The 46,517-nt window shown below is 32.6% G+C and carries 45 protein-coding genes and 2 tRNA genes; 11 read left to right on the top strand and 36 right to left on the bottom strand.

The features are described from left to right. Nucleotides 1-85: 85 nt before the first annotated feature. From ERL59_RS08305 to ERL59_RS08315, 3 genes are all read right to left on the bottom strand, one after another. Nucleotides 86-868 (bottom strand): FixH family protein, encoded by a 783-nt coding sequence (locus tag ERL59_RS08305; protein ID WP_160645744.1) that lies wholly within the window; start codon nucleotides 866-868, stop codon nucleotides 86-88. Nucleotides 869-1,128: 260 nt separating this feature from the next. Then, entirely contained in the window at nucleotides 1,129-1,527 is a 399-nt protein-coding gene (locus ERL59_RS08310; RefSeq protein WP_160645745.1) for a hypothetical protein, read from the bottom strand. Between the two features lie 250 nt (nucleotides 1,528-1,777). Beyond that, nucleotides 1,778-2,761, bottom strand: coding sequence for an aldo/keto reductase (locus ERL59_RS08315; protein WP_160645746.1), 984 nt, complete (start codon nucleotides 2,759-2,761; stop codon nucleotides 1,778-1,780). A 537-nt stretch (nucleotides 2,762-3,298) separates the two neighbouring features. Between ERL59_RS08315 and ERL59_RS08320 the strand changes: the two genes are divergently transcribed. From ERL59_RS08320 to ERL59_RS08330, 3 genes are all read left to right on the top strand, one after another. Next, complete coding sequence (locus tag ERL59_RS08320; protein WP_160645747.1) at nucleotides 3,299-3,988, top strand: CsxC family protein; 690 nt, start codon at nucleotides 3,299-3,301, stop codon at nucleotides 3,986-3,988. A 196-nt stretch (nucleotides 3,989-4,184) separates the two neighbouring features. Beyond that, entirely contained in the window at nucleotides 4,185-4,847 is a 663-nt protein-coding gene (locus ERL59_RS08325; protein WP_160645748.1) for a CsxC family protein, read from the top strand. 135 nt (nucleotides 4,848-4,982) lie between these two features. Continuing rightward, on the top strand, nucleotides 4,983-6,320 hold the full coding sequence (locus ERL59_RS08330) for a CsxC family protein (RefSeq protein ID WP_160645749.1): 1,338 nt from the start codon (nucleotides 4,983-4,985) through the stop codon (nucleotides 6,318-6,320). A gap of 61 nt (nucleotides 6,321-6,381) precedes the next feature. Here the strand turns inward: ERL59_RS08330 and ERL59_RS08335 are convergent, their stop codons facing one another. The 4 genes from ERL59_RS08335 to cls all read right to left on the bottom strand — a co-directional run bounded on the left by ERL59_RS08335 (nucleotide 6,382) and on the right by cls (nucleotide 10,782). Continuing rightward, complete coding sequence (locus tag ERL59_RS08335; protein WP_160645750.1) at nucleotides 6,382-7,065, bottom strand: metal-dependent hydrolase; 684 nt, start codon at nucleotides 7,063-7,065, stop codon at nucleotides 6,382-6,384. A 68-nt stretch (nucleotides 7,066-7,133) separates the two neighbouring features. Next, the gene (locus ERL59_RS08340; RefSeq protein ID WP_160645751.1) at nucleotides 7,134-8,312 is read right to left on the bottom strand and encodes a MalY/PatB family protein; all 1,179 of its coding nucleotides are present in this window, start codon (nucleotides 8,310-8,312) and stop codon (nucleotides 7,134-7,136) included. A gap of 16 nt (nucleotides 8,313-8,328) precedes the next feature. Beyond that, nucleotides 8,329-9,138, bottom strand: a complete 810-nt coding sequence (locus ERL59_RS08345; protein ID WP_160645752.1) for a uroporphyrinogen-III synthase — start codon at nucleotides 9,136-9,138, stop codon at nucleotides 8,329-8,331. A gap of 129 nt (nucleotides 9,139-9,267) precedes the next feature. Next, nucleotides 9,268-10,782 carry a cardiolipin synthase gene (gene cls, locus ERL59_RS08350; protein ID WP_160645753.1) on the bottom strand — a complete coding sequence of 505 codons (1,515 nt, stop codon included), beginning with the start codon at nucleotides 10,780-10,782 and terminating at the stop codon, nucleotides 9,268-9,270. A gap of 227 nt (nucleotides 10,783-11,009) precedes the next feature. Here cls and ERL59_RS08355 point away from each other — a divergent pair, with 227 nt between their 5' ends. Further along, entirely contained in the window at nucleotides 11,010-11,333 is a 324-nt protein-coding gene (locus ERL59_RS08355; RefSeq protein ID WP_160645754.1) for a hypothetical protein, read from the top strand. A 128-nt stretch (nucleotides 11,334-11,461) separates the two neighbouring features. Here the strand turns inward: ERL59_RS08355 and ERL59_RS08360 are convergent, their stop codons facing one another. The 3 genes from ERL59_RS08360 to ERL59_RS08370 all read right to left on the bottom strand — a co-directional run bounded on the left by ERL59_RS08360 (nucleotide 11,462) and on the right by ERL59_RS08370 (nucleotide 14,902). Then, nucleotides 11,462-12,337, bottom strand: a complete 876-nt coding sequence (locus tag ERL59_RS08360; protein WP_160645755.1) for a hypothetical protein — start codon at nucleotides 12,335-12,337, stop codon at nucleotides 11,462-11,464. Between the two features lie 80 nt (nucleotides 12,338-12,417). Then, nucleotides 12,418-14,226 carry a sensor histidine kinase gene (locus tag ERL59_RS08365; RefSeq protein ID WP_160645756.1) on the bottom strand — a complete coding sequence of 603 codons (1,809 nt, stop codon included), beginning with the start codon at nucleotides 14,224-14,226 and terminating at the stop codon, nucleotides 12,418-12,420. Beyond that, complete coding sequence (locus ERL59_RS08370; RefSeq protein ID WP_160645757.1) at nucleotides 14,216-14,902, bottom strand: response regulator transcription factor; 687 nt, start codon at nucleotides 14,900-14,902, stop codon at nucleotides 14,216-14,218. Before ERL59_RS08370 ends, ERL59_RS08365 begins: the two co-directional genes overlap by 11 nt. Nucleotides 14,903-15,302: 400 nt before the next feature. Between ERL59_RS08370 and ERL59_RS08375 the strand changes: the two genes are divergently transcribed. Then, complete coding sequence (locus tag ERL59_RS08375; RefSeq protein ID WP_160645758.1) at nucleotides 15,303-15,812, top strand: DoxX family protein; 510 nt, start codon at nucleotides 15,303-15,305, stop codon at nucleotides 15,810-15,812. A gap of 117 nt (nucleotides 15,813-15,929) precedes the next feature. On the opposite strand, the gene ERL59_RS08380 is transcribed toward ERL59_RS08375, so the two are convergent. The 8 genes from ERL59_RS08380 to mobA form a co-directional block, all read right to left on the bottom strand. After that, nucleotides 15,930-18,161, bottom strand: coding sequence for a heavy metal translocating P-type ATPase (locus ERL59_RS08380; protein WP_160645759.1), 2,232 nt, complete (start codon nucleotides 18,159-18,161; stop codon nucleotides 15,930-15,932). A gap of 129 nt (nucleotides 18,162-18,290) precedes the next feature. Continuing rightward, a complete protein-coding gene (locus tag ERL59_RS08385) occupies nucleotides 18,291-18,875 on the bottom strand; it encodes an SCO family protein (protein WP_328699920.1) in 585 nt (194 codons plus the stop codon). 15 nt (nucleotides 18,876-18,890) lie between these two features. Beyond that, nucleotides 18,891-19,412, bottom strand: coding sequence for a FixH family protein (locus ERL59_RS08390; RefSeq protein ID WP_160645760.1), 522 nt, complete (start codon nucleotides 19,410-19,412; stop codon nucleotides 18,891-18,893). Nucleotides 19,413-19,458: 46 nt separating this feature from the next. Next, nucleotides 19,459-20,274 carry a cytochrome c oxidase assembly protein gene (locus ERL59_RS08395; RefSeq protein ID WP_160645761.1) on the bottom strand — a complete coding sequence of 272 codons (816 nt, stop codon included), beginning with the start codon at nucleotides 20,272-20,274 and terminating at the stop codon, nucleotides 19,459-19,461. 49 nt (nucleotides 20,275-20,323) lie between these two features. Continuing rightward, the gene (locus tag ERL59_RS08400; protein WP_160645762.1) at nucleotides 20,324-20,899 is read right to left on the bottom strand and encodes a DeoR family transcriptional regulator; all 576 of its coding nucleotides are present in this window, start codon (nucleotides 20,897-20,899) and stop codon (nucleotides 20,324-20,326) included. A gap of 215 nt (nucleotides 20,900-21,114) precedes the next feature. Continuing rightward, the gene (gene fdhD / locus ERL59_RS08405) at nucleotides 21,115-21,924 is read right to left on the bottom strand and encodes a formate dehydrogenase accessory sulfurtransferase FdhD (RefSeq protein ID WP_160645763.1); all 810 of its coding nucleotides are present in this window, start codon (nucleotides 21,922-21,924) and stop codon (nucleotides 21,115-21,117) included. Beyond that, nucleotides 21,924-24,275: an FdhF/YdeP family oxidoreductase gene (locus tag ERL59_RS08410; protein ID WP_160645764.1), complete on the bottom strand. Its 2,352-nt coding sequence runs from the start codon at nucleotides 24,273-24,275 to the stop codon at nucleotides 21,924-21,926. The genes fdhD and ERL59_RS08410 overlap by 1 nt, the downstream gene beginning before the upstream one ends. A 49-nt stretch (nucleotides 24,276-24,324) precedes the next feature. Continuing rightward, on the bottom strand, nucleotides 24,325-24,954 hold the full coding sequence (mobA, locus tag ERL59_RS08415; protein ID WP_160645765.1) for a molybdenum cofactor guanylyltransferase: 630 nt from the start codon (nucleotides 24,952-24,954) through the stop codon (nucleotides 24,325-24,327). Nucleotides 24,955-25,074: 120 nt separating this feature from the next. Here mobA and moaA point away from each other — a divergent pair, with 120 nt between their 5' ends. Both moaA and ERL59_RS08425 read left to right on the top strand, forming a co-directional pair. Further along, nucleotides 25,075-26,103: a GTP 3',8-cyclase MoaA gene (moaA, locus tag ERL59_RS08420; RefSeq protein WP_160645766.1), complete on the top strand. Its 1,029-nt coding sequence runs from the start codon at nucleotides 25,075-25,077 to the stop codon at nucleotides 26,101-26,103. 150 nt (nucleotides 26,104-26,253) lie between these two features. After that, nucleotides 26,254-26,793: a DUF420 domain-containing protein gene (locus ERL59_RS08425; protein ID WP_160645767.1), complete on the top strand. Its 540-nt coding sequence runs from the start codon at nucleotides 26,254-26,256 to the stop codon at nucleotides 26,791-26,793. 185 nt (nucleotides 26,794-26,978) lie between these two features. Here the strand turns inward: ERL59_RS08425 and ERL59_RS08430 are convergent, their stop codons facing one another. Together ERL59_RS08430 and ERL59_RS08435 are read right to left on the bottom strand one after the other, a co-directional pair. After that, entirely contained in the window at nucleotides 26,979-27,470 is a 492-nt protein-coding gene (locus ERL59_RS08430) for a gamma-glutamylcyclotransferase family protein (RefSeq protein ID WP_160645768.1), read from the bottom strand. Between the two features lie 96 nt (nucleotides 27,471-27,566). Beyond that, nucleotides 27,567-29,186 carry a Na/Pi cotransporter family protein gene (locus tag ERL59_RS08435; protein WP_160645769.1) on the bottom strand — a complete coding sequence of 540 codons (1,620 nt, stop codon included), beginning with the start codon at nucleotides 29,184-29,186 and terminating at the stop codon, nucleotides 27,567-27,569. A 175-nt stretch (nucleotides 29,187-29,361) separates the two neighbouring features. Between ERL59_RS08435 and trhA the strand changes: the two genes are divergently transcribed. Continuing rightward, nucleotides 29,362-29,997 (top strand): PAQR family membrane homeostasis protein TrhA, encoded by a 636-nt coding sequence (gene trhA, locus ERL59_RS08440; RefSeq protein WP_160645770.1) that lies wholly within the window; start codon nucleotides 29,362-29,364, stop codon nucleotides 29,995-29,997. 208 nt (nucleotides 29,998-30,205) lie between these two features. On the opposite strand, the gene moaD is transcribed toward trhA, so the two are convergent. From moaD to ERL59_RS08500, 12 genes are all read right to left on the bottom strand, one after another. Then, the gene (gene moaD, locus ERL59_RS08445) at nucleotides 30,206-30,457 is read right to left on the bottom strand and encodes a molybdopterin converting factor subunit 1 (protein ID WP_160645771.1); all 252 of its coding nucleotides are present in this window, start codon (nucleotides 30,455-30,457) and stop codon (nucleotides 30,206-30,208) included. 30 nt (nucleotides 30,458-30,487) lie between these two features. Beyond that, complete coding sequence (gene mobB, locus ERL59_RS08450; RefSeq protein WP_160645772.1) at nucleotides 30,488-30,976, bottom strand: molybdopterin-guanine dinucleotide biosynthesis protein B; 489 nt, start codon at nucleotides 30,974-30,976, stop codon at nucleotides 30,488-30,490. Between the two features lie 4 nt (nucleotides 30,977-30,980). Beyond that, nucleotides 30,981-32,255 (bottom strand): molybdopterin molybdotransferase MoeA, encoded by a 1,275-nt coding sequence (locus ERL59_RS08455; protein ID WP_160645773.1) that lies wholly within the window; start codon nucleotides 32,253-32,255, stop codon nucleotides 30,981-30,983. Between the two features lie 33 nt (nucleotides 32,256-32,288). Next, nucleotides 32,289-33,386, bottom strand: coding sequence for a PAS domain-containing sensor histidine kinase (locus ERL59_RS08460; RefSeq protein ID WP_201763512.1), 1,098 nt, complete (start codon nucleotides 33,384-33,386; stop codon nucleotides 32,289-32,291). Then, nucleotides 33,379-34,032, bottom strand: a complete 654-nt coding sequence (locus tag ERL59_RS08465; RefSeq protein WP_160645774.1) for a response regulator — start codon at nucleotides 34,030-34,032, stop codon at nucleotides 33,379-33,381. Before ERL59_RS08465 ends, ERL59_RS08460 begins: the two co-directional genes overlap by 8 nt. Nucleotides 34,033-34,169: 137 nt before the next feature. Next, the gene (locus tag ERL59_RS08470; RefSeq protein WP_160645775.1) at nucleotides 34,170-34,469 is read right to left on the bottom strand and encodes a hypothetical protein; all 300 of its coding nucleotides are present in this window, start codon (nucleotides 34,467-34,469) and stop codon (nucleotides 34,170-34,172) included. Nucleotides 34,470-34,791: 322 nt separating this feature from the next. Continuing rightward, the gene (locus tag ERL59_RS08475) at nucleotides 34,792-35,313 is read right to left on the bottom strand and encodes a Rieske (2Fe-2S) protein (protein WP_160645776.1); all 522 of its coding nucleotides are present in this window, start codon (nucleotides 35,311-35,313) and stop codon (nucleotides 34,792-34,794) included. A gap of 179 nt (nucleotides 35,314-35,492) precedes the next feature. Next, a complete protein-coding gene (locus ERL59_RS08480) occupies nucleotides 35,493-36,056 on the bottom strand; it encodes a 4Fe-4S dicluster domain-containing protein (protein WP_160645777.1) in 564 nt (187 codons plus the stop codon). A gap of 11 nt (nucleotides 36,057-36,067) precedes the next feature. After that, complete coding sequence (locus ERL59_RS08485; RefSeq protein ID WP_160645778.1) at nucleotides 36,068-38,218, bottom strand: molybdopterin oxidoreductase family protein; 2,151 nt, start codon at nucleotides 38,216-38,218, stop codon at nucleotides 36,068-36,070. Beyond that, complete coding sequence (locus tag ERL59_RS08490) at nucleotides 38,205-39,245, bottom strand: hypothetical protein (RefSeq protein WP_407925695.1); 1,041 nt, start codon at nucleotides 39,243-39,245, stop codon at nucleotides 38,205-38,207. The genes ERL59_RS08485 and ERL59_RS08490 overlap by 14 nt, the downstream gene beginning before the upstream one ends. Before the next feature lie 38 nt (nucleotides 39,246-39,283). Next, entirely contained in the window at nucleotides 39,284-39,796 is a 513-nt protein-coding gene (locus tag ERL59_RS08495; RefSeq protein ID WP_160645780.1) for a GAF domain-containing protein, read from the bottom strand. A gap of 101 nt (nucleotides 39,797-39,897) precedes the next feature. Then, nucleotides 39,898-41,202, bottom strand: coding sequence for a NarK family nitrate/nitrite MFS transporter (locus tag ERL59_RS08500; protein WP_160645781.1), 1,305 nt, complete (start codon nucleotides 41,200-41,202; stop codon nucleotides 39,898-39,900). Nucleotides 41,203-41,466: 264 nt separating this feature from the next. Between ERL59_RS08500 and ERL59_RS08505 the strand changes: the two genes are divergently transcribed. From ERL59_RS08505 to ERL59_RS08515, 3 genes are all read left to right on the top strand, one after another. Continuing rightward, nucleotides 41,467-41,793: a YbjQ family protein gene (locus tag ERL59_RS08505; protein WP_160645782.1), complete on the top strand. Its 327-nt coding sequence runs from the start codon at nucleotides 41,467-41,469 to the stop codon at nucleotides 41,791-41,793. Then, nucleotides 41,793-42,038, top strand: a complete 246-nt coding sequence (locus tag ERL59_RS08510; protein ID WP_160645783.1) for a hypothetical protein — start codon at nucleotides 41,793-41,795, stop codon at nucleotides 42,036-42,038. The genes ERL59_RS08505 and ERL59_RS08510 overlap by 1 nt, the downstream gene beginning before the upstream one ends. A gap of 211 nt (nucleotides 42,039-42,249) precedes the next feature. Next, nucleotides 42,250-43,209 carry a DUF4349 domain-containing protein gene (locus ERL59_RS08515; protein ID WP_160645784.1) on the top strand — a complete coding sequence of 320 codons (960 nt, stop codon included), beginning with the start codon at nucleotides 42,250-42,252 and terminating at the stop codon, nucleotides 43,207-43,209. Nucleotides 43,210-43,269: 60 nt separating this feature from the next. Here ERL59_RS08515 and ERL59_RS08520 read toward each other — a convergent pair whose 3' ends face one another. From ERL59_RS08520 to ERL59_RS08535, 4 genes are all read right to left on the bottom strand, one after another. Further along, nucleotides 43,270-44,295, bottom strand: a complete 1,026-nt coding sequence (locus tag ERL59_RS08520; RefSeq protein ID WP_160645785.1) for a cytochrome d ubiquinol oxidase subunit II — start codon at nucleotides 44,293-44,295, stop codon at nucleotides 43,270-43,272. Between the two features lie 21 nt (nucleotides 44,296-44,316). Then, entirely contained in the window at nucleotides 44,317-45,633 is a 1,317-nt protein-coding gene (locus ERL59_RS08525; protein WP_160645786.1) for a cytochrome ubiquinol oxidase subunit I, read from the bottom strand. Nucleotides 45,634-46,246: 613 nt separating this feature from the next. Further along, nucleotides 46,247-46,323: transfer RNA gene (locus tag ERL59_RS08530), tRNA-Asp, on the bottom strand. A gap of 9 nt (nucleotides 46,324-46,332) precedes the next feature. Then, nucleotides 46,333-46,409, bottom strand: a tRNA-Met gene (locus ERL59_RS08535). Nucleotides 46,410-46,517: the final 108 nt, after the last annotated feature.

Consider the following 46,517-nt stretch of genomic DNA (forward strand, 5'->3'; position numbering starts at 1 on the left):
TGACATGGGTGCCAGTTTATTCAGACACCTTCTTTAATTTTCAATTTTAGGAAAATCTCTAGTGGAAAAGTGAAGAATCAAAGAATCACTGAACTTCTACCTTATGTTCCTTATGATCATGAATTTCTTCACCTTTTTCAACATGAACTGTAACATGATAAGTACCGCTAGAATTGAAAATATAATCAGATTTGTACATCCCCTGCATATCCTCAGTTGCATCGACATATTCATGTTTCTCATTATTGTCTAACCAAATCTCAAATTGCACACTAGCATCAGTTAACAACTGATCACCTTGTTGAAGATGGGCTGTTAATTCTACTTCTTCATTTGCAACCACATTTTCAACACCCATTAAATGTATTCCTAATCCACCTTCATTGGAATCCCTCATAGAGCCATCCATGTTCTCATGATCCATTTGGTCTGATTCCATGTTCTCATCCAACATTTCATCCACTTCTCCAACAGTGAATTGCTTTTTGGGCATATTATGCATATCTCTTGCAGTCACATGTGCAGTTACACTGTAAACTCCGTCTTCTTCAAATGTTTCTTCTACAAAGTAAATACCTTCTCCTTGATGAGTTCCATAGGCGAAACTAGATTGTTCACTTCCATCTTTCTTAAATTCAAATTTAACTTCACTTGCATCTTCAATTTTTTCAGAACCAAGAGTTACAATAGCCTCAATTCTAACAGGTTGTCCCTTTTGAATTTCATCTGGACTAATTTGGATGTCTACATCAAACAATTTTGGTGGGGGTAATTCAGACGTTTCTTCTTGATTTGCTGTACATCCTGTAACAAATGCTATGATCATTATGATGAATATAAACGATTTAAGTACTGAGTTTTTTCTCATTTGTAAAGATTCCTTCCTTTTCCTTTAGTCAAAAAAACATATCATTTAATGAGGATTTTTTTTGTTTAAAATTATTGTTCACATCAAATAACTTATTTTAAACCAAGTCATTGTGATTTAGATCACTTTTATAGTCTACAATTCTACTAGAAACGAAACAATATAGAAAAGAATGTCATTATGAAAATTTAATGAACAAATAAACACAAAACAGTGAACGAGTATTATTCATTCGTCCACTGTTTATAGTTATATCTCAATTAATACCTTAATTCATTCTCTGCATTTTTCATTAGAGTTAATAGCAATATGATTACAACGATGTTTGCAATAAATAAAGGAATAACTAACAATATAGCCAAAGGAAGAAGCAGCAAGGATCCCGTCATTAAGACTGCCCCGACTACAGTTATAATAAAATAACTCTTCCATCTAAGGATTGCTTTATCTGCAAGCTTATACCGTCCATTATATTTTGCACATACCTCAATCCCTTTACAAAGATGAAAAACAAACAATAAATTTAATACCGTATAACCAACAAGTAGGACATAGCCAAAAAATCCAATATTGAATACAAATATATCAAAAATCGATAGTACGATTAATGGAATAGTGATCTTTTGTGCTGATATAAAATAAGAACTTTGATATAACAATAGAGCCAAGCCTGAATAGATAAGGACATACCCTATTATATCTGGTAAAATATCAAAGTTATTAATTCTAAAGTCAAACCAAAAAAGTATTCCCCAAAAAATTCGATTAAACGCTATAATTCTCGCCTCCTATGTTCCAACACAATGTAACACATATCAAATTATAAAAATTAGTCATTTTTAATATTCCAATATAAATAAGAGTGGAGCCACTTTAGGATCCACTCCAAAATGAAAAAAATATTTTCTATTAATAAACTCCTCTAATGTGGTCAACCACTTCATTCTGATAAAAATAGTTCAGTTTTTCCATTTCTTCCTTTGTAAATGAAGGTACGTGAATGGCTTGTAAATTATCTTCTACTTGTTTCACATTTTTGAATCCAGGAATAACACAACTTACTTCTTTATGATCAAGTATCCAACGTAAGGCAGCTCTTGTCATATTCCCCCTGTCTTCAGCAATCCATTTCAATTGATTTGCTAATTCAGATCCTTTAGATAAACCTAAACCAGCAAAAGTTTCACCTACATTAAATTGTTCACCATGTTCATTAAAGTTGCGATGATCATCTTTTTCAAAAGTACTTTGAGCCGTAAATTTACCCGTTAACAAACCACTTGCTAAAGGTAATCTGACCAATATTCCTGTCCCATTCTCTTTAGCTTTAGGTAATAATTGTTCAGCTGGTTTTTGTCTAAAAATATTAAAAATAATTTGTAGAGCAGCAACATTAGGATTTTTCAAACATACTAAACCTTCAGCAACTGTTTCTACACTTACTCCGTAATAACGGATTTTTCCTTCTTCTTGCAATTTGTTCAATACTTCAAACACGCTGCCATCTTTTAAAATATCCATAGGTGGACAATGAATCTGATAAAGATCAATTGTTTCTCTATTTAACTTTTTTAAACTTGTTTCACAGTAATTTCGAACACTTTCCATAGAATATGTTTTTGAATCATGAATATCTCCAAAACGACAGAACTTCGTGGCAATATGCACTGAGTCCTCTTTTCCCTTAGTAGCTTTGGCCAGAAGTTCTTCACTATGCCCTCCACCATAAACATCCGCAGTATCAAAAAAGTTTACACCTTCATCCATCGCTTTATGTAACGCTCTCAATGACTCATCATCATTCGTTGAACCCCAAGAACCACCAATTGCCCAGGTACCAAAACTAACTTCACTTATGTTTAGATCACGATTACCAAGTTGTCTATAATTCATATCATCATCTTCCTCCAGTCATTAAACAAACTTAGTTATATCTTAACAAGATTTCCATTGCTATTCAATCTTTAACCTTTTATCAACATATATAACAAGCTTTTTATGATGAATCTAAATAGACTTCTTTGTTTGATTATATTATTTCCTTACTAAATTTAGCTACTCATTTTTATGAAATATTTCCCCATCTAATTTAATTATAAAAACTCAAAATAGTTTGTACATACTTTCTCACGTCCATTGATTTAAAATATTAATTGTTTAATAAAATAAAGTGAATTAAAGATAGGTAGTATATTTTTAAAATTATAGGCTCATATCCAATCAAATGTCTACATTCACAAATATACTACAAGTGTGAATACATTAATAAAGTGATCAACATAAAGCTTATTTCAACATTTATTCAAAAAAACTACACAAGAGCCTTTTTCTTTAAAAAATAGTGCAAATGTCCAAACCAAAAGCAAAAAAAAGAATATGATGTTATTGAAATAACATTTCAACTTTAAATTAATGAAAGGAGTTAAACAAATGAGTGATAAAGATTGTGCAAGAGTTACCCCTATCTTATCTGATTGTACAGCGCATACTACACCAGCACACGCAGATACGTTTAAAGTAGATGTAGTATTGGGTACTGTAGATGTTCAATTAGATATTGAGGCTGAGATCGATTTAGATTGTCCTGCTTTGGATATCAAAGATATTGACAAAGAGGTATGTGTTACACAGTGTGAATTTATTGATGTAAAAAGTCCTGTTGATGTTTGTGTAACAACTGGAAAACTATTTTTGGGAGGCTTTGTTCGCAAAAATATACGTTATTCTACAGTTGGATGTGTAACAGATGAAGGTATATGTGGTGATATTCGCCATTGTACTGTGAATGTACCATTTAATTGTGCTGTACCTATTGATAATATATTCCCACATCTTGAACACAACGATAGTGCAACAAAAAGTTTCCATGGTCGTAAGCTTAAGCAATTTGACCAAAGCTTATGGCAGCCTCTTAATGCACCTGTAGAATGTGAAATTAACTGTGTTACGATTAACGAACGAGATTTATTCAAAAATCGTACTCCATTATCTTATGGTCCTAAAGATGAAGGAACTTTCTGCAAAATAATAGAAAAAATGGTTGTCTTTTTAAACATTACTCTATCTCAAAAAAGAGTTGTCACTTTAGCACCACCGAAGACTACGACTACGACTTGTTAATAGAATAATGAAATGTACAATTGTAAATTAAAATTTATAAATTCACCTTTAATTGGATAGTTAGAGGTGAATTTTTTTTAGAAAATTTAATTTTCTAGTATAAATGTTAATTAATTTAAATATTTAACAATAAATAACCTGTTTATTTTTATTAGATTATACATATAATTATGCTTCTCGAAGGGAGTTATATAATATGGGTGATTGTAATGTTAAAGTAACACCGATTATAAGTGATTGTACTGCTCAAACTACACCTGCAAAACCGAATACGTTTAAATTAAATATCGTATTGGGAACTTTAGACTGTCAGATTGATATTGAAGCTGATATTGAATTAGATTCCCCTGCTTTAGATATCAAAGATATTGACAAAGAGGTATGTGTAACTCAATCAGAGTTTATAGAAGTAAATAACCCTACTCTTGATTGTGAACTTACAGGTAAGCTTTTTATGGAAGGATATGTTCGTAAAAACGTACGTTATTCTTCAGTTGAAAGTGCAACTAATGAAGAGGGATTTGGAACCATCCGTCATTGTACTGTAAAATTACCCTTTAATTGTGCTGTCCCTGTAGAAGGAATATTCCCAACATTCAATCACAACGATCGTAATACAAAAAGTTTACATGGACTCAAGTCCTCACAATTTGACCAAAGTTCATATCAGCCTTTAAATGAACCAGTAGAATGTGAAATTAACAGTGTTACGATAAATGAACGAAATCTGTTCAGAGATCACACTACAATATCTCACGGTTCAAAAAAAGAAGATACTTTCACTAAAATAAGAGAGAAAATGGTTGTTTGTTTAAACATCACACTTACTCAAAAAAGGTTAGTTACTTTAAAATTTTAATCAATTAAGGGTTACGATTATAATGAGATTATAAGAGAAATTAGCCCGTTTCTTAATAATATCAGCAAATAACCAATCAAAAAGATATTTAAAAGAATATAATATCTAAATCTATAGAGAAAGGAGTAAAAAATAGTGTTAGATAAATATGATGATAGCGTAAAAGTGACACCGATACTGTCTGATTGTACTTCTCACACTACGCCTGCAAGCCCTGATACCTTTCAAATGAATACTGTTCTAGGATCATTAAATGTTCAAATCGACATAGAAGCTGAAATTGAATTAGATTCTCCTGCTTTAGATATTAAAGATATTGACAAAGAAATTTGTATAACCCAGGCCGAATTTATTGAAGTTAACAACCCAAATAGCCCCTGTGAATTAGCAGGTAAATTATTCTTAGGCGGGTTTGTTCGTAAAAATATACGTTACTCTTCAGTAGAATATGATTCATATGATGGTGTTTGTGGTAAAATAAGACATTGCACTGTGAATGTTCCATTTAATTGCTCACTGCCTGTTGAAAATATTTTCCCAATATTAGACCACAATGATAGTGCTACAAAAAGCTTCCATGGGCGTAAACGTACTCAGTTCGATCAATCATTTTGGCAACCTTTGAACTCACCTGTAACATGTGAGGTTGAAGAAGTTCTAATTAATGAAAGAGATTTATTCAGTAATCGTACCCCATTATTATGCGGTCCAACTAATGAAGGTACTTTCACAAAAATAACAGAAAAAATGGTTGTAACCTTAATAATAACGCTTGCCCAAAAACAAGTAAAATCATTTACACCTATTATCGAGACTCCAGTTACGGTGACACAACCAACACCTGCCCCTGAACCAACGCTTGAACCTGAACCAACACCTGAACCTGAACCAACGCCTGAACCTGAACCCGTTAACGTTTGTCCTGAACCTGAAGAAGATAAACCCATTATATGTTTTGAACTTGAGTCAGAAGAGGAAGAAGAAGATTTAGATGTAGATAAAAGTGATGACATTGCAACAATTAAATCAGCCGATCAGAATGAAATCAGCGAAAATATTGAAGTTGAAGCTCTCCCAGAACAGATTGATTCTATTGAACAAGAAAGGGCACTTGAAGATGAAAACAACCATATATCAACATTAGGTGCGGAAATAAATGAATTAAAAGAACTTATGAACAATATGAATGAAAAAATCACTCTAAATGCTGAGATTCACTTAAAAACTGAAGGACAGGAAGAGAAAATTATCGAAATCAGCAATAATGAAATAGATGAATTAAATAATGAGATGATACAGTCACAACAAGAATCTGAAGCAACAGAAAATCATATTTCTGAATTAAATGAAGAAATAGATGAATTAAAAACAAAGGTTGAAAATGAAAAAAATAAAACTAAAGAAAAAACAAGATCAGGATTCTTCGCTTGGTTGAAAAAATTATTTTCTAAAAAAGTTGGAGAAGAATATTAATTAATAATGTAAAGGAATTTAAACAGCAGAGAATTAAATATAATTCTCTGCTGTTTGTTTGTTAAATTTCAACCTGTTCCCCACTATTTAATATGTGACACTTCATTCCTTGGTCATCTAATTTTTTAGCAAATTTATTAACATCCTGTTCAATGATTGGAAACGTATTATAATGTATTGGAATTACTCGATTTACCTGAAGCCACTTCGCAGCTATTAAAGCATCCTCAGGTCCCATCGTGAAGTTATCACCTATAGGTAAAGCTGCTAAATCAATTTCATTTAATTCACCAATGAGTTTCATATCTCCAAATAATCCTGTATCACCAGCATGATAAAATGTATGATCATTCATGGTTAATAATATACCGGCAGGCATTCCTGTATATATCATTTGATCCCCATGTTTTACAGAAGAACCGTGAAATGCTTGCGTTAATTTCACTTTAAATCCTTCAAATTGAAATGATCCACCTATATGCATGGGATGTACATTTGCTCCTTGTGATTGACAATACATGGCTAATTCAAATGTCGCAATAATAGGGCATTGATTTTCAGAAGCAATTTGTAAACAATCGCCAAAATGGTCCTCATGTCCATGACTTAAAATGATAGCATCCACTTTAAAGTCTTCCGTAGAAGCTGAGGTTTGTGAATTACCTTTTAAAAAAGGATCGATTAAAATACTTTTATGATTACCCTCTACTAGAAAACATGAATGTCCATAAAAAGTGACTTTCATTATATCACCATCCTCTATATTCATATAAACTTTAGAACAAAAGCTCCTATCGGAGTTAAATCCTTATGTTACTCAAAGGTTTTGATATATGCTGATTTAATCCTTTCAAGTCCCTCGGCTAATACTTCTCTAGGACATCCTATATTCATTCTCGTAAAACCATCTCCATTTTCACCAAAAATAAAACCATCACTTAATGCTACTTTTGCTTTTTTCAACATAAACTCTCGCAATTCTTGTCCGCTCATTTTTAAATCTCTACAATCTAGCCAAACAAGATATGTTCCTTCAGACTGTATAACTTTAATTAATGGCATATTTGTTTCTACATATTGTTTTACATACTGATTGTTATCGTATATGTATTCTAAACAATGATCTAACCACTCACCACCTTGTCTATAAGAAACTTCAGCAGCCACCCTTCCAAAAGTATTCATCATATTTAAAGAGTACCTGCTAATTTCTTTCCTAAATTTCAACCTTAAATCAGCATTTGAAATAATTACGCTTGAAGCTTGCAAACCTGCAATATTAAAGGTCTTACTAGGTGCTATGCAAGTAATGGTTTGTTGAGCTAACTCTTCGCTAATGGAAGCTAGAGGGATATGTTTACTTTGTTTAAAAACTAAATCTCCATGTATTTCATCAGCAACAATAATAATATTATGTTTTAAACAAATCTCCCCTAATCGTGTCAATTCATCTTTGGTCCATACTCTACCAACTGGGTTATGTGGACTACAAAGTAATAACATTTTTACAGAGGAGTCTAGTTGGGTTTCTAATTTATCTAGATCCATTTTATAAGTGTTATCTTCTAGAACGAGAGCATTGTCAACTATTTTTCTCCCGCTTCTTTTTATCACATCAAAAAAAGGATAGTATACAGGAGATTGTAAAACTACTTTATCCCCTGGTTCAGTTAAACAAGCGATTAAGAATCCAATTGTAGGCATCACACCAGGTGAATACGATAACCATTCTCTTTTGATTTTCCAATGATGTCTTTGTTCTAACCAACCTACTACTGCTTCATCATAAGAATTAGTAGAGGATGAGTAGCCGTAAACACCATGCTGTGCTCTATTAATTAATGCATCCACTACAGGTTTAGGGGAACGAAAATCCATGTCTGCCACCCACATGGGTAATACTTCATCACTGTCAAAAAACTTCTTTCTTTCATCCCATTTATATGAAAACGTAAGATTACGATCAATAGTTTCATCAAAATATTCACGCATTTGATACACCTCTTAGTTATTTATTTTTTTCAACGTATTCTGCTAATGTAACTACCATACTTCCTATTCGTTCTATTTCAGGAGTTACAACTCTATTAATTCCCTCTTCCCTTATAGCAGCTTCAGTCACTTTTCCAACAGATAATGCCAATACTTTCTCATTTAAGGCATGTATGAATTCCGTTCTCTTCTGAATTTTGTGAGCATATTCAACCATAAATCGAATTTGAGGGCCACTAGTAAAAGCAACCACATCCACTGCACCATTCAAGATTTCAGAAACAATTTGCTCCATTTTTTCATCAGCAGGCGGTATATGTCTGTAAGGTAGTATTTCAAAATAATTAGCACCTGATTTCTCTAGCCAATCAATCATTTGTGGAGCAGGAGCGCCATAAAGCTGCAGTGCTACATGCTGCCCTTCTAAATTATAGGGTTGGAACATTCGAGTAAGCCCCGCTGTTGTCCCATCACCATCCCTAATAGTTGGTTTTATTCCCAATTTTTTCAAAACATTTACTGTTTTATATCCTCTTGCAGCAATTTTTGCTTCTTTTAACACATGTATAAATTGATCTTCATTCCCTGTCTCTTTAGCTAACCTATATAATTTATCTGTTCCAATTCCTGTTGTAAAAATGATCCAATCACATTTTTCATGAAGCAATCGATTTAATGATTCTTTTACATTAGAATCATCAAGAAAAACAGTACCTTGAGCAGGACGTATCAATGGAGTACCTCCGAAATTTTCAATAAGTTTACTGATTTCATCCGCTTTTCTTCCACCAGCTATGGCAATTTTCTTCCCCTCAAGCTTTTTCAAAGTTTACTCATCTCCTAAGTATGTACATGATTATATATTATAACATTAGTTATAAGAAAATCACCTCTCTATCACCTCTCATAAATGTGTCCAACAACTGTTCACGATTCACCAAATGAAATTTTATGATTATAAAAATGGGGAGGCCAATCTTGCGAGTGACTCTGCTATTTTCTGAGTTATTGAACGGTGTGAGAACTGTTCATATTCAATTAATGTTGAAACAAGTAAATCAGTTTGAAAATCATCTATTAATTTTCTTACACTCTCATCTTCGTATAAAATTACATTGACTTCAAAATTCAAATAAAAACTTCTCAAATCCACATTTGTAGTTCCAACAGTAGCAAATTCTTCATCAATAATAATAAATTTACTATGCATAAACCCATTTTTATATTCAAAAATTTTCATTCCAGCTTCTAAAAGCTCTGAAAAATATGATCTTGATGCGTAATATACAAATCGGTTATCAGGATTTAATGGGAAGAGAAATTTAACATCAATTCCGCTTAAACAAGCAATTCGCAAAGCACTAATGATATCTTCATCTGGTATAAAATAAGGGGAGGCAAGCCATATCGATTTTTTAGCTGAAGTGATCATAGAAAAAAATAAATCTTTAATGACATTCCACTTTTGATCTGGTCCACTATTAATAACCTGTACAGCACCTGTCTCTGTATTTGGAACACTTGATTTAACATTTTTATTAAAATATTCGTCCGACGAAAACTTTTCATTTGTAGCAAATAACCAATCCTTTTGAAAGAAGTACTGAAGTGCATTTACAGCTTCTCCATTTAACTGTATATGAGTATCTCTCCAAAAACCAACCTTCTTATCTTTTCCTAAGTATTCATCCCCTATATTAATACCACCAGTAAACCCTACTTTACCGTCAATAACGATAATTTTTTTGTGATTCCGATAATTGATATGATTATTTAAAAACCGAATTTTCATAGGTAAAAATGGTTCAATAGTTACCCCAACAGATCGAAGATCCTTTAAGTATTGTTTTTGTAGCTTCCAACTACCTAAGAGGTCATAAATAAATCTAACTTTGACACCTTCAGTTGCTTTTTGAATCAAAATATTTTTTATCTTTTGACCTATTTCATCATCTCTAACGATGTAATACTCCAGGTGAATATGATGTTCCGCTTTTTCAAGTGATTTTATGATTTCTTCAAACGTAATCTTACCGTTTGCTAACACCTTAACTTCTGTCTCATAAGATATTGGACTGTTACCTAAATTGTAAGCTAATCTTGATATAATTCTTTGCCTTTCATCTAAAAGTTCTTTATTTGGATTTATTAATTTAGTTAGTTCAAAATTGCTTTCATGATTGGTTTGAATAAAATTATTCTTTTCATTAATTTTTCTTTGTATATAACTACGTCCAAATAAAATATAAAAAATAAAACCAAAAATAGGAAAGAAAATAAGTGCGATTAACCATATTAAGGTTTTTGTTGGGGAACGATTTTCAAAAATAAGAAGAAGTGCAATTAAAAAAGAGAGCATAGAAAAAAAAAGACTAATGAAAGTAAAAATTTCACTATTCCAAAGGTTCTTAGTGAAAACATATATTATATATATAGATAATGCTAAAAGAAAAAAGATTAATTTTTTCATTTATTCACCTAGTTCTTATCTATTGATTATGGATTACCTTATTAAGTTTTGCAGTACAGTAAAACAATATTCCTTAAAAGACCAAGAAAATGAATATTAATTCTAAATCGTCCTTTTAAATAGTTGTTGTTAATTCTTTTTAACTGAGAAACCGAATGTTTGTTTTAAAATTATCACATACTAAATGAAGTTTATTTTGTTTCTTATACAAAAAGGAGGTAATGATGATGGTTGAGAAAGGTCAACATCAACAGCATATACAACATGCTGTTGAAGGTGCAGATGATGCTATCACCATGTTGCAAAAATCACAACAAGCAGTTTTAAAAGCAAAAGAAACCGCAAGCCCTCAGGATATTAAAAAATCTGAAGATCAGTTAGATCATGCGATGACAAATTTAAAAAAAGTCCAAACAAATCTAGATTTTCAAACTAATCAATCACAGGAACAGCAGGTCCAATATATTCAACAACAATTATCTCAAACAAAAGAAGATGCCCTTGAAGTTCAACAAATAGAAGCATCTCCACTACAGAATAAAAAAAGATAATAAATATTCTCAAACCTTATATTTACAGAAATTAATTAAATAAAGACACCCTTTCACTGAAGGGTGTCTCTCATTAAATCTATAAAATAAGAAAAGATTTGAAGTTAATTATAGAAAAGAAGTGTTTTTTAAAATTCAATTTGTAATCTTTGATCCATATAATCATCTAAATGAACTTCATTACCATCTAAATCAAAATATTTCCCTGTTTCTCTGTCAAATTTAATTTTTGTATATTCTATTTCTGAATGATTTCCACGTTCAATTTCATTTCCATCTTCATCGTAAATTTTTCCTGTTTCTTCATCTACTGTGTGGATCGAATATTCATAATCTTCTAATGACCTTACTTCTGTAAATTCTCCTAGTTCAATTTCCTTTCCGTCTTGATCATAAACTTTCCCTGTTTCTTCATCTACTGTGTGGATTGAATATTCATAATCTTCTAATGACCTTATTTCTGTAAATTCTCCTAGTTCAATTTCATTTCCGTCTTGATCATAAACTTTCCCTGTTTCTTCATCAATTGTAAATTCGACAGCCTCACCTACCACTGAATAATTAGATTCAACGAATTCAACTTCATTTCCATCTTCATCGTAAACTTTTCCTGTTTCATTATCTACTCTTACTTTATTTAACGTATATTCATAATCCTCCGATGGTCTTATATCTGAAGAGTCTCCTAGTTGAATTCCATCCATCTCATTCCCGTGCTGATCATAAACTTTTCCTGTTTCTTCATCAATTGTAAATTCAATATATTCTTGAACTTCTTCTACCAATGAATATTCAAATTCATTAATATCAATTACATTTCCATCTTGGTCGTAATATTTGTCTGTTTCTACATCATAAGTAATATCAATTTGCTCTACAACACCTTTAATTCCAATGTTCTTAAGTGGGAGATCATCACTTTCATTTGCACTTACTGCACTGACTACACCTCCTAATAATAAAACTGATAATGCTGCTGAAGCGATCATCTTTTTACTTCTCATGTTTTTCTCTCCTCCGATTTTGTTTTGTTTTGTCTTACATGAATAATGTACAAAACGAATGTGAAATCGAAGTGTCTTCGTTATGGTGATGATGTGAATTCTTTTCCGTTCAAACTAAAATAAAAACAAACACCTTTCTCAGTATTTTGAACTCCATACTGAGCATGATGAAGTTCTAGAATATTTTTAACTATAGAAAGTCCAAGCCCTGTACCCCCTGTTTCTTTATTTCTTGAACTCTCAACACGATAAAATCGATCCCATATTTTATCTATCTCATCATCTGGCAAAGATGCTCCTTGATTTTCAATAGAAAATAAAATTTGATCTTTTACCTTTTTCACTTGAATATGAATTTCCTTATCATCTGGTGTATATCGAATTGCATTACTATAAAAATTTAAAATCACTAGCTCCATTTTCTTTCGATCTGCATACACAATACAATCAATTTGTATATCATTTTTTATTTTTAAATTTTTTTCATTTATGTTTAATTGCAGCTTGGTCTGAACCTCGTTTACTAAATCGCTTATAGAGAACTTTTCAATGTTTAAATGATAAAAACCAGATTCCAGACGAGATAACTCCAACATATCTGAAATCAATTCATTCATTTTATTAGATTCTTTAATAATGATCTCCGTATAGTAATCGGACTTATCTACAGAGACACCATCTTTAATTCCTTCTGCATAACTTTGAATGATACTCAGAGGTGTTTTTAATTCATGAGAAATTCCAGATACAAATTCTTTTCTCATTTTTTCTAATCTTCGTTCTCTCTCTATATCTTCTTGTAATTTTTGATTTGCGGTTTGTAAATTAGTAATAGTTTCATGCAATTTTGAAGAAAGTTTATTTATGCTTTTTGATAAATTCCCGATTTCATCCTCTGATTTTATTTCAAGTTCCTCAGTAAAATTAAGATTTGACATTTTAGTTGCTACCTTATTGATCTTAATTAAAGGTTTGGAAATGATTCTAGAGTAATACATAGACAAGATAAAAATGAGGATAAGAAAAACGAATGCAGCATAAATATAATAATCCTTCATTACATCAATCGCTTCGTTCACAGGCTGTAAAGAATGCATGGTGAATATATACTTTTCAGCATGATTATTTTCAAAAATGGGTTGAACTAAGATGAGATTGTCGGTTCCGGTATTCTTGTCATAATATGACATCAACACAGTTTCATCCGTAGGAAATGTTAATGAGTAATTGTCTTTTCTGTATTGTTGAAAAGCACGCATGTATAAGTCCCACTTAAACTTTGTTTCCTCGCCTATATTTATATCAATTTTATTTATTTTACCTCTTATGATTTCGTGTTTTACATTTCTTTTTAAAGGATAAGTGTTTAGTTCTGCATTCGATGTTCTTATATAAACAGGAGTAACTTTACCATCATCCCTCGTACCCATAACCTCAATATATTTTCCTTCAATTATGCCAAGTGTTCCTAGGTTTATAGTATCAAACTCACCATTTAAAAAGAATTCAGTAAGGGATACAGTTAATAATTCACCCTCCTCAGATAACATAGAAAACTGAAGTCCATTTTCAAAAATTACTGGTGGATCAGGTACTTCCACTATCGTAAATCCCATACCTTCTGAATATGATTGCTTATCTACATTTAAAACGGAAATAAATGCATTATTTTTTTCATAATATTCATTTGTTAATTGATCCAAAACACTAGGATTATCTACAAATTTTTTACGAAACAATTCAACTTCATTTGCAATTCCATTTTCTTTTTTTTTCATATAAAATGTATCAAAGAATAACGTCTGACTAAAGACAATCAAACCTACAAATATTGAAAAAAATAAGGTAGTCACAATGAATAATTTAAATACAATGCTATTACGTCTCATTTTCTACCTCAAATTTGTAACCAGATCTAATTACTGTTTTTATATATTTTGCTTTGTCCCCTAATTTGCTTCTCACTTTTTTAATATGAGTATCTACTGTGCGCAAATCACCAAAGAAATCATAACCCCAAACTTGATTCAACAACTTCTCTCTAGTCAAAACAATTCCTTTGTTTTCTATTAAAAAAACCAATAATTCATACTCTTTATGAGTTAAAGTTAGTTCTCTATGATTTACTATCACTTTACGTGATTGTTTGTTAATTTCAATACCGTTTATTTTTATCTTATAGTTGTTATTTCCAATCGTACCTTCCGCACGTTTAATTAACATCTTTGCTCTTGCAACTAGAACTTTAGGACTAAATGGCTTTGTTACATATTCATCCGTACCTAAATCAAACCCCAATAATTTATCTTCTTCTTCGGATCGAGCAGTTAACATAATAATAGGGACATCTGACCTATTTCTAATTCGTTTACATACAGCCCATCCATCAAGTTCAGGCATCATCACATCCAATATCATTAAATCGATTCGATTCATTTCAAATAGTTCAAGTGCTTGTTTGCCATTAACGGCTTCAATAACGGTAAATCCTTCTGATGATAAATAATCCACACCAATTTCACGTAATCTTTCTTCATCTTCTACAAATAAAATGGTTCTATCCATTAATTCATACCTCTTTTTATTATTGATCATTATTAATCATTATTTTTATTATTATATCTTAATCATGTGTAATCCATGTGAATTTGCATCCAATTTCATCCTTCACATACAGTCCATCATAAGTTCACTTCAATTTCACATGAACAAGATATATTATTATTGTGTTAAACATGATGATAAACCCCTCATTTTTGACCCTTCTTGAAATATATAATCTAGAAGGGTATTTTTTTGGTCAGATCAAGAAATTTATTCAATAAATTGTAACATATGAAGCATAAAATGTGATTTTTTTCACATATATCAATGGTCTATGATTTTAAAATAGGAGTATAAATAAAATAGATTACCACATGATGGAAAGGTTAGAATGCAAATAACTCTAAAGGAGTTGAGTAAAATGTTTGTTAAGTTTTTAAGAAACAATATTTACGCTTCTATTGTGTTCCTATTCTTCAGATTATACTTAGGTTGGGAATGGTTAACTGCAGGTTGGGATAAAATCAATGGGGACTTTGATGCATCTGGTTATTTAAAAGGAGCTGTTGGTAAAGCAACTGGCGAACATCCTGCTGTACAAACATGGTGGGCAAACTTCTTAGAAGGTTTTGCAATTCCCAATGTTGGACTATTCAATTTTCTCGTAGCTTGGGGTGAATTTTTAGTAGGTTTAGCATTACTTCTAGGTATTTTTACTACCTTTGCAGCTCTAATGGGGATTGTCATGAACTTTGCATTCTTATTATCTGGAACAACAAGTACAAACCCTCAAATGGTTATATTAACAATATTCATACTCGTAGCTGGAGCAAATGCTGGTAAAATAGGTCTAGACTATTACGTAGTACCATACGTTAGAAATTTATTTAAAAGAAACCGTACTGTAGATACTTCATATATAGAAAAATAAATAACTCTCTAAACTCCTTAAATAAAAAATGAATACCTCACCACTTCTTAACCTATGTTCATATGAACATAGGAATTTTTCTATCTGCACTAGTTCATCACCATACATCAAAATATCCTAATTCGATAATTTTAACTTTTGCAATCTGAGAGAATTACTTACTACAGATACTGAACTTAATGCCATAGCAGTACCCGCCATCCAAGGTTCTAACATTCCCAAGATAGCAAAAGGAATGGCAATACAATTATATATTAGTGCGAAGCTTAAATTTTGTTTAATATTTCTCATCGTTTTTGTACTTAGTTTTGCTGCCTTTGAAATATCCATTAAATCACTTTTCATTAAATTCACGTCAGCAGCTGCACTCGTTAAATCCGTTCCTGTCCCCATAGCAATTCCAACATTTGCGGCTGCTAGAGCAGGTGCATCATTCATACCATCCCCCACGAATATAACATTTTCTCCGTTTTTCTGACATTGCCTAACTAAGTCACCTTTATCCTTTGGTAACGCATTTGAATAAATATGTTTAATTCCAACTTCTTTTGCAATCAATTTAGATGTATAATCTTGATCTCCGGTAACCATTACAACCTTTAACCGTAATTGTTTTAACAAGTTAATAGCCGTAATTGAATTTTGTTTCAATGTGTCTGAAACACATATCATTCCAGCAAATTTTTGTTGAATGGATACAAATAATACACTTTTCCCCTGCTCTTGCAATTGTTGTACCTCTCTATGGTTTATGTATATAGATATCCCTTCATTTTCAAGCAGCTGCTTTGTACCAATGATCACTTTAGAACCTTCAACAATTCCACTAATTCCATATCCAGGGAAAGTAATAATGGAATGAGAGTCAGGTAAAATTAATTTTCTATTTTTTGCTGCTTTCACTACCGCCTTAGCCATTGGATGTTCAGAATAAATTTCTACTGCTGCAGCCATTCTTAGTAAATGTAATTCAGAAACATTCATACTAACAACTTTAGTGACAGAAGGTTTCCCTTCCGTTATTGTTCCTGTTTTATCAAGGAATATAATAGTTCCTTGATCTAAAGCTTCAATATGACTTCCCTCTTTAAATAAAATACCGTTCTCAGCAGCCTTCCCAGAAGCAACCATAATGGAAGTGGGAGTTGCTAGACCTATTGCACATGGGCATGCAATGACCATCACTGCAATTGCATGTTCTAAAGATAATGCAAGCTCCCCTGGATTAATTACAAAATACCAGATGAAAAAAGTGAATAAGGATAAGCAAACAATAATGGGTACAAATATTCCAGCAATTCGATCTGCTGCACGCTGAATTGGTGGCTTAGAGACCTGTGCCTCCTCTATAAACTCATGCATTCTTGCTATTGTTGATTGTTCACCTGTTTTTATGGCAACAATCTTAAGTAATCCATTTATATTTATCGATCCACTAATTATTTTATCTCCTAGACCTTTTTCAATTGGAATAGATTCTCCAGTAATCATGGATTCATCAATAGCTGAATTCCCTTCAAGTATTTCACCATCTATGAGAATGTTTTCTCCAGGATGTATCATCATAATATCTCCTACCTGAATATTTTTAGCTGGAAGAGTTATTGAAATGTTATCTCTAATAATAGTCTTTTCTTTCTTACCCATGTCCTGTAATCGATGTACAACTTTTAACGTTTTACTTCTAGCTTTCAATTCTATTAATTTACCTAATAACACAACGGTTATAATCATAGAACTAGTTTCAAAATAAAGAGGAATATGGTGATTTGCAATGGAAGAAGATAAAGAATTTACAGTTAAGTAATGGCTATAAAAATAAGCTGAAGAGGTACCTAGAACAACAAGCACATCCATATTTGCACTCCTATTTTTAACAGCATGAAAGGCATTAAAGTAAAAAGGCATACCAACGATGAACTGAACTGGAGTTGCCAACGTTAATTGAAACCATGGATTCAAGAACAATTCTGGAACCCAAATTGTAGAAGTAAAAGAAAAATGGGAAAGCATAGTCCACAAAAGAGGTAAGGTAAGAAGTGCTGAGACTAAAAACCGATTTCGTAAACTTCTTACTTGTAATTTACGGTAATCTGATTGATTCTTTTGTAAGTCTTTATAAATATTTGCACCAAACCCTAGTTTTTCAATTTTATTTATGATCTGATTTATATTTATTTTTCTTTTATTATAACGAACTGAAGCTCTCTCTATCGCCAGATTTACTTTTGCTTCATGGACCGACTCTATTTTACCCAATGATTTCTCAATTCTAGCAGCACAATTACTACATGTCATTCCTGAGATTTGAATTGTAACTTGTCCTTCTATTTCTTCTACTAAAGACATACTGCTGCCCTCCAATCTACAGTTTTCACATGGACAAACTAATGTATATATCCAATGTATGAAAAAAAGCTCCTTAAGATGCAAAAATAGCCGCAAAAATTGATTAACTTTTGGGCTATTTCAATATTTTTATTGAATTGATTTAATATCTTTTAATATTTGTTCAAAATCTGGATTATTTCCATCATATTTGGTCAACACCGTACCCTTCTGATCAACCAAATAAAATGCAGTTCCATGAATCACTTGGTCAGAATTTGCATCTTGTTGCACAATAGTCATAAAAGAAGTTTTAGCAAAATTTTGAATCATTTCATCAGAATATCCAGTTAAAAGATGCCAGTTTGAAAAATCTGCCCCAAATTTACTTACGTAATCCTTTAATACCTCTGGTGTATCTACATTAGGGTCTACACTAAATGATACAATTTCTGCATCTATACCCGCTTCTTTCATTTTAATTTGAAGCTGAGCCATATTGTATGTCATACCTGGACATACTGTTGTACAGTTTGTAAAAATAAAATCCGCTATCCAAACTTTGTTTTCCAGATCAGATAAACCAAAGGTTGCATTTTCTTGATTCGTAAAAGAAAAATCTTCAACTTCATTGTTCATATCATTTGGTTTCTCACTAGGTAAACTACATGCAGATATGATTAGTAAAAAACAAATACTTAATATAATTGAATATAATTTTATTGATCTATACACAATAGCCCTCCTATATTAATGTTGATCTGTATGTCCTTCATGTGACTCATTCATTTGATTTTCTGACTTAGATTGATCATCATCAAAAGATTGAGACTTATCAACTTGACCTACTTTTAATACTAAACTAGGCATATTATGCATATCTCTTGCAGTAACATGGGATATGATCGTGTATATACCTTGTTGATTAAACGTTTTTTGAATTGTATAAACTCCTTCTCCTTGGTGTTGTCCATATATCATCTCTGATTCATCTTCTTGTCCATTCATTCTAATCTCAAATTTCACTTCATTTGCATCTTCTACTGGCTGATTACCTTGAGATACGATCGCTTCAAAGCTTACTTCACTTCCTACCTCTACACTTTCTGAGGCCGTTTTAATTTCTACCTCAAGAAGACTTAAAGACTCTTCCATAGTATTGTCCATGGATTCCATTCCCTTATTATCTTCACTTTCTAAAGTCTCATTGGAACAACTAACAAGAACTATAGCAACTATTAGTAAAATTGAAATTAATTTTAATGATTTCATCTTTTCCCTCCATCATAATTGTTTTAACTTTAGACTCATTCTAATCTTAGTCAGTTATTTTAGGTTGAATATACTCCCCTACTAAAAATGACATTTTATGTAGTGCCAGCATAATCGCACCACCCAACTTTTGATCAACATCAGTGGGTAACATGTCTATACCTATCAAAATACTTACATTTATATTTTGATCAAAACAAATTTGAAACATATTAAATTGAGCAGTAACATCAGTAAATGTACGGTATGGTAACGTAGAAAAAAATAATAACAAGCAAACAGGAAGTAATACTAATGTATTTGCCATAATATAATGTTTTCGTTTTTGATAGGCTAACTTTTTTATTGAAAATCTTCCAACTATAGTTTGCCAAACACAAAAAGAAGCATAGGCTAGTAATATGTGAAAACTATAATATAACCAGCTGTTCAACATGATCGTATCCATTACTTTTGGAATATGATAAACAATAAACAGACCATTAAATAGTACAAAAGATACGATAGGACTCGTTAAAGCAGTCCATACTTTACTCATAGTTTGAAACCTTCTAGGTAAATAAAATAGATGTATTTGAATTCCCGAAAATAACAATGGGGTAACTAAAAAATATAATAGGCTCATTTGCAACATGTGTGCACTAAACATTAAATGAGCAAATCCATACAAAGGACTTCCCCAACATACATAAAACACTAAAAGTCCTAATAAAAAATAAATTCGATGTTTATATTGAATTTTCGCCTTTCCTCTTTCATTAATGAATCCAGATAGTAACCAATACACAGTGGATATTAATGCAATAAAAACAAAGAGTTGTTTATTCCACTCCAAAAGACCTGACTGTAAAATCAGTTCCATAGCATCACTCCCCATCTGCATTATCTTGATTGACTAAAATAAGAGGAATTTAATAACAGCATCCTTTATTCTTACTTTGCATTTGATTAAAAACCAGATGTAAAGCTTCTGAAAAAGAATAAATGGTTCCCCCAAAACCTAGTGCAAATTTACTTGCATGTTCTTTGTGCTGAAATGATAAGACTTGTGGTTGACAACATCCAAGATCCAAAGATGTATCCATTAAAAACCAAGCAGAAGTTGTACTAATCGTTGTTTGCATAAGGAAATCAGGACAAATAGCTTGTAAGACTTCATCTCCCAATTGTTTGTGTCGTAACAAACCACAATGTGCACAGCAAGTCGTTTCAATACGTTGATCCTGTAATATCAATCGATAGGCTAACCTTTGATTAATGGGGCTATAACAATAAACGCAATCTTGCTTATTTACTTCATTTCGTTCCTGATTCAACGAAATCCCACCAAAGGTTTTTATAATTAACCCTTCTTCAACTAATGGTTTAATATCACGATGAATAGTCATTTCAGAAACTCCAAGCCATTCACTTAACTGAACAATTTTCAATGATTTTTTTTCACGAATATAATTCAGTATTTGTTTTCTTCTCTCAGATGGTAACATCATATACCCCTCCTATTTTTCATAACTATGAGATAAAATCACATATTATAACAAATACAAACAAAATTTTATCACACTTCATATTTATATAAACAAGTGTTTCTTTGTAATTTTTGAACTTTTTTTGAATATCAAATGTTATAAAATCACATATTATCGAAAATAAAATCGACATAACTTATAAAGTTATGCCGACATTTCATATTAAAATTAAATTATGTTATTATTCGTTCTGGGTGAGTATACACATTCATTGTATCTCCTCTTACAAAACCACTAATTGTAATCCCTAATTCGTCTGCTAAATCAAGCGCTAAACTAGTTGGCGCTGATTTTGATATAATCAATCCTACACCAATTTTTGCTACTTTCAAAAGGACTTCAGATGAGATTCGACCACTAAATACAAGGCATTTGTTTTGAATGGACGTTTTTTGCAATAACCACTGTCCATATATTTTATCTAAGACATTATGTCTGCCTATATCTGATTGAATTATAACAATTTCAGTCTTATTGCATAGTGCTCCTTGATGTACCCCTCCTGTTTTTTTAAAGTGTTTTGAGTGAGCCTCTAACAATGACATTAAATTCAAGCATTGTGTAACTGTCATAAACATCTTACTATATATTGTTTTAGCTGTTTTTACATCATTTTGAAAATAGAATTGTCTACTTTTCCCACAACAAGACCCAATGAAACGTTTTTCAATAAATTCACTTGCTTTTATATTTTTATTTTTTAATTCAATGAATGCAAATCCCGTGTTTAAATCAATGTTTATATCCTGTATATCCTCTTTTGAGCGAATGATTCCTTCACCTGCCAAAAAACCGATCACTAACTCTTTTAAATTCGTAGGTGTACAAACTAATGTTGCAAACTCTTCCCCATTTACTTTTATCGTAAGCGCAAATTCTACAGCAATATGATCTGAGACTTCTTTTACTTGTTCATCCGAATTATTTAGATCAAATTTTATAACCTGTCTTTTTTGCATCACTTTATCATCTTGAACATCCATTAGCTGACATCCATTTCTAAATCTTCAATTCTTTTTTCTACGTATCTCTCATCTTTTTGTGCATGGAAAACTTCAGCCTTTTCAATAATTACCTTAGTATTATATTCTGGTATACCTGCATGCTGCTCATATACCCCTTTTGGTATTAAAACATTTCCTTCTGGCCAATAAACTTCAATATTTCCTCTTTTTATGTTTACGAACTTGGCACGTCCATGGAATAATCCATATTGATTATAAACAACAACTGCATCTTTTTCTGAAATGTATAATTCATAAGCATCATCCCAGTGTATAAGAACATCATTTCTATCTGCTGAATTAAAAGGATCACTTGAGCCATAAATCATTGAATTAAATTGCTTACCTCTTCTAGTTGTGACATAAAAGTGCCCTTCTGTTATTCTTCTTTCTGGTAAATGGATAGGCAATAATCTTCCCTTTCCATCTTCAGTAGGAAATACTCCATTTTCACATAACCAAGCCCCACCCCATTGAAAAAAATCTCCTTTTTTTGATAAATGCTGAATTCCATCATAATTCGGGTTTGCTATTGCTATTTCTTCTCGGATTGATTGTGTGTTTTGGAAGTTGATAAGATGTTTATATTCTGGTTTCATACGTTTAACCAAATCAACATAAATTTCCCACTCCGCTCTGGCTTCTTCTATTCTAGGTCCTTTAATTTCTGGTGAAAAATAAACCATTCTTTCTGTTGAAGTCGAAGTGCCACCGCCTAATTGTTCATATCTAGTTTGGGCAGGAAGTACGATAACTGCTTCCTTACTGTCAACCAATGTTGATGTATTCAATATGATATCTTGATGTACACGAACCTCAACATTTTCTAAACACTCTTTTACAAATAACGGATTTGGCATGGTCTCAAGGAAATTTCCACCTGACATATAATATAACTTTAATTTCTGCTCATGATGTTGGGGGAGATGGGTCTTTTCTAAAGATACCCCTACAATATCTCCTTGCCAATCAGGCAGTTCGAACCCCCATAACTCTTCGATACGCTTTTTATGGTTTGAATCAAATCCTCCACCAGGCAAGCTGAATGGATCTGCCCCCATTTCACCAGCACCTTGCACACCAGAATGACCTCTTATCGGCATGACTCCACAAAACTCTTTTCCAATAAATCCTTGTAATAAAGCTAAATTAGCGACTTGAGATATATTATCAGATCCAAAACGATGTTGAGTTAATCCCATAGACCAAACAAATACAGCAGAGTTGGCATTTGCTAATAATTCTGCTAGTTGATTGATTCTATTACGTGAAATTCCCGAGGAAGATACAATGTCATCCCATTTTTCTCGCTGAACATGATCCTTTAAGATTTCATATCCTTGTACGTGTTTATCCACAAATTCATGCTGAATAGCCGATCCTGGAACTTTATCCTCCATTTCAAACCAATGTTTCATAATTCCATTCATAAAAGCAATATCGCCACCAATGTTCACTTGATAAAAATCATCAGCAATTTTTGTTCCAAATAAAGCAGATTCTGCAATGGAAGGTATCCAATACTGATCCATAGAAGGTTCATGATATGGATTAATGACAATAATTTTGGTCCCTTTTTGTTTAGCAGCATACATATACTTTGTTGAAACAGGTTGATTATTCGCTGCTACAGATCCCCAAAAAATTAATACATCTGTACCTATCCAATCTTTATAACTACAACTAGATGCCCCTATGCCAAGTGAACGAGTTAATGCCGTTTTAGAAGGGGAATGACAAATACGTGAAGCATTGTCTATATGATTTGTTCCAATTAAACGAGCTGCTTTCGCAGCTGTATAATAAACTTCATTCGTAATGCCACGTGAAGTTAAATAAAATGCAATCTGTTTGGGGTCTATTAAATTCATTTTTGCAGCGATAAAATCTAGTGCTTTATCCCACGTAATTCTTTCAAATTTGTTTTCTCCTGCCTTTCGAATTAATGGATATGGAATCCGACCTAATTTTCTCAATTCCGTACTAGTTAATTTCTGCAGATCTGATATTTCTTTATGTAACACCTCAGATTTTATTGCAGGCAAAGTGTTTAATCTTAAAACGTTTAAACGAGTCGTACATACATGTACACCTGTTAACGTTTGATCTTTTAATCCACTTACACCTAAAGCACAACCGTCACAAACACCTTGCGTTAATATTCTTCCTGCATAGGGTAACTGGTCTCGATTTTCCCAAACTACTTTTAAAGTGTCCTTTAAATGATGAGGTTTGGCTTTACCAAATCCAAATGGAACTTTACTTGCCCAAAGTTTGGGATTTAATTTTTTTGAAATTTTGATTGGACCTGAATGTTGTGAATGCCCCATACCATCATCTCCAATGAATCGTTATTTTTATGTGTTAGTCACATTTTTATTATTTATCAATATTTTTTTCCCAATTTGATAAATCTGAAGGTGTATTCATATTAAAAAAAAGCTTGTTTTGATTCGTCCATTCTCCCCATTCCTGTTCTAATATCTTATAGGTTGAGACGGAATCAATGAAATCTGTCATTTTTTTATTTCCTTTATTTAAATACTCATATAATCCTTTTTCTTGATTCCGATATGCACCAGCTAAAGGATGCATTCGTCCATTGTGTATTGGAATAATAATGTCAGACTGGGGATGAGATAGCGTGCATTGCTGCAATCCCTTTAAATATGAAATGTTTATATTAGGCATATCATTAGCTAAAACAAAATACCACTCTGCATTAATATGTTTCATACCCGTGTACAAACCAGCCAAAGGCCCGAAACCTTTAAATCGTTGTTCATCCTGTAAAATTGCAATATTTTGATTTTGTATGAATAGTTTATTTAATTTTAGCACATCATTTTCATGGCTTATGATAATCGTGTGCCCCGATACTTCTTGTGAAATAGATACTAAATGCTCAATCATCAATTGATCTTTTCGAGGGAGGAATGTTTTTGAAGTCCCCATTCTTCTGCTTTGCCCACCTGCTAATATCAATGTAACCCATTTATACATAATCATTATCCTTTATCCTTTACATTTTCAACATGAAGCTCTTTTAATGTATTATAATAGATATACTAAGTTATGAAAAATAAATAACTTGATTTTAACGTTCTCTTAACCTTGGAGGAATCTTAGATGATAAATAATAAAAAATCAAATATACTCGACTCATTTCAAAGACCTTTACGTGATTTAAGAATTTCGGTTACAGATCGATGCAATTTCCGATGCTCCTACTGTATGCCTGCAGAGATATTTGGTCCTGATTTTGAATTTTTACCTAGAAACAAACTTTTATCTTTCGAGGAATTGGAAAGATTAGTTAAAATATTTGCAAATATCGGCGTTGAAAAGATACGTATTACTGGAGGAGAACCCCTTTTAAGAAAACAGTTGCCTGATTTGATTCATCAAATTTCACAAGTTAATGGAATTAAAGATATTGCATTAACTACTAATGGCTCATTATTAAAAAAATTTATTCCAGATTTAAAAAATGCAGGGTTAAATCGTATAACAGTAAGTATTGACAGTTTAAATCATCAACGTTTTCAAAAGATGAACGGTATGGGGTTTGATGTAGAGCCTATTTTAGAAGCTATAGACCTTGCTCATGAAGCGGGTTTTCCAATCAAAATCAATATGGTTGTAAAGAAAGGAATCAATGAACAAGATATTTTACCGATGGCAAAATATTTCAAAAACAAAGGATATACTTTAAGATTTATTGAATTTATGGACGTAGGAAATAGCAATGGTTGGAAGTTGGATGAAGTCATTCCAAGCAAACAAATTTTAGATTTAATCCATAAAGAAATGCCACTAGAACCTATAAAAGCGAATTATTTTGGAGAAGTAGCAAAAAGGTATAAATATAAAGGATCTAATGCGGAGATTGGATTTATTTCTTCTGTAACCCAAGCATTTTGCTCTTCATGTACTAGAGCAAGATTATCTGCTGAAGGTTTTTTATATACTTGTTTATTTGCAAATAAAAGTCATGATTTGCGAACACCTATAAGAGAAGGAGCTACAGATAAAGAAATTGAAAAAATCATTCTTAATGTTTGGAATAAAAGAGATGATCGTTATTCAGAAATTAGACTAAAAGATACTAAAGGATTGAATAGAAACAAAGTTGAAATGTCTCATATTGGTGGGTAAATTCATAATCACCTAATAGAACTAAGTTCATAAATATTTCATGTTTTTTGTAAAGGCATTATTGTGTTTAAAAGAGAAATCGTTTATTCTAAATTAGGATTTTCAATCATCACTACAGTTCAGCGAATAGAAATGAATTAGGAGGAACTTATGTCAAACCATTCACCTGTGAAACAACGTAATTTCACACCGTTAATTATTGCTTTATCTATTATTTTAATAGCTGTTGTCGCACTACTATACTTTTTACCTTCAATTGAGGTTGAAGTTGGTTTTGATATCACCATACTGCCAATGCTTAATGCTATTTTTAACAGCTTTACATTTATTTTTTTATTGTTTGCTTTAATTTCTATAAAGAAGAAAAATATTAAAGTGCACCGCAATTTTATTATACTGGCTTTTTCAACTACATTTTTATTCTTGATTTCATATGTAACATATCACTCTTTAAGCGAATCTACATTGTACGGTGGAGAAGGTTTTATACGTTATATATATTATTTTGTTTTATTATCTCATATATTATTGTCTATTGTCATTGTACCACTTGCACTGATTTCAATCACACGAGGTTTCAATATGCAAATCGAACGTCATCGTAAAATTGCTCGATGGACGATGCCTATTTGGTTGTACGTTAGTTTAACAGGTGTACTCGTTTATTTAATGATATCACCTTATTACTAAGATACCCACAAAAGTGAAGTAATAATGCTTTGAAGATTAATCCTATTACTTTTGCGGGGCCCGGATTTAAGTGAATAAGTGCGTGTCTTTCATAATGATGATTTTAAGTAATCATAAAAAAGGTATGAATTCAATATGAATTCATACCTTTCATGTATAAATTATTATAAAAAGTTTACAAATCCTTATTTCATTAATTGACTCATATGTGCTTGCAAATTGTACACATACTTACGGCTTAACAAATCTGTTCCACCTATGATTGCATTTTTATACTTTTCACTTGGTGCAATTTCTGAAACCTCTTTATTTATCACTTCATAAGTAAATGCATTCATATGAACTTCATTAAAAAACACAGTCACATTAATTCTTCTGTAAATAGGATGTAAAAACTCTTCTCCAGCACGCTCTCTACGATCAAGTTCAGGTATAAGATGATCTGGAACCGAATAAAGAATGCCCTCCATGATATGATCCTGTGTAAAAAGAATATCAGCAATTCCACCTTTGCCCCATTTGTCTGATTCTCTAGTAAATCCAACTCTATAGTTAAATAATTCAGCTCTACCTAATACCTCAAACTCATGAACAGTTCCTTTAAATGAATTTCGATTCATGCATGATCCATATGCAAAATAATAAGATTTTTTTTGAAGATCCTGTTTATGTTTCACAATCATCACTTCTTATTTTTTTCTTTTTATTATATCAAATATAGAAAAAAAGTGTGGATCATTACCACACTTTTAAGAGTTTAAAATATATACTAATTACTCTCCAAAAATAACATACTGAGCTATATTTTTAGAATGATCACCCATTCTTTCCAAATTACTCAAAATATCCAAGAATACAGTTCCTGATGTCCCACTACATAAATTTTGATTTAAACGTTTAATATGTGCTTTACGGAATTGCTTTTCCATTTTATCTAGTTCAGCTTCATTATCTAAAACTTGCTCTGCTAACTCCTTATCATCATTCTCTAAACTTTCAATGGATTGTTGAATTGTTTTGTCGGTAAGCTCAATCATTTTTTTCAATTCTGTACAAGCCTCATCTGAAAACTCAGCTTTCTTTAAAATGGATAAATCAGCAAGTTCCATGATGTTTTCTGAATGATCACCTATTCTTTCAATGTCATTGATCGTTTGCAATAAAATGGAGGCTTTGCCTGATTCTTTTTCACTAAGTTCATTTTGTTGAATTTTCACTAAATACTCTGTTGTTTTTTTATCTAGTTCATTAATTAACTCTTCCGTTTGTTCAACCATATTTTTCGCTTTATCATTTTTATTAAAGAAATACTCTGAAGCTTCCTGCAGACTTTCTCTTGCTAACTCACCCATACGAATAATTTCGTGCTGAGCTTGCCCTAATCCAACAGATGGATTTGACAATAAACGTTCATCTAAGTATTTGGCTTCAAACTCTAATTGTTTCATTTCCCCCGGAACAATTTTTGTAACTAGATAAGCTAAGAATGCTACAAATGGCAATTGTACTAATGTGTTTGTGATGTTAAAGAAACCATGCCCGTAAGCAATTTGCATACTTACACTCGCTCCAGTATAGTCTCCTAACCATATGATTAATTGAGTAACTGGATATAGAAAAATTATAAATAAAGTTGCTCCAATGATATTAAAAATTACATGTGCCGCCGCAGCACGTTTAGCTGCAACGGATGCGCCAATGGAAGCAATGATAGCCGTAATTGTAGTTCCGATATTATCCCCAAACAATACTGGCAAAGCTTGTTTTATATTGATCAAGTCCTCTGTAGCAATTGTTTGTAATATACCTATCGTTGCACTTGAACTTTGAACAACTACCGTAAATATTGTTCCTACAACTACACCTAAAATAGGATTATCCAAATTAATGATAAAGTCTTTAAACACTTCAAGATCTTTTAGTGGTTTAACCCCACTCCCCATCGTTTTCAATCCATAAAATAACATACCAAATCCAAAAATGACTTGTCCTATGTAATTGTACAATTTTTTCTTCAAAAAGAAGATGAGAAATACTCCAACTGCTATTATAGGGAGTGCATAGTTTTGAATTTTAACACCTGCGATGATAAAAGCTGTCATCGTAGTACCAATGTTAGCACCCATAATCACACCAATGGATTGTCTCAATGTCATTAAACCTGCGTTGACTAAACCAACAGCTAACACTGTTGTGCCTGAAGATGATTGAATTAATATCGTAACTATTACCCCAACCAGAACACCTAATAACGGGTTCGTAGTGTATTTAGCAAGCAAACTTCTTAATTTGTCCCCAGCAGTTTTCTGTAAACCTTCAGACATGTACTTTAAACCGAATAAAAAGATTCCTAATCCACCCACAAATTTAAAAATCAAATCCTGCCAGTCCATAAGTCTTTAAATCCCCCTGATTTTTCAATTATAAACATTTGTCGACAAAAATCGTCCTGTATTATTATACCTAGTTGTGGATGATTTGAAAACAAAAACTTTAAATATTGATTTATAATTATAAATTAAGATATGATTTATATATCAAATTAATATAAAGGAAGGTATTTTTCTTATGAAATATTCTCATAAAGAAGAAATAGTGAATGCCATCACACACGGAATTGGCGCACTATTAAGTATTGCTGCACTTGTATTATTAATTGTGTTTTCAAGCCTATATGGATCTCCTTGGCATATTGTTAGTTTTACAATATTTGGATCTACCATGGTTTTACTTTATGTATTTTCCACCTTACTACATAGTTTTAAAGAAGGTGTGACTAAAAATGTATTTGAAGTATTAGACCATTCTGCTATATACTTGTTAATCGCTGGAACATATACACCATTTGTATTAGTAACACTTAGAGGTCCATTAGGCTGGACTATATTTGGTATCATATGGGGATTAGCAGTTATTGGAATTGTTTTTAAAGTGTTTTTTGTAAAAAGATTTATTCTATTATCAACAATATTTTATGTATTAATGGGTTGGATGATTGTAATTGGAATTAAACCTCTATACGAGAATATGCTGTTAAATGGTTTTATTTGGTTAGTACTTGGAGGTATTTTATATACAGTTGGAACCATATTTTACGTTTGGAGAAAATTCCCTTACCACCATGCAGTTTGGCATCTATTTGTAATTGCTGGAAGTGTATCCCATTTCTTCGCTGTTTTATATTTACTACCTGATTTACTATAAGAGAAGCTCTTCCTATTTAATATATATAGTTGTAAAACAAATAAATAGGGTTTTTAGTAAGTTTTAGCATACAATAGTAGATTATACTCCAATATAAGAATATTTAGTGTAAGTGGACGTCACACCTCTTAAACAGGAAGTGCTGATTTAGAACATTTGTTTGTTAGAATATATGTCCTTATTGAATTAGTCATACAAAAACAAATCATTATCCTCCACTTACAGGTGGAATAAAAGCGACTTCATCATTTTCTGTAACAACTGTATCCTGATTTACATATTCTTGATTAATTGAAGCAAAGCTTTTATCTAATTCATCTATAAATGCTGCTGAAGAATATTGATTTTTTAACAATTGTTTGACACTTTCAATTGTCATATTCGGTTTAGTTAGATCAATTTTAATTTCACGAACACCTGCTGCATCTGCTAAACCTGCAAAAAATAATATTTTGATCATCATAAAACACTTCCTCTGAACATTTTTTCTTTACTTTTCTGGATAAATGACGGACGAAATTGAATGAATATCATTTATTGAAAATACCGGGATTTCGTTGAATTCAACTGGAATCCATGTAACAGCAGCAATCACATTTTCTAAACTAGAAAGAAGTTCAATATCGTCTTCAGATTTGATCATAACAATTTTCTGATATTTTTCAAGTTTAAAACCTTCCACTATGATAATATCTTTGTCTTTCATATTTTTTATAATTTCATTTAAAGGTGTATATTTTTTGTGTATGATACAGGTTTCGTTTCCTTTATCAGATGTAATTGCAATACTATGTGCACCAGCTTTCTGATACATCCAAGTGTCCCTACCCTCCATATCTAGCTCAAACTCATGTGCATCATGTTTAATTACTCCAACCATATACCCTGCTGATTGTAACTTTTCAATTAATTTGCATATTAATGTTGTTTTTCCAGTATTTTTGTAACCAACTACTTGAATCACTTTTGGTTTTTTCATGATATCACTCCAATTCCTTTAACCGAATCACTTTAACCTTATCTCCTTTACTTAATCCTTGTCCACCAGCAGGAATTACGATTAAACAGTTCGCATCCTTAATGGACACCATTACACTTGATTTATCCTCACCAATAGGTTTAACATAGACAGAACCATGATCAATTCTACTCTTGGCCCTTATAAATCTTTGAAATGCATTCACTTTAGTAAAATCCTCTTCAAGATACGCTATGAAAGTATCCGGATATAATCGATCACAACCTTGCATACCTTTTAAAACAGGTCGAATAAACAATTCAAACCCAACAAAACATGCACCAGGATTACCTGATAATGCAAATAGAAAGTGATTTTGAAAAATACCTACTGTAGTAGGACTGCCAGGGCGCATAGCCACTTTATTAAATAACATTTCCCCTGCCTTCCACTGTTGGAAAAAATCAAACATAATATCATAATCGCCTACTGATACGCCTCCAGTTGTAATCACTATATCAACAGTTTCAAGTAACTCTAAAATTTTATTTTTTGCAATATTCAAGTCATCTGGCAGTTTATCTATCCAAATCGGATTTCCACCTGCCTCTATGATTAGTGAGGCAATCATGCTTGAATTACTATTTCTAATTTTACCCATTTCCAAGGGTTCTTGAATATCTTGGAGTTCTGATCCAGTTGCAATGATGGCAACTGCAGGCTTTTTATAAACTTCTACAATATGAAACCCATATGTCGCAAGAAGAGCTATTTCCCCAATACCGATTTTTCTTCCTCTATTCATTAGATGAGTCCCTGATTCAACTTCTTCTCCAATGTTTGTTACATTTTGTTTTTTGTTTATCTCTCTTTTAATGCGAATGTACTTTTTACCGTTTTCAATAAATTCTTCAGTCATTTCAAACATAATGACTGCGTCTGCTCCGTCAGGTAACATTGCACCTGTCATAATTCTCGCAGCTTGTTTTGCTGAAATAGATTGTGATGGTACTTTTCCAGATGGTATTGTTTCAATAACTTCTAATATCATTGGGTTTGAGGAGGATAGACCTTTTGTATCTATAGATCGAATCGCATAACCATCCATACCTGATCTTCTAAAATGAGGGAGGTCAATCGGTGCAATGAAATCTTGCGCCAATCGCCTCCCTAAAGATTCAATTAAAGGAATTTTTTCAATATTACCATTTTGAATATGTTTAAATATAAGCTTCTGTGCTTCTGACACTTGAACTATGTTTCGCTTGAATTTTGAAGGAATATCTTTATTTCCTTTCATGTATCCTCTTCCTCTCATATAGAACTATTCAATTTATAACTTATTTATCGTTAGTTTAATATGAGTACCTTTTTCAGGCTCAGATTCTATTTCTAATTCGCCATTCACTGCCCTTGCTCTCTCCTCCATACTAAATAAACCTACACCTTTCATATCCCTTTGTCTTACAAATCCGTGACCGTAATCCATAATGCTAACTACAATCTTTTTCTCATCTTCAATCATCTTTACAAATGCTTCTGAAACATCTGCATATTTACCTATGTTGGTCAAAGCTTCTTGAATAATGCGATAAATTGTAGTTTCTATATCTATTTCCAAACGTTTTTTTATATTTGTATCTAATTGCACTTCAATACCATAATGCTGTGAATATTCCTTCAAGTAGGAACGTATAGCTGGAACTACACCTAAATCATCTAAAACTGAAGGTCTAAGCTCCCAAGACATATCACGAATTTCTTGAATGATATTTGAAACATCATTCCGCATGACCTCTAAGTTATTATGTTCAATGTCATGAGATATTTGATCAATTTGAATGAGTAATGAAAACAAACGTTGTCCAATTCCATCATGTAATTCTCTAGATATTTTTCTTCTTTCATCCTCTTGTACATTCATTAGTTTTGTCATCATGTTTTTAAGTTCTTTTTCTGCTTGTTTTAACTTTGTAATTTCTGTTCTAATAGATAAAAACTGATAAGGTTGGTTTGCTTCATTTAAAAAAGGTACGATTGTTGTGTTCACCCAATAAAACGAACCGTCCTTTGCTTTATTTCTAATTTCACCTTTCCATACTTCTCCGTTTAATATCGTACTCCATAGATTTCCTATGAATTTTTCAGAATGAAACCCAGAGTTAACAATACGATGATTTTGACCGATTAATTCTTCTCTTGAATATTTGGAGATTTCACAAAACTTATCATTTACATAATTAATGGTACCATACTGATCAGTTACTGCCACTATGGATGATTCATCTAGTGCAGTTTTAAGATCTACTAATTGGCTTAAAGTTTCATGTAATTTCTCTTTTGTTTTCTTTGAAACGTTATTAGCACCTATATTAGAAAGAAGTTGTTTTACATTCTCATTAATATCAGGATATAGATTATTTCTATTCAAAATGAAGCAGCCCCTTTTTTAAGGCATATTTCACTAATTCTGGCCTTGTTTTTAAATTCAACTTCTCCATTAATTTGCTTTTATGTGTTTCAACTGTTTTAACACTAATGTTTAATTGCTCACCAATGTCTTTATTCGCATACCCTTTAGCTACCCATGTCAGTACTTCTTTTTCACGATCAGATAGTAAATCAAATGTATCAAAATTTTCACCTTGTTTTACTTTCTCAAGATATTCCTCCATTAATGTTTTAATCGCTGAAGGATATAAATAAGCAGAACCTGAGGCAACACATTGAATGGCATTTAATAATTCTTCATGTGGAGCGCTTTTAAGAATATATCCGGATGCTCCGGCTTGAATTACTCGAAACAAATATTCTTCATCATCATGCATAGTAAGGATCAATATATTTATTTCTGGTAACAGTTTTTTAAGTTCCGTGGTAGCAGATAAACCATCTTTTCCTTGTGGCATACTAAGATCCATTAAAACAACGTCGGGTTTTAAATCAAGTGATTTTTGGATGGCCTCATTACCTTCAGCAGCTTCACCTATGACTTCAACATATGGATTAGCATCTAATAACATCATTAAACCTGACCTTACAACGGCATGGTCGTCAACGATTAAAATTTTAATCATTTCATATCCCTACTTCCCATGAGATATTTGTGGGTATTTTTTAGTTTAGGGCCCCGCAAAAGTAATAGGTATATACTACAAAGGGTATCTTCACTTTTTTGGTTTTTTTATTAGTTTATCATAAATGTTAAAATTGGTTAACCGCAATGAAGACAGCCTTTTTTATTAGGGAAAACCTGTATACTGTATCCATATATAGAAGTTAGTACTTCCAATTCAAGATGTTCTTCAATATAGGCTATGATTTGCTCTTCATTTTCCCAACTTCCTTTACCTCTAATCTCTGTTGTGACAATTTCCATATTGTCCTTTTCTTTGGTATCAGTAAAGCATTCTGCTTGTAATGCAAATAACATATTCATTTCTTTCTTTACTTTATCGGATAATGCTAAACCTTTCTTTTGAATGAAACATATCTCCAAGCGAAAATCATTCATCTAGTCCACCTTCCTTTTTAAATAGTTCAAATAGGTTATAGGGGTCCCCCGAAAAGTATAAACAAGATCGCTGATTGATGTTATAACGAAGAAGTAGTTGAATTCTTGACTACTACGAAACATACCTTTCACTTTTGGGGGTACATCTTAAACATTCTTCTCTTTGTGGTAGATGAATAGTGCTATTGGGAATAATATTATATTTAATATTGCATAAATAACTGTCGCTGTATAATCTTCATAATAATATTGATGAATTGCTTTTTGAGTAAATATAATATTTAAAAATAGTACGGCACACAGTAAAATAACTCCACGATAACTACGTTTCATATCGTTTCACCCCTGTTGCTACGATTTTACCCGCTTCAACTTGAATTGTAATTTCAGGAAGTGGTCTTCTTGGTGGACCAGCTGTTGGTGAACCTGTTTTTACATCAAAGAAGCCATGGTGACATGGACATACCAGCTCGCTTTTACTTTGTTCCCAAAAAACTGGGCAACGAAGATGTGTACATGCATTTTGATAAGCTTTATATTCATTTTCACCTAATCGAATCAATAATGCTGAATCATGATCTGTTGGGTAAGCAAATTCAAATGCATCCCCAATATTTAATTTTTTTACATCGATAATTTCTTTTTTTGGATATTTTTTCTCTCTTAAACCCATTAACTCTGTAGCAGCAATAGAACCCCATGGCAATGTAGAAACAGCAAATAATCCTGCAGCTCCAACCATCGTTTTCATGAATCCTCTTCGATCTAATTTACGTTCATTATTTTTATTAATATTATGAGTATAATTATCTTCGTCAAAAGGGATTTTATTATTCTTATCCATTTTTTTCACTCCCTAACGATTATTTGAGGTATTATTCTAATGTTTATATAATCTCACTAGAATTATTAAATAGGCTTATGAGCCCCGAATTCTACCTAACATCCATGTGTCTAACGTAGGATCAGCACGTCTTGTGCTGAAAAGTTAGATGTTTGTTTTGCTTCACTTTTTGGGGTAAACTAAAATAGTTTTTCTTTACCTTCTAATATACCCGGCAAACTAACATGTACATTCGTTTTATTTTCTAAATATGGATCTTCCATGCTGGCCATCATTCCATTACTTAATCTAAATTGACTTTTCTTCACTGCTAACTCTTCTTCTGTTACCCATTGTAAAGTATTCGTAGGACAAACACTTGCACACATAGGTGGAATTCCATCCTTTGTACGATCTATACATAAATCACATTTATACATTAAATTTTGCTCCACATCAAATTTTGGAATTCCATATGGGCAGGCTATAGTACAATTTTGACAACCTAGACATTTTTCCGTCATTGCTGATAAAACTGCTCCTGTCTCATGCACTTGAATGGCTTGAACTGGACAACTTCTTGCACATGGTGGATTTTCGCAGTGTAAACACATCATAGGCATCGTTTGACGATCTACAAACGGATTTACATCGATGACATAATTTCGATTTCTTTGTTCATGCCCACCACACTGTGTACAACCGGCAAGGCACGAACGACAACCAATACAATTTTCTAGTTCAATATATAAAACTTTTTTCATTTGTTCACACCTCACAGTTTTTCAATTTGAGCTGCACATACTTTAAATTCAGGCATACGAGACATCGGATCTAAAGCTGCGTTCGTTAATAGATTGATAGATTGTTCATGACCGAAATGATATGGAACAAAGACAGTATCTTTTCGAATAGCTTCCGTTATTTTCACTTTATAATTTGCTTCTCCACGTCTTGTAAACAAACGGATAATTTGATCATGTTCAATCTGATACTTTTTAGCCAATTCTGGATGAACTTCTACATAAGGTTCAGGACACATATCTTTCAAAAATGGTATTCTTCTAGTCTGATTTCCTGATAAATAATGATATACTACCCTTCCAGTTGTTAATCTAAGCGGATATTGTTCATTAGGCTCTTCTGCCGGTGGTCTGTATGGAAGCGCACAAATTTTGGCTTTCCCATCAGGATGATAAAATTTCTTATCTAAAAACATGTGTGGGGTTCCATCAACATTCTCTTCATTACATGGCCAAAAAACTCCATTTTGTTTTTCGATTTTTTCCCACGTTGCCCCTGAATAGTCTGCATTCCCACCCTTGGTTGCTAATCTAAATTCATCTGCTACATCTTTTGCCGTTTTTAAATGTTCAAAATATTTCCCTTTTCCATAACGTTTTGCAATTTCAATTTGTATCTCCCAGTCCGTTTTACACTCACCTAGTGGTTTCTGGGCCCTATTGATTTTAATGATTCTTCCTTCTAAATTTGTAACCGTTCCTTCATCCTCGGCCCAAGTCGTTGTTGGCAAGACAACATCTGCAAATTCAGCAGATTCAGATAAATAGAAATCGGAGCAAACCATAAAATCTAAATTTTTCATCGCATTTTTCACAAAATTTAAATTTGGAGCAGATACAGCTGGATTTGAACATAATAAATACATCCCACGAATCTCTTTTTTATCCATTAATTCAAATAATTCATAAGCTGAAACCCCAGGTCCAGGCATTTCCTCTGGTTTAATTCCCCACACTTCACACACTTCTTTTACATGCTGAGGATTCGTAATTTTTCTATATCCAGGAAGCAAATCTGATTTTTGACCATGTTCTCTTCCACCCTGTCCATTGCCTTGCCCAGTAAATGTCGCCACACCTGATTTAGGCCTTCCAATTTTACCTGAGACTAAAGCCATATTAATATAAGCTGAAACGTTATCTACACCTTTAGATTGTTGCTCAACTCCTCTAGCAAACATAACAATAGCATTTGGTGCTTTTCCATAAATCTCTGCGGCTCTGATTAATTTTTCAGGGCTTACACCTGTTATTTCACTAGTATATTCTGGAGTAAACAACGCTACTAATTCTTTTGTTTCTTCAAATCCATTGGTATGTTGTTTAATAAATTCTTCATCAACACGACCATTTTTGATTAATAAATGCACCATACAATTCGCTAATGCCAAGTCTGTTCCTGGTCTAAGGTCCAAATGAAGATCAGCACGTCTAGCAATCGGTGTCTCTCTGGGATCAACAACAATTAAATATCCTCCACGATTCTGTACTTCCCAAACTCGATACATGGATGTTGGGTGACATTCTGCGGTATTACTACCAGCAATAAATAAACAGTCTGTTTGATGCAAGTCTGTCCAAGGTAAACTGGAACCTCGATCAACCCCTAGTGATCTTAAAGAACCTCCTGCAGCACTCGCCATACAAAATCGACCATTATAATCAATATATTTAGTTTTTAAGGCAACTCTAGCAAATTTACCTGTTAAGTAACATTTTTCATTCGTCATTGATACACCGCTATATACAGATAAGGTGTCATCACCATGTTTCCCCTGCAATGCTTTAAAGTTTTTTACAATAAGATCAAGAGCCTCATCCCAACTAGCTTCACGAAATCCCTCTTTCGTTCCTTTTTTAGAAGCATCATCACGAATTAATGGTTTTAAAAGGCGATCTTTATGATTTGTTTGTTGATATGCAGTAACTCCTTTAGGACACATTTTACCTTCTGTTACAGGCCACTCATAGCGAGGTTCAACGCCGATGATCTTATTCGTTTTTGTATTTACACGAAGATTCATCCCACACTGCATGCCGCAATAACTACAATGTGTTTTAATTAATTCTTCATTTGGATGATTGACATTCGAAATCTCTTTTAAAGCTTTAACCTCTTGCATCCTGATTCGCCTCCTTTGCTTTTGTTAAATGAGTTTTTACACCACTAAATTTTGAAATCCGATAATTTCTTCTACAAGGTAAACATAATTCGGCTAAGTGGAAACCTTCTTCTTTTTTAAATTCAATCGCATTTTGATTTAATACATCTATGACATCTTTAGATTGTTCAGTAGATACAAATTCATTACTACAAACTTTACATTTTTTCATGGACTGATTACCATAATACTCTCTATAATTTTTAACATAGACCCCTAACGGTCGCATCGGAATATGAGCAAGTTTTCCAAATGGCAAATATATTAAGGTGACGATTACAGAAAATTGGTGAATCAGTGATAATTCAGGTTGGATAAAACCTTTGAAAAACACGTTACTTACTGTTAGCAATAATCCTGAAATACTTATAAATAGAAGCATATATAAAGGCATAAAGTCAAAAACAACGGTTTGTTCAGCTCTTGCTTGCATATTTTTTAAACGTCTATATATCGCCATACTTGCACCAGTAATAACCATAATCGCAGTAATGTTTAATGAGTTATAAAATAAAAACGCTAAAAATCCATCCGCACTAATTTTCATCAAATTGAGTCCCATAAAAACAACAGTATAAAAACCGTTGTCATCCATCGTAAAATACATCCAACCAAATACGAGTGGGAAAGTGACCAAACAAGAAATAATAACTCCCCAGCCCATCATCATATGTTGAAACCATCTATACAAACCTCTATTCCAAATAAAACGTTGAAGAGCAATATCATTTGTAGTTGTTTTAGCGGTTCGCTTTCTAAAAATTAATTTTTTTCCTTTTTTGATCATTAATTTAGCAGGCGGTCTTTCACTCCAGCTTAAAAAACGATAGAATAGCCCGATTAAAAATACTAATGTTCCCACCATGTAACCATATAAATTTAAATCCATGTGAGTAAACATTCTAGATCCAACGAACGTTAAAATAAATATAATAAGTATTGTAAAAAACATATGCATCGCAAATCTAGAAACAAATGCTCGTTCGATGGAGGGTTGTCTTTGATTTACTTTAGTATTCATTTAGTTTAACCTCCTAACTTTCTATTTGTTTTATTTGAATTTGGTTTTCTAAGTGATTGAAATATTTCCCTATCGTTTGAGTTATAATTTTGAATCATAGAACCCAACTGTTCCGCTATGCTCTCTAATAATTCAATGGTTTGTTTATCAAAATCTCTTAGGATCCTGCTACCTATCATCAAGACTCCAGCAACAGCGTTTTTCAATGTAACAGGTACAGCGGCAACAGCTTCTAAACTTTCAGCGAGTAATATGGGATATTCGCGTAAATCGATTAACTTTTTATCATATTGTGAATCAAATATAACAGGGCGACCATGCTTTATGACCTGCCCAGCAATTCCTTTTCCTGGACGAAGTTTTATTCGTTTATAACGGTCGTTTCGATTACCTGAAACATATTTCCAACGAATGATATACTCTTGATGATCTAAAATTGCAAATCCTGCAAAATCACTTGAGCTTAGTAAACGAATACCTTCTAAATGTTTCTCAATTTCTGGTTGCAAGCTGCCCATTTTCAAAAACCTCCTTCCTTATGAACCTAAGTGAGGGGAGAATTCCCTCACTTAAGTTTAATCTTTTATAGTAACTCATTAGATCAGGGAATTCCCCCACCCTAACATTTGATTTCAGCATTTTTTCTAGAATACCAGTACCATGTTACAAACAAACTTATCACGTAGTAAGCAATAAAAGCATATAAAGCTGTATTTGGAGAACCGGTTGCAGAAATAGATGTACCAAATGCTTTAGGTATAAAGAAAGCACCATAAGCTGCAATTGCTGATGTGAAACCTAACACTGGAGCAGCTTCTTTAGGTTCAAATATAACTGGGATCATTCGGAACGTAGAACCATTTGCTACACCTGTAGTTATAAATAAGATCATAAACATAATGAAGAATCCCCAGAAGTTATCGGTATTTAAGAAGAAAACAACACCACTAGTTGCTATGATCATGACAATAACATCCCAAAATGTAACACGAGCACCACCCAATTTATCAGACAGCCAACCCCCTACAGGGCGAATCAGTGCTCCAACTAAAGGACCAAGGAAAGCAAATTGCAATGGATTTACTTCTGGAAATTGTGTTTTGATTAATAATGGAAATGCTGCGGAATAACCAATAAAAGAACCGAAACACATCGTATATAACCAACTCATAATCCAAGTATGTTTTCTTTTAAAAACGACAGCCTGTTCTCTGAAAGAAGCTTGAGCTGAAGCTAAGTTATTCATTCCAAAAAAGGCCACGATACAAGTGATTACAATAGGTATAACCCATACGTAAGCCGCATTTTGCATCCATACTTCTCTTGTTCCGCTGTCTGTAACCATCGTTTGAGATTCTCCACCAAAGACTCCAAACATACTTAGTCCTATTACCACAGGTACTAAAAATTGAACTACACTTACACCTAAGTTACCTAATCCTGCATTTAATCCTAATGCTGCTCCCTTTACCTCTTTTGGATAAAAGAAACTGATATTTGCCATTGAAGAAGCAAAGTTACCTCCTCCAAATCCACATAATGCAGATAAAATAGCCATTGTCATAAAAGAAGTTGTAGGATCTTGAACTGCCATCCCTATACCAATAGCTGGAATTAGTAATGACGCTGTTGTTATAATCGTCCAGTTTCTACCTCCAAATATAGGAACCATAAAACTATAAAATACTCTCAATGTTGCACCTACTAAACCAGGTAAAGCAGCTAAAGTAAATAATTGATTGTCTGTGAAATTAAAACCAATACTGTTTAAGTTAACTGCTACTGCGGACCATACCATCCACACACAAAATGCTAATAATAAAGCTGGAATTGATATCCATAAATTTCTGGTCGCTACACTTTTTCCCGATTGTGTCCAGAAAGTTTTATTTTCTGGTTCCCATTTTTTGATTGTACTCTGCATCCTAATCTCCTCCAGATCTTATAATTAAGAAAGAATTAATTTATACTTTTATTGTAGTTCTAAAGGTAAAATAAGTAATTCGGGGAACTCCCTGAAAAGGTGTAATAAAAACCCCTATTTCCAAATAAAAAAACATTTAATCAATTAATAAACTGGAAAGAATAATTTGAAACACAATACAGAATATAATCGTATAAATAGTAAAAAATTATTTGTTCGTACTTTTATAAAAGATTTAAAAAATGAAATGAGGAGGCAAATAACATGATTGTTGTAACAACAGAAAATATAAAAGGTTATCATGTAAAGGAGACAAAGGGTCCTGTATTTGGGATTGTTGTACGTGCAAGGGGAATTGGAAATGATATTGTCGCAGGTTTACGTTCATTGGTTGGAGGTGAAATAAAAGAATATACAGTATTACTAGAGGATTCAAGAAAACAAGCCATTGATCGTATGGTTGAAAATGCAAATTTAATGGGTGCTAATGCTATTATCATGATGCGTTTTGATTCTGGTTCAAGTGGACAATTAAGTGAGGTTGCTGCTTATGGCACCGCCGTCATTGTTGAAAAGGTAGCTGATAAATAATGGATACTTCTTTCTATCTTTTTGCTTTTGCACCGATTTTTATTATTATTGGAGCACTCCTTCTTCAACCCCTTTTAGACAGAAGAGCGGATGATAAAGATGGTGATAAAATTCCACCTGGTTATGAAGAAACAGATGAAATTTTCATTGATCCCATTTCCAAAGAACGTAAACAAGTTTATTATAATTCAAAAAATGGAGATCGGTATTACAGGATTATTAAAAAACCAAGAAATAATGATTGATTCATTAGATAAAATACTATCCACATATCATAATGATTCATGTATTTCATAGCAATGAATGAACCCAGAAAATGAAACTTTATTTAGTTTTATTTTCTGGGTTCTTTTTAACTTTATGAATTAAAAAATATTCATAAACATTAATAAACGAATCTAATGATGAAACATTTTATAATTTAGCTACGTCCTATATAAAAAGGGGGAAATATAGATGAAAAAGATATTGATGTTTATTTTAGTGATTGGAGTAGTTTCACTACTACTTGTTTCTTGTAGCAGTGATGAAAGTAAAGGGGAGGATGCTTCATATAACTTCGCTGAAGAAGCAGCCACTGAGGAACCTTTAGATTTATACGGCACTGATGGATATGCTCTCAGTGATGAAGATGCATCTAAAGTGCCATATGAAACTGACCTAACTGTTACTTTTAGCTCCAACGAATCTTCTAATCAAGTACAATCAGAATCTATTCAAGAAAATACACAAAGAATGATTATTTACAATGCTGATCTATCTATTGATGTAGAGGACTATTTACAAACTCAACAAAAAATAGAACAAATTTTATTACATATGGATGGATATATCGTAAATTCATCTGTAAATAGACATTCTGAACAAAATATAAGTGCTCATCTAGATGTAAGAATTCCTCAAGCTCAATTCACTACATTTTTGGAAGAAGTTGAAGCTCTAAGTATAAAAGTGACGAATCGGAATATATCTGGAAGAGATGTAACTGAAGAATATGTTGATTTAGAGTCACGTATGAAATCAAAAGAAATTGTTGAAGAAAGACTTTTAGGGTTTATGGAAAGTGCGGATAAAACGGAAGATTTATTGAAAATATCAAATGATTTGGCTAGAATTCAAGAGGAAATTGAACAAATAAAAGGCAGAATGATTTATTTGCAAAATCATAGCGCATTAGCAAGTGTATCCATTTCCATTAATGAAGAGAAAATCATTGTTCCTGAATTTAATAATGAAGATCTAAATGTTTTGGCTAAAACCAAAGAACAATTTGTAAACTCTTTAAACGGATTAATAAACTTCTTCTCAAATTTATTTATTCTCTTGGTAGGTAATTCACCTGTTTTAATCATTTTAGGACTAATGATAGTGGCTGTAGTCTTTTTCATTCGCAGATACAGAAACAAAAAGGAATGATTGATAAAACAGTAAAATATTATAGGGAACTCAGATATTATAGAGTTCCCTTTTTATTTTTTATGTATGTTTCAAATATCTTTTATCTTTCAAAAACATTTTCCAAAAAACATAAAAACCAGGTGTTAAGACGATAAATCCTACAATGTAAACAACAAACAAAGCTCTAAAAGTGTTAGGATCAGTAAACCCGATTCTTAACGTCATATCAGGATAAATAATATAAGGTAAATGTGCTTTTCCATAAGCATATCCTGCTATAAAATACTGTAATATTACAAACAATACAGCTCCTCTTGGTTGACCCTTTACTTTTTTACCTGGAATCCACAAAAAAATGTATCCTATAATAAAAGTGATCACTGAAAGCAATAACCAAATTTTTTCTGACATCATATTCTCAAATAGCCAATTCGCCTCTTCTCGCATTGTTAATAGAATAAGAAATGCCATTATAAGTGATATAGGTCCGATTACAATGGCTTTTGTACGATAAATTTGGTAAGTTTTTGTTTCTTCAGCTACATTTGAATAGTCAGCTAATAAGAGTGAAGATAAGAATAATGTACTTGTAATTCCAAAACCTATGAATGTGTAAACACTCCCACTAGTTATCAGTTCACTAAATAATAACTGTTCGGTTCCATTAGAACCATCGATAAATCCTCCTTGTGTAATAGGTAAAATACTGATGAGTAATGCAGGAATTAATATCCCACTAATACCTGATATAATGTAAAGTAAAGATTTGTATTTATTATATGCCGTGTGTGAGAAAACAAGAAAAGCACTGCGAATTGCTAACAACAAAATGATAAGACTTCCTGGAATTAATAATGCACTCCCAATTTTAAAAGCCGCTGTAGGAAAAAACGTAACCAAGCCAACTACGATTAAAACGATGAACACATTTGTAACTTCCCACGAAGGTGACAAATAGCGATTTGCTATATCTGTAGCTTTAAGATGAGGTTTTTTTAGATAAATCATAGACCAAAATCCAGCACCAAAATCAATTGAGGCTGCTACAGAATATATAAACACAAACATCCATAATAACGTTATAGCTAATATTTCATCACTCATAATACTTTATCCTTTCATGTATTATATTTCCTTAGAAACAGGATGTCTTTTAAAATAATAGTAAAGTACTAAGACCACAGAAATTAATAATATCAGATAGACAATTCCAAACATGATAAATAAAGATCCAATCCCACCAGTTTTAGTTACTGCATCCTCAGTTAACATTACTCTATATATAACCCAAGGTTGCCTACCTGTACATGCAAAAATCCAACCAAATTCAATACCACACATAGCAAGAGGACCCGTAGCAATAAATAACCACATCATCCATTTTGGAAAAGACTTTTTCCTCATGAGATCATGCCATATAAATCCGATAATCGATAATCCAAGTAAAAGAAATCCAATACCAACCATAGCATTAAACAAAGTATGTACAAATAAAGGTGGCCACTCTTCTTCCGGATAATCATTTAACCCTATAACAACCTCATCAAATCTATTATTAGCTAAAAAACTTAACAACCAAGGAATTTCAATTCCCCATTTAACCTCCTTTGATTCTCGATCTGTATATCCTCCTATCGCTAAAGGTGCATAGGCTTGTGTTTCAAATAATCCTTCTGCAGCTGCTAGCTTTTCGGGTTGATATTTATGAAGCAGTTGTGCTGAATCATGTCCATTCAGTGCAGTTAACAATGAAAAGAAGCCTCCTGTTATCAGTGCAAGCATTAAAGCTTTTCTATGAAAATGATACACATTTGTTAATCCTTTTTCACGTAACATTTTAAAAGCTGCAATAGATGCAATTGTAAATGCACCAGTCATAAATGCTGTTACTGCAACATGCCCTCCCGTAACAAAGAAACTAGGGTTAAAAAAAGCAGCCCAAGGGTCAATATCAACAATCTCTCCATTTACAATTCTAAAACCAGCCGGAGTTCCTTCAAATGCATGAACATTCGTAATTAAAACCGCTGAAGCACACGCTCCCAAAGTAACAAGAGATAAACTAATGATTCTCATTGAAGCAGATAATCGGTCTTGGGCATAAACATATATTGACATAAACAATGCTTCTAACAAAAAGGCAAAAATTTCAATTTGAAAAGGCAGAGCTATGACTTTACCTACAACTTCCATAAATCCTGGCCATAAAAGTGTCAATTGAACTCCTGCAATGGTTCCTGTAGGAATACCTACTCCTAGTAATACTGCAAACCCTTTTGTCCATCTTTGAGCCATCACAGCATAATGTTTATCTTTCGTAACTTGATACGTAATTTCTGAAATAAGTGAAAGCAATGGAATACCTACCCCTAGGGTTGCAAATATGATATGAAATCCCATAGTCGTTCCAAATAAAGACCTAGCTAAAATCAATTCATCCATTTACATGTTGATCCTTTCTATATTTGAACAAATAACAATCATATTTTTCCATAAAATAGATGAAATATACAAACATATATGAAGAAGAATCATATCCGTTCTACACAACAAAAAAAGAACCTTAGTTTCTTTGGTTCTTATTTTAATGGCGGAGCTGACTGTATATACCCCAAAAAGTGGAGTACATCGTAGTGATTCCCAGTTCATGGATGAACTGGTGTCGGAATTGACACATGGAAGTGGCAGTTTATGATCGACTGATTACTTTCCGGGGACCCCTTAGCCTTATATTTTTAATGATTGCGATGTATTCCTTCGAAGCTTATGCTTCGACGGACCGACTGGGTTCTTCATTCCCTATTTGTACCAATAAAAAAAAGAACCTTCATTCCTTGGTTCTTGTATTTGTGGCGGAGCTGACTGTATATACCCCAAAAAGTGAAGTTTATGATTCTATGTATTTTCCGAATACTTTCCGGGGACCCCTTAGCCTTATATTGTTAATGATTGCGATGTATTCCTTCGAAGCTTATGCTTCGACGAACCCACTGGGTTCTTCATCCCTATTTGTACCAATAAAAAAAGAACCTTCATTCCTTGGTTCTTGTATTAGTGGCGGAGCTGACGGGATTCGAACCCGCGATCTCCTGCGTGACAGGCAGGCATGTTAGGCCTCTACACCACAGCTCCATATTAAATTGGTTGCGGGGGCAGGATTTGAACCTACGACCTTCGGGTTATGAGCCCGACGAGCTACCAGACTGCTCCACCCCGCGTCATTATGTATAGTGCTCCCTGAAAACTAGATGCGAAACAAAGAATGATAAATGGAATTATTCGTTATTACTGGGCCCCGAAAAAGTACTCGGATTTACCTGCGAAGG

It is taken from the genome of Chengkuizengella marina (genome assembly GCF_009910845.1).
In the GTDB taxonomy this organism is placed as follows: Bacteria; Bacillota; Bacilli; order Paenibacillales; family KCTC-33759; genus Chengkuizengella; species Chengkuizengella marina.

Coding starts and splice junctions, on each gene's coding strand:
- ERL59_RS08305 (WP_160645744.1), bottom strand. CDS start 868: ATGAGAAAAAACTCAGTACTTAAATCGTTTATATTCATCATAATGATC.
- ERL59_RS08315 (WP_160645746.1), bottom strand. CDS start 2,761: ATGAATTATAGACAACTTGGTAATCGTGATCTAAACATAAGTGAAGTT.
- ERL59_RS08320 (WP_160645747.1), top strand. CDS start 3,299: ATGAGTGATAAAGATTGTGCAAGAGTTACCCCTATCTTATCTGATTGT.
- ERL59_RS08325 (WP_160645748.1), top strand. CDS start 4,185: ATGGGTGATTGTAATGTTAAAGTAACACCGATTATAAGTGATTGTACT.
- ERL59_RS08335 (WP_160645750.1), bottom strand. CDS start 7,065: ATGAAAGTCACTTTTTATGGACATTCATGTTTTCTAGTAGAGGGTAAT.
- ERL59_RS08340 (WP_160645751.1), bottom strand. CDS start 8,312: ATGCGTGAATATTTTGATGAAACTATTGATCGTAATCTTACGTTTTCA.
- cls (WP_160645753.1), bottom strand. CDS start 10,782: ATGAAAAAATTAATCTTTTTTCTTTTAGCATTATCTATATATATAATA.
- ERL59_RS08355 (WP_160645754.1), top strand. CDS start 11,010: ATGGTTGAGAAAGGTCAACATCAACAGCATATACAACATGCTGTTGAA.
- ERL59_RS08360 (WP_160645755.1), bottom strand. CDS start 12,337: ATGAGAAGTAAAAAGATGATCGCTTCAGCAGCATTATCAGTTTTATTA.
- ERL59_RS08365 (WP_160645756.1), bottom strand. CDS start 14,226: ATGAGACGTAATAGCATTGTATTTAAATTATTCATTGTGACTACCTTA.
- ERL59_RS08370 (WP_160645757.1), bottom strand. CDS start 14,902: ATGGATAGAACCATTTTATTTGTAGAAGATGAAGAAAGATTACGTGAA.
- ERL59_RS08375 (WP_160645758.1), top strand. CDS start 15,303: ATGTTTGTTAAGTTTTTAAGAAACAATATTTACGCTTCTATTGTGTTC.
- ERL59_RS08380 (WP_160645759.1), bottom strand. CDS start 18,161: ATGTCTTTAGTAGAAGAAATAGAAGGACAAGTTACAATTCAAATCTCA.
- ERL59_RS08390 (WP_160645760.1), bottom strand. CDS start 19,412: ATGAAATCATTAAAATTAATTTCAATTTTACTAATAGTTGCTATAGTT.
- ERL59_RS08395 (WP_160645761.1), bottom strand. CDS start 20,274: ATGGAACTGATTTTACAGTCAGGTCTTTTGGAGTGGAATAAACAACTC.
- ERL59_RS08400 (WP_160645762.1), bottom strand. CDS start 20,899: ATGTTACCATCTGAGAGAAGAAAACAAATACTGAATTATATTCGTGAA.
- fdhD (WP_160645763.1), bottom strand. CDS start 21,924: ATGGATGTTCAAGATGATAAAGTGATGCAAAAAAGACAGGTTATAAAA.
- ERL59_RS08410 (WP_160645764.1), bottom strand. CDS start 24,275: ATGGGGCATTCACAACATTCAGGTCCAATCAAAATTTCAAAAAAATTA.
- mobA (WP_160645765.1), bottom strand. CDS start 24,954: ATGATTATGTATAAATGGGTTACATTGATATTAGCAGGTGGGCAAAGC.
- moaA (WP_160645766.1), top strand. CDS start 25,075: ATGATAAATAATAAAAAATCAAATATACTCGACTCATTTCAAAGACCT.
- ERL59_RS08425 (WP_160645767.1), top strand. CDS start 26,254: ATGTCAAACCATTCACCTGTGAAACAACGTAATTTCACACCGTTAATT.
- ERL59_RS08435 (WP_160645769.1), bottom strand. CDS start 29,186: ATGGACTGGCAGGATTTGATTTTTAAATTTGTGGGTGGATTAGGAATC.
- trhA (WP_160645770.1), top strand. CDS start 29,362: ATGAAATATTCTCATAAAGAAGAAATAGTGAATGCCATCACACACGGA.
- moaD (WP_160645771.1), bottom strand. CDS start 30,457: ATGATCAAAATATTATTTTTTGCAGGTTTAGCAGATGCAGCAGGTGTT.
- mobB (WP_160645772.1), bottom strand. CDS start 30,976: ATGAAAAAACCAAAAGTGATTCAAGTAGTTGGTTACAAAAATACTGGA.
- ERL59_RS08455 (WP_160645773.1), bottom strand. CDS start 32,255: ATGAAAGGAAATAAAGATATTCCTTCAAAATTCAAGCGAAACATAGTT.
- ERL59_RS08465 (WP_160645774.1), bottom strand. CDS start 34,032: ATGATTAAAATTTTAATCGTTGACGACCATGCCGTTGTAAGGTCAGGT.
- ERL59_RS08470 (WP_160645775.1), bottom strand. CDS start 34,469: ATGAATGATTTTCGCTTGGAGATATGTTTCATTCAAAAGAAAGGTTTA.
- ERL59_RS08475 (WP_160645776.1), bottom strand. CDS start 35,313: ATGGATAAGAATAATAAAATCCCTTTTGACGAAGATAATTATACTCAT.
- ERL59_RS08480 (WP_160645777.1), bottom strand. CDS start 36,056: ATGAAAAAAGTTTTATATATTGAACTAGAAAATTGTATTGGTTGTCGT.
- ERL59_RS08485 (WP_160645778.1), bottom strand. CDS start 38,218: ATGCAAGAGGTTAAAGCTTTAAAAGAGATTTCGAATGTCAATCATCCA.
- ERL59_RS08495 (WP_160645780.1), bottom strand. CDS start 39,796: ATGGGCAGCTTGCAACCAGAAATTGAGAAACATTTAGAAGGTATTCGT.
- ERL59_RS08500 (WP_160645781.1), bottom strand. CDS start 41,202: ATGCAGAGTACAATCAAAAAATGGGAACCAGAAAATAAAACTTTCTGG.
- ERL59_RS08505 (WP_160645782.1), top strand. CDS start 41,467: ATGATTGTTGTAACAACAGAAAATATAAAAGGTTATCATGTAAAGGAG.
- ERL59_RS08510 (WP_160645783.1), top strand. CDS start 41,793: ATGGATACTTCTTTCTATCTTTTTGCTTTTGCACCGATTTTTATTATT.
- ERL59_RS08515 (WP_160645784.1), top strand. CDS start 42,250: ATGAAAAAGATATTGATGTTTATTTTAGTGATTGGAGTAGTTTCACTA.
- ERL59_RS08520 (WP_160645785.1), bottom strand. CDS start 44,295: ATGAGTGATGAAATATTAGCTATAACGTTATTATGGATGTTTGTGTTT.
- ERL59_RS08525 (WP_160645786.1), bottom strand. CDS start 45,633: ATGGATGAATTGATTTTAGCTAGGTCTTTATTTGGAACGACTATGGGA.